Source organism: Planctomycetota bacterium (genome assembly GCA_016125255.1).
Classification (GTDB): domain Bacteria; phylum Planctomycetota; class Phycisphaerae; order Phycisphaerales; family Zrk34; genus RI-421.
Map to the genome: position 1 here is coordinate 1 of WGMD01000031.1, position 55,371 is coordinate 55,371.

Consider the following 55,371-nt stretch of genomic DNA (forward strand, 5'->3'; position numbering starts at 1 on the left):
CGAACGCATCCGCGACAAGAAGCAGGCCACGGCACGCCAGGGCAAATACGTCGGCGGCGGCCCGATCCTCGGCCTGGACGTGGTGGACAGGAAGTACGTCGTCAACCGCGAGGAAGCGAAGCTCGTCCGCGCCATCTTCGACCGCTTCGAGAAGCTCGAGTCCTGCCGCAAGGTCGCCGTCGCACTCAATGCCGAGGGCATCCGCACGAAGCTGCGACCGACCAAAAGCGGCAAGTCGCGTGGGGGCAAGCCCTGGAAACAACGGGGTGGTTACGAGCTGCTCACGAATCGCAAGTACATCGGACAGATCGTACACAAGGGCAAGGCCTACCCCGGCGAGCACGAGGCCATCGTGCCGACCGAGCAGTTCGAGCGGGTGCAGGCCCAGCTGCGGGCAAACAAGACCTACACGCACAAGCACCAGGTCAAGCGGTTTGTCCTTCTTCGGCGGATGATCCGCTGCGGGCACTGCGGCAGCCGCGTGCAGCCGAGTTGGACGACGAGGCACGGCCGCGAGTATCGCTACTACGCTTGCACGAAGAAGGTCAAGGAAGGTTATGGCCAGTGCCCGCTGCCGAACCTGCCCGCCGGTCAGATCGAGACGGCGGTGGTCGACCAACTGCGGGCGCTGCTGCGCCACCCCGACGTGATCGCCAGGACGTACCGCGAGATCAGTAAGTCCGGTGGCACCGGGCCAGACAAGGCAACCCTCGACAAGTTGGACGAACTTCGCATGCGCCGCGAGCAGACGCAGAAGTCCATCCGGGCGGTGCTGAACGTCGCCGACCAGGACGATGGCTTCATGGCCGACGAGCTTAAGCGGCTGAATACCGAGTTGAAGTCGCTGGACAAGACCATCCGCGACGCTGAAGCACAGGCCGCGCGAGGCGCGCCCATGGAACTGGACCGCGTTGGCGAGGCGCTCCGGGCCATCGATCCGATTTGGGATGTGCTCCTCCCCGAGGAGCAGCGGCGTATTGCACAGCTCCTGGTCGAAGAAATCACCGTCAGCACCAGTGGCATCGACATCCGCTTCCGCACCAACGGCATCGAGCAAATCGTCGAAGAACTTCAACCGATCGAGGAACGTGCCCATGCATGACGCGACACTCAGCGAGAACCAGCAGAAGGAACGCTACCCCGGCCTGCGCGTCCGCCGCGACGGTGATGCCGTGGTGGTCCACATCCCCATGCGGCTGCGCCGGCGCAACGGACAATGCATGGTCCTAACCGAAGGCGAGGCCGCGCCTGTCTCAGCGGCGCAGCACGTCGAGGACACCAGCGGTGCCAACCACACGCTCGTCGAGGCCATCGCCAAGGGACACCGGTGGCAGGCCCAGGTCGAGTCGGGCGAGTACGCCAGCCTCGAAGACCTGGCACACGCCATGGGCTGCGACCGCACCTACGTTGGCCGTATGTTGCGGCTGACCAGTCTCGCGCCGGACATCATTGAGGCGATCCTGTGTGGCGACGAGCCGGATGGCCTGAGCCTGGAGAAGCTACGGAAGAACCTGCCGGTGCGGTGGGACGAGCAGAGGACACATTGGGTCTAGATGCCCGCGTCTGCATCAAAGTACTACATCACACGACAAGTACACCCTTGGCAAGTCCGCGAAGCACATCCGAATACGATCTCATCCCGTCCGCATCAGGATAGACCTGCTGATGCGTGATTGCCTGTGGCAGTGGACAGATCCTCCTGCCTTGCCCTTCCTTCCTCAAGTCTCGGCGGACCGACTGCTTGTCGATGTGCAGACGGAAGGTCAATCCTATCGGCGGACGTGCGTTAGGCGGGATCGGCCTGGGGGGGCATAGTTTGAATGGGATCGATAGAATGCCCCTCACCTCTTCTGCAAGCAAGCTGCGTTCCCGACCCAATACGCTATCGTTGGCGACTCGATGCGGCTGAGTACTTGGAAGTCGTCCCACGGCGAAGACCCCGTCTTGCGCAGCGATACGTGGGAAGCTGATCCCGCTCGCCACCGGGTCCCACACCTTAACATCGCGCGTCTTCCATTTTCGCCACGGGGTACCCCCCGGAGTTGCGTTGAGGGCAGATGCTTGATCAACAAGAAGTGCAAACAGGCGTCCATCAACAGTGTCGCCGCTCTCCACGGCAAAGAAGATGGCCATCCACGCGTTCTTTGTAAAATCAATTAACCGAGTGGGTATCCCATGGTGCTGTAGATATGCCAGACGTGCTAGTGGCTCACTATACGGGGGATTGGTTAACTCTGTGATCCATTTCATACCGTCATCGAGGATGCGATCTTCGATAGTGTTCAGAAGCTTATCTGTAGGAATCGTCAGCCTGGAAACGTTACGCACCAGCGAGGACGTAAGCCCCCATGTCTGATCCGACTGGCCCCGCCAGAACACCTGAAGATTCCTGCCAGCAGCGTACTGCTCTACCTCCTGCACCGTGTTGAGAACCTCGCTCAACGATGACATGGTCGCTTCATGCACGGCATAGTGCTGGACAGCTTCAATCATTGGCGGCTCCAGTTGGTTGGCGAAATCCCTACATGCAGAAGATTGGAACAACACCGATCATTGCGCGGCTTCCGCATACGTAGGCGTACCGGGTAGTCGACTGAGATCGGTTACCCCCGGTTCTGCAAGCCACCCAATGAATCCCTGTGCAGTTAGCCGGCCTGTAAGCACTCGCATCAAGCCTTCCATAAACACATGATGCTGAACGAGAGTGATTGCTGGCGACGCAGCCGCCTTCTTCTTTGAATGTTCATCAAAATCAGGCTTACCCAGTGTCACGCGCCGAATTCCTGGATCGTAGTCTGCCGCCTTCTGCAATACAGCAAACGCTTCATCCTTCGTAATCAGAGGCGGCTTCTTGGTCACCGTCTTGCATTCGATGAGCAGAATCACCTTGCCGAGTTGAAGAAGAATGTCAGGGACATTCTGCCTCTTACCATCGTCCACTTGCTCAACCGACCAGTTCAGCTCCTCTTTCAGGAGCTCAAGAACGGCCTCCTCATATTCGGTTCCCAAGGCATTGTTGCACCTGGCAACCTTCTCCTCGACGCCGATCTCCTGCGCGAGTTGCTGGTGTACCCGATCATACTTGACAGAGCTAGCGATTACGCTGTCAGATAACGCAGCCACAAGGGAATCCGCTCTCTCTTGGCCGCCCAAGAGCTTAACAAGGCGATCCCATGCCTTCAGGAGAGGCGCATTGCGCATGAAGACCGATGACTCAGGCTTCATTCGGCCAGATGGCCACGGCAAGAAGCGGGCGGGCCGATCACCGATGAACTCTGGACAGGTCAGAGCCCAGTGAATCAATCCGATCTCGTACTTCGGAAAGTCCTTGAGCAGCGGTTCCGAGTTGGTTGCCAGGAGGTCGACGAACTGCTTCGCAGTTTCAGGCAGCAGGCCTGACAACGCAGTGGACTTGCCGCTGACGAAGCAGCGAGCCCAGCGTTTCCACCTCGGCTCCACGCCCGTCCTCGCCCAGGAGCTGCAACTCATCAGCGATCACGAGAGTCTTGGGCACCTTCAACCGGCCCGCCAAGACTAAACCCAGCGCCTTTTCGTAGGTCGAGACGAGAAGACGGCAGCTCACATCACCTTCTTCATGATCACCGGTGCTGATGCCAACGGTGACTGTGCCTTGCCACCGTGCGGATGAGAATCGATCAGAGAAATCAGCATACTTCTGCTCGGCGAGCGCCTTGTGCGATACGAGATACAAGGCATTCAAGTCGCAGGTCATTGCGTTGGCCAGGGCAAGTTCGCCGACCAACGTCTTGCCGGAGGAAGTCGGCGCACAGATCACCGCACTCGTTCCGGTCGGCACGCCTGCCGCCACCGCCTTCTTCTGAATATCCGTCAGAGACTTGATGCCCCATTCTTCGAGGCAAGCCGCCAGGTCTGGAGTCAATCCCAAGTTGGCGTCATCGGCTTTTGCCATCGGTTCTGAGCCTATAAGCAGGTCAAACTCAAGGATGCTCAGGGATCACCCCCGAGTCCATCGACGGCAGCATGCCACTCAAGCCCAATTGCGTCAAGGAATAACCCGCAGCACGAAGGCGTCCAACACGGCCGTCCTCGCCCATTTGCTGGCTCAGTGGATGTGCCGCGACATCTTCTTTGTCACCGGTGACATCGCCCAAGCCTCCTTCGGCCGTCTCCTCCACTCCCGCCGCCGAAGCAGTGCCATTCCAGTGCCAAACGCCTTGTGGTGACAGTCATGTGATGATCATGTGAGCGCTTTTTGGCACTGCAAACGTCACGAGACGGGGGTTGTATCCGGTCGCATGCAGGCAAAGTCGGCGGCAACTCGCACCTATGGTGATTTGGCGTAAGCACCTGTTTTGAAGCGGGTTGTCTCTTACGTGACGGGGTTGGACCCCGTCACGTAAATTAGAGACTTTGAGACGATCTCGGCCCCCGGATGGCGGTTTTCAGGCGCTACCCCGTCACGTGGTTGGCCGGCGCTTGACGGGCGACGGATCGCGAAAACCCTTTGTTTACTGGCCGAAATGCACAAGGCCCGCCGTCATTCGACGGCGGGCCTTGTGCTGGATCGAGACGGGTTGAGCAACCCGTTTGAATGGAGCGGACCGGGATCGAACCGGCAACCCCTAGCTTGCAAAGCTAGTGCTCTCCCAATTGAGCTACCGCCCCGTAGAGGGGGACATTATACCCGCCCCGCGCGGGATTTGCGTCCGTCGCCCCGGCCCCCGGTCTCCGGCCCCGTGCCGACGGACGAAAAAATATTTTGATGGCATGTCCGGATTCGCCCGGCTGGGAGGATCATACTTGTAGCGAGGCAGTGAATGAGTGTTGACCATCCCACCATCGTCCGTGTGCTCCTGCGGGATCGTGCCCGGCTCTTCGCCTACATCTGGGCGATCGTCCGCGATGTGCACATGGCGGAGGACGTGCTTCAGGAAGTCTCGCTGCTGGCGGTCGACAAGTCGGCGACGATCCATGATGAAGCGGCGCTGCCGGCGTGGTTGCGGTCGACGGCCCGGTTCCGGGCGATGCATGCCGTGCAAAACGCCCGGCGGGGGCCCGTCGCGCTCGATGAACATCTGCTGGACATGCTCGACACGCATTGGGCGCAGACCGATCGTGTTTCATCCTTCGACATGCTCGAATCACTGCGGCGGTGTCTGTCCGAGTTGACGCCGCGGGCGCGCGAGATGGTGCGGATGCGCTATGTCGACGCCCTGAGCGGTCAGGCCATTGCGTCCAAATCCGACTGCAAGATCGATTCGGTCTACAAGTCGCTGAGCCGCATCCACCGGGCGCTGGCCGAGTGCATGCAGCGCCACGGCGTCGGACCGGCGACGGATACCGGGGGTTCGCAGTCATGACCGACGCACGCGAAATCACCACGCCTGACGCCGCCGCCGATCGCTTCGCCGAACTGGCGGCACGCTATTTCGACAATCAGCTTGACGACGCGGGGCTTGAGGAGTTCCGGCGGCTCATGGAGACGCCGGCCCACCGCGATCTGTTCGTGAGTCTGTGCATTCAGGCGCGGCTGGTGAATGAGGCCTTCACGCCGCAGCTCAACGATGACGCGGAGATTCGCGAAGTCGTGCCGACCGGGCGATGGCGCCTCGGGCGGGTCGGATGGCTGTCCGTCGCGGCGGCGATCGTGCTGATGGCGAGCGTGCTGATCATCATGCAGCGGAGCGCCTCGCGCGATGAATCGAGCCAACCGGTCAAGGCCGGCGCGATGGCGATGATCACGGACCTGAGCGAAGCGCAGTGGGACCAGAAGCAGGGGGCGGTGACGCTCGGGGCGGATCTTCCGCGCGGCCCGCTGAATCTTCTGGCCGGGCGGGCCCAGATCATGATGCACAGCGGCGCGGTCGTTGACATGATCGGCCCGTGCAGTTTCGAACTGACCAGCGAGAATCGCGGCCTGCTGCATTCGGGCCGCATCACCGCGCATGTGCCGACCCGGGCTCACGGATTCACCGTCGATGCCCCCGACCTGCGCGTCGTCGACCTCGGCACCGAGTTCGGCATCATCGCCGACAAGGGCCGCCCCACGCAGGTGCATGTGTTCCTCGGCCGCGTGATGGTCGATTTTCTGAATACCGCGTCCGTCGAGCCGCTGCCCGTGCAGCTTGTCGCTCATCAGTCGTTGACATTTGACGCCGATCACCGCGATGTGCGGATGGCGCCGGCGGCGCCGTGGCGATTCGTCACGCATTGGCGGCCCGTTACGCCGCGGACGATGGCGACGGCCGACGGTTCATCGCTGACATTCGTCGCCGCACAGGTCGACCGGTCCGACACGCCGCTGGCCGACGGGTGCAACACGTTCCCGGCGCTCGGCGACGATCGATTCGTGCTTCCGGCGGGCGCTCCGCCGTTCGAGTCGAATGCGATGTGGAACTATCGCGAAGACTTCGGTCAGATGGGGGACCTGATGCCGGGCGTGCTGCATGGATGGAGCAAGACGGGGACGCTGATGCAGTTGACCACGCGCCAGCCCGTCGCGGCGGGGCGCTACGAGGTCTATGTCGTGTACATGCACCGGGTGGCCGACGCGAACGTCGACGACCCCGGCGGCGTGTCGGCGGCGCTCGACGGGCACCCGCTGATGCCGTTCGATCAACGCAACGGCCGGCTGATCGCGCAGGTCGGCGATTGGGCCTGGTTCGCGGGACGGTTGGGCGAAGTCGAAGGAGATGAACTGCTCATCGACGTCGGCCGCTCGCACTCAGGCAAGGGCGATCGCACGGTCTATGCCGGGTTGGCGTACCGCGCGATCGAGAATGAGAACACGCAACCCACTCAATGAAGCAAGGAGATGAGACCCATGCTCAAGTACACACTGACGATGCTGCTGGCCCTGGCGATTGCGCCCGTGACGTTCGCGTCGCTGACGTCGACCATTGATCCGGTCGGCGGCGAACAGGACGGCGTCGAGGTCGATCCGGAGACGGTCCTCACGGCGGGCACGATGAAACTCAAGGATTTTCAGGCGTACATCAACGCCATCAACAGCACCGCCGATGCGGGCGTGTTCGACATGAACGGCACCGGCGGCGGCGCGGCCGTCACCGAGGCGGGCACGACCTTCTCCGTGCTTTCGACCGCCACGGTCCGCACCAATCGCACCGATCAGCCGGCCGTACTCGCCACCAGCGAGACGCATCACGGGTTTCAGGAAAGCGACGCTACATGGACCTTCACCGCGCCGGCCAATCGCCGCGTGACGCACTTCGGCCTCGTCGCCATCGACTGGGTCAATGCCGATACAGGCATGACCCTGACGGCGCACTTTTCCGATGGGTCGACGGCTGTTCGGACTTTCGATGATGCGCCGTCGAATCAGGACGCCTGGCTCGGATTCGTCGCGCCCGATTTCGAATCGATCACCAGCGTGAGCGTCGATGTCGAAGACGGCGGCAACTGGACCGCCTTCGATGACATGGCCTTCGTCATGCAGCCCAAGTCCGCCACCACGTGGGTCTACAACCAGAACGCCCGCATCGGCGCCGGCGGCACCGCGGTCAGCACCGATGGATGGACCGGCTCGGATCTGACCAACTGGGTGACAACGAACTACCCCGGCGGTCAGTACCTCCGCAACGCCAACGACGGCGACGACACCATCACGCGCACCAACGACAGCGAATTCTCCTACGCCATTCCCGACATCGCCCAGGAAGTCTCCTTCGCCTTCGACGCCCGCGTCATCGGCAACAACGGCAGCGCCGCGTTCTTTCAGACCGGGCTCGTCGACGGCACTTCGCTCAAGCTCGGCGTCGGCGTCGATTTCAGCAATTCCAACAAGTACTTCATCATCACTTCCGACGGCGTGCGACATAACAGCGGCGTGAACGTCGCGATCGGCGACATCGTCCAGCAGTTCCAGCTTGTCATCGACACGCTCGCTCTCGCCGGTCACGGGTCCGGTACGCTCTATGTCGACGGCGTCGCGGTCCTCTCCGGGATCGACATGGGGCTCAACACGTTCAACCTCAGCGATCTTGACGGCCTGTACATGCGATCCTCCAATCGCTTCACCGGTCCCGGCACGTTCGTCATCACCGCCGCGATCCCCGCGCCCGCCGCGCTGCCGGCGGGGTTGGCGATGATGGGATTGATCATGGTGCGTCGCCGCAAATGAAACCCCTCGCGCTTCATCACGATTTCCATGTCCCGCTGAGGCGGGGTGACTTCAGTCACCCCGCCGCGCCAAACGCATGGCGCGCCTTCACCTTGATCGAACTGCTCGTCGTCGTGAGCATCATCGCGCTGCTGATTTCGATTCTTCTGCCGGCGATGAGCCGGGCGCGCGAGATCGCCAGGCGCACGGTGTGTCTGTCCAACGAGCATCAGATCGCCGTCGGCGCCGTCTCCGCCGCCACGGATCGCAGCGGCAAATTCCTTCCCTGCCGGCAGAACGTCGGCGGCAACGACTGGTACGTGCAGTTGATTTTGAATGACGACGCATGGAAGCCGTACAAATCCTACGGGATCGATGAGGACAACTGGGCCTGCCCCGGGCGCGAGACCAAACCGTCCATCGGCATCAGCGCCGTCGATGGCAAGTCGGTGATGAGCATCGGCTACGCCTATCTCGGGGGGATCACGACGTGGATCGACCATGCGAGCGTGGCGCATCCGGGCCGCAGTCCCGTCAATCTCAGCACGATGAAGTCGGACTGGGTGCTCATCGTCGATCGGATGCACCGCATGAACGGCTTGTGGCTCGATCCGGGCTGGGGGCCGTCGTCGCACGCCCTCAATGACAAGGGCGTGCCCGAAGGGGGCAACCACATGTACGCCGACGGGTCCGGGCGGTGGATCGACTTCAAGGAGACGCTGCGGCTGCACACCTGGTGGCCGGTCATCCGCGAGCTTTACTGGTATCAGAATGACATCGGCACGTTTCCGCGCTGACGTCTAAGAAGTCACTTCTTCCCGTCCTGATCGCAACCGCATCCGCCCGTTTCGCCCTTGCCTTGTTTGCACGCCTTGATGATCGCCTGCACGAGCGCTTCGGGCATATGGCAGCACGGCTCGGGCTTCTCGGTGCTGTCTTTCAACGCCGCCCGGCTCACCTCGATCGTCCGGCGGTACTCGTTGACGTAGTCCATGCACGGCGGACAGAGCTTCAAATGCGTCTCAAACGACTTTCTCTGCTCCTCCGGCAATTCGCCGTCGAGATAGTCGATGAGGAAATCGATGCATTTCTGACAATTGATCACGCCATGCCTCCCAGAACGTTTTCCTCCAACAGGGTGCGCAGCGCCTGTCGGGCGCGATGGAGGCGGACCTTGAGCGCGCCGGTGGTGATGCCCAGCCGGCCCGCCGCTTCTTCGGTGCTCACTTCCTCGATGTCGCGCATGAGCAGCACTTCGCGGTACTGCTCGGGCAGATTGGCGATCTGCTCGTGCACCTGCCGCATCAGTTCATCCTTCTGCACCACATCCTCCGCCGTGATGTCCCATGTCGGCCCCACGTCGATGCGGTGCCCGTTGTCCTGGAATTTCGGCAGCAGGTCCTCGATCGAGCGCTCGTGAATGTTCCGCTTCTTGCGGAGCTTCATCAGCGCGTTGTTGACCGCGATCTGGTGGAGCCATGTGCTCAGCTTCGACTGCCCGGCGAATCCGTCGATGTTGCGGAAGGCGGCGACGAAGGTGTCCTGCAGCACGTCCGCGGCGTCGTCGGCGTTGTGTACGATGCGCTGAATCACCGCCAGCAGGCGACCGCCGTGCTGACGGATCATGTGGTCATAAGCCGCATCGTCGCCGGCGCGCAGCCCCTCCAGCAGACGCGCCTCATCGGAATAACTGACACTGCTCTGACTCATCTGCCAATACCGTATCCGGCGGCTCGGGAATAAGCAAAGGCCCATATCTTTCATGCCCCCAAGGGACCAATTCAGCGTCCGCGCGATCGGGCATCGTGTGCTCATACCCCTCCGATGATCGGGCGGCGCCGGTGGTTACAGTTGTGTTAATCGGCCCGCGCTTGCCGGGCCCGCATGCGCAAAAGTACGGCCAGGGGGATCAACAGCGCCAGCGTGCCCGGCTCGGGAATCGGCGATGTCGCCGCGGTGAGCGATGCGGTCGTCGCCCAGGGCGCTTCAAGCCCGAAATGCGCCGCCAGCAGGACCAGGTCGCTGATGTCCGTCACGCCGTCGTGGTTGAAATCGCCGCCGGTCCATGTGGTGTGGTCCGTGTCGAAGAACCGGGCGAGAAGGACCAGGTCGCTGATGTCGACGACGCCGTCGTTGTTGGCGTCGCCGGCGAAGGGCGGGTCGATCACATGGTCGAACGACGGATTGAGATCGAGGCGCAGGTCCCAGTGGGCCGGATCGGTCAGATCGAGCACGACATTTTCGAATGCACCGGGTTCGCCGGAGAGCAGGGCGTCGAGGTAGCCGGTGGTCAGTGCGTTGAACCCGAGGATGCCCGCCACGTCGAGGCCTTCGATGTCGATGACGGCGACGTCGATATCGTGATAGACGAGATTGACGCCCTCGGCGGTGGGGAGCGTGATCGAATCGACATGAACGACCGGCAGCGTCGTTTCCCCGCCCACGCCGCCGACGGGCATCTGATCGATCGCGTCCGTATCGGGATCGATGCCCAGCGACAGGGCGGTGGCCCGGCTGATGAGCGTCGTCGACGCGCCGGAGTCGAGCAGGAACCGGCCGGACGTCGCCAGCGCGCCGAAGCCCGTCGTCACACCCGGCACCAACGGCAGATTCGCCAGCACCGGCAACGGATCGTCCGGCTGCTGCTGACCCGACGCCTCCGTCGCAAATTGATCGAGGTGAATGTGGTAACTGTGCGCGGTCGGAGCGGGAGCGGTCGCGGCGAACGTCGCATCGATCAGATCGAAGTTCACCATCGGCGTCAGGTCCCAGTTCATCACGCGGCCGACCATCGCCGGCATGCCCACGATCCCCGCAAGGTCCGAAAGATCCTCGTTCGGCGACCCGGTCACGCGCACGCCGGTGAGAAAATTGCTCGCCCCTCCGTTGGGCCCGAAGTATTCGAGGTTGTACGGAATGGTCACGTCGTAGAGCACCGTGCCGCCGATGCCCGTCTGCGCGTACTGCACGACCGAACTATCCGCACGGTGCTCGAGCTGATACAGATTCGGGTCCACCTCGAAGTTGTCATCGAGATAGCCGAACGCCGCCAGCAGCACCGAGTCGGCCCCGGTGTCGAGCGCCGCGGTGTTGGAGAACGGTCCGGGTCCGACGATGACGCCCGGATTCGCCGGGTCGCGCAGTCCGAACGTGACGCGCGGCTGGTCCAGCGCGATGCCGTCCATCACCCCCAGATCGATCCGCGGCTCGGCGAACGCCGGCGCGCCGCTGAGAACGATCAGCATCGCGAACGCATGACGAAAACGGGCTCGTTGCATGTGGCGGGCTCCCTGATTCCCAACGTGATCGTACCACACAAGCAAGCCCGCCCCAAGCTTTTTTCGCTTCAGAACATCCCTATCACGCCCGGGATGGGCATGCGTGCAATTAATACCCGTTTTTGATGGGCTTCACGGATGTGCGGTACAAGGTGTCGGACGCGGCCGGTGTGTTGCCGGACGCGCGTCAGTCACCGGGTCATTCGTGGAGGTCCAAGACCATGTCCCCCAAACGTCGTCAACAGGGTTTCACCCTCATCGAACTTGTGGCCGTCGTCGCCACGCTCGTGATCCTCGCGGGTCTGGTGCTGCCGAAGCTGGACCTGTTCCAGCTCAAGGCCAACAAGGGCGTCGCCGCGTCGAACATGCACGGCATCTCGCGCTTCATTCAGCAGTACCGCATTCAGCACAACCTCTACCCCGACAACTGGGACTCGCTCGTGACCGAGACCGGTTCGGCGCTCTGGGCCCCCGGCGACACCACGCCCGGCCTTGACCCGCAGCTCACCGGCGGCCCGCCCACCGGCAGCCCCACCAAGCTCGCCACCACCACCCTCACCGAAGACGCCACCACCCATCAGGTCCGCTCCCTGACCCGCATGGGCATCACGACCGTGCTCGACGTCGCCGGCGACGGCTCGACCTACGACAGCGCCCCCGGCAATGCCTTCACGGTCTCCCGCGCTCTGGCCGACGGCGCCACGGTCGCCACGATCAACGCCGCCGACGAAGACGGCCAGGCGATCATCGCGCATCTGTATCCCGCCACCGGCGTCGTCCCCGCCGACAAGACGCTCGTCGTCTTCGGACTCGGGCCGCTCAATCAGGCCATCGGCTCGGTCCTCAACGAAACCCCGACCTATTCCAACACCGACCCGACGCACTACTACAACCGTCACCTGGCGATCTTCGAGGTCGACAACGGCGGCGGCCGCGCTCAGCTTGTCGCCATCGTCGGCGGCGACGCGGATCGTATGGACGAAGAAATCGGCGAGTATTACGAGTAATCCGCCGACGGATTGACAGATCGACATTTCGGAAGGCGCGGGTCAACGCCCGCGCTCTTCCCTTGCGCGGACCGAATCATGTGATATATTTGAGGCCGGATTGAAAAAACGTACGAAGGCATTTTCGCTTGTCGAGATGGTCATGGTGATCGCCGCGCTGGTGATCCTCGCGGCGCTGGTGTTGCCGCTGACGACGTCCATCCTCGATGATTCGCATACGACGTCGACGCGTTCGACGCTCGTGGCGGTGCGCGGTGCGATCGTGGGCGACGGTCGGGGCGGATACATGCGCGAAGTGGGCGGGCTGCCGACGACTCTGGCGGATCTGTTCGAATTGCCTCCGGGCGTGGCGAGTTACGATCGGTACTCCCATCGCGGATGGAACGGGCCTTATCTCGTTCCGCAAGGTTTCGTCTACAAGATCGACGCCGCACACGGTTTCACCGACGACTACGGCGCCGACGGCGATCCGGCGGTGGTTGACGCCTGGCAACATCCCATGATCCTGCAATATCCCAACGTCGCCCTAAACAACGATCAGCGGCGGCAATATGCACGCCTCATCAGCGCCGGCCCCGACGGCGTCATCAACACGCCGGCGGACGTGCTCAATCCGAGCGCGGCCGAACGGGGTGACGATCTGGTCATGTTCCTGCTGCGATCCGATGACGGGGGGACGCCATGACGCGTACGGCCCGCGCCTTTACGCTGCTTGAACTGGTGCTCGTGCTGGCCGTGCTCGCGGTGTTGTCGCTCATTGCCGTGCGGAGCGTCGACGGCCTCGGCGATCAGACGGCATTCGACGCGACGCGCAGCACCATGACGAACATCGAAGACGCCGTGCTCGGACCGCCGTCGTTGCGCGATGCGGACGGCACCGCTTTGAGCGCCGGATTCGTGGCGGACCTGGGGCGACTGCCGCTGGCGGTCGGGTCGGACCCGTCGACGCAACTTGCGGAACTGTGGTCCAATCCGCGCGGGCTCTTGACCTTCGCCATCCGCACCGCGCCGTCCGATGCGACCGTGACGATCGGCACAGGCCATCGCGGCGATTATCTGCGGCTTGCCATCGGTCGTAGCGAACTCGTTGACGGATGGGCGCGCCCGTTCGATCTGCTCAAGGCCGACGGAGTCACGCCGGTCGACCCCGATGAACCAATCGAAGCCCTGCGCGATCGCGGAGCCGATGGGCTCGTCGACGTCGGCGCCTCGGATGATTACGACACGGACCTTACGCTGGGGCTGGCCGCGGACGCGCCCGGCGGGGCGTCGCGCTTTAGCGGCACGCTCAGCGGGCAGGTGTACGCGATCGACGCCAACGGTCAGCTTGTCGTGCCCGACTCGGCAAGCGGCAACATCGTGGTGATTCTCTTTTCGCCCGACCCGGCGACCGGCGGCGTCAAGGAGACGGCTCAGACCATCACCGCGCCGTTCACGGCGGCGTCGTTCACATTGACCGATGTGACCATCGGCCCGCGCGTGCTGCGGGCGTATCAGGGGGCGGGCATCGATGGTGCGAACCTGCCCGCCGCGGTGACAAACAGCACGCGATCGAGCATTGTGACCCGGCTTGTGATGCGAGCGGGCGGAATGACCAAGGACCTTGTTTTACGGTGAAACATGGCGCTTAAGGCCCATCTGACATTGCTGGCGGTGTGCGGGAACCGCATCGCGCGCGCCGACTTCGGGTCGGGGCTGGAAGTACGCGGCATGTGGCAGCAGACGCGACCGGCTCACGCGCTGCCGCACGAGTCGGTCGCGGCGGCGCTATCGCTGGGGCGGAGCTGCGGAGCGAAGGTGATCGTGCTCAGCGATGATGTGTGGACGCAGAGCGTCGAACTGCCCGCCAGCGCCGTGGCGGGACTAAGTGAAGCGGAGATGCGCCAGGCGCTGGGATTCGAGGCGGAGGCGATGAGCGGGATCGCGGCGGATCGAGCGGCGATCGCGCTGACGCCCATCGACGCCCCGGCGGGATCGATCGGCTACTGGGTCACGCAGGCGCCCGAAGAAATGCTCGCCGAGATGACGCAGATTATCCGCCGTCGCGGCGGGCGGCTCGTCAGCGTGGCGCACCCCGGCGGGCTGCCGATGCCGCTTGGCGAGGTCCAAGCGGGACGATCGTGGCGGCGCATCGAGGTGCTGGATCGGACGACGCTGTGCATCGCCCGCCGCGGCGATGCGCCCGTTCAGCTTCGCATCATTCACAGCGACGCCATGAGCCCCAACTGGCTCGCGTCGATTCAGCAGTGGCGCGACGCCACGCCCGCCGACGGGGAGCAATGGCTCAGCGCCATCGAACATTCGCTTTCCGATCGCGGACCCGTCGCCGAGTTGACGGAGCAGACGCTCGCCCAATGGATGCGTCACTGGGCTCAGCGGCTTGTCCTCGCGCAGCCGGGCGCGCCGGTCGTACACCCGCCGCCGCAGATCGTGCCCATGTCACGCTGGCTCTTCCGCGCCGCGGCGATGTTCCTCGTCGTCTTCGCCGCCGGCGCGGTGCACCATCACTGGCTCAAATCGCAAGTCGATGCCGCCGAGCGGCAGCTCAAGGCGGCGCAGCAGCCGCGCCGCGAACTGGATGAACTCGACAAGAAGATCGCCGCCCTCCGCAAGGACATCACCAAAACCCGACAGCAGAACACGATCGAGCAGACGCGCCGGCGTGTGACGCGCGAGCCGGCGCGCCAGCCGGACCGATTGCTCGCGCTGTTGGAGCAGGCGCGTCGGGCCGCGCCGCAGGCGCTTTACATCGAGAAACTTGCCGGCAACCCCGACGGCGCCGTGGCGCTCCAAGGCGTGTCGCTCGACGCCGTTTCCGCAGATGTGCTCGCCAAGTCGCTCGCCGAGCAGCTTGCGGCGACCGGCTGGCGGATTCACCCGGCGGACAAGGACGCGGTGATGGGGGCCGACGGCTCGGCGGTCTGGAAGTTCAGCGTGATGGCTGAACCCGGCGCGCCGGCTCTCAACCCGGTGGCCCAGTCGCCGGCACCGCCCGATTCGACGCTCGCCCGGGAGGATCAACCGTGAACCGACCGCTGTCGCATCGTGAACGCTGGATCATCGCCGCGGCGCCGGCGCTCCTGTTGGCGCTGGTGTACGTCATGCTCATCGCTCGCCCGACCCTGTCGCGACTCGCCGACCATCGCGCCGCCATCGCCAAGGCGCAGCAGGACCGCGTCGACCCGGTGCTGCTTGGCGAACGCCGCGAAGATTACGCCGCGCTCGAGAAGGAGCTGCGGCAGCAGAAGCAGATCGCGCGCAGTCTGGAAGTCAATCCGACGACCGCGCCCGCCGCCGTGCCGTCGACGTCGATGCATGCGGTCACGGCTTCGGACATCGCCCTGCGGATGCAGCGGCAGGGCATGCAGATTCTCAGCACGCAGATGGGCGCCGCCGCGACGAATGCGACCGCCGGCAAGTCGTCGTTATGGCGCGTCGAATATCTGGCGACTTTCACGCAGACGATCGAACTGCTGCGCGAACTGAAGCGGGCCGAACTCGCGGGCATCCCGGCGTCGATCGCGATGGAGCCGATCGCCGGTCAGCCCGCCGTGCGGAAATGGACCTTGTGGATCGAGCTATGAGAGGAGAAACATTGATGAGCACCGCTTCAAAAAACAGATTGGATATGCGACGCGTCCGCATCGATCCGGGCATCGCCATGCGCATTCCGTCCCATCTGGCGCTGCGACGCCGCGTGCTGCCGCTCTCGGCTTCGAAAGAGTGCGTGTACATCGCCTGTGCGCAGTTGCCCGAACCGTCGACGGTCGAAGCGCTGGAGCGATTCACCGGCCTGAAGGTCGCGCCGCAGCTTGCCGACGAAGCGTCGCTCGATGAGGCGATCCGGCTGATCTACGCCGAATCGCAATCCGGCCCACGGTCCGCCGGATTCGCCGCGACTTCGCCGTCGGCTCGCATGCGCTCGATCGACGTGGCGGCGACGAGCGCGGAGATGGACCCGCAGGAAGTGGTCACGCTCACTTCCGAACTGCTCTACGCCGCGGCGATTCAGGACGCCTCCGACATTCACCTGGACCCGACGCGGCAGGGCCTGCGCATCCGCCTCCGCATCGACGGCCAACTCGAAGACTACCGCACGATCCCCATCTCGTGGCACAGCCCGATCATCAGCCGGCTCAAAGTGCTCTCGGGTATGGACATCGCCGAGAAGCGCGCCCCGCAGGACGGCGGATTCGCGCATCGCATCGGCGGGGGACTTTCCGCCCGCACCATCGACATCCGCTCCGCCACATTGCCCACGCGCCATGGCGAACGCATGACCCTCCGCCTGCTCGGCCTCAAGACCGACGCGCTGACGCTCAACAATCTCGGCATGTCGGCGGTGCACATGAGCTGCGTCCGACAGATGCTCGCCCAGCCGTCGGGGCTCGTCCTGCTGACCGGCCCGACCGGCTCCGGCAAGACGACGACGCTCTACGCCATGATCCGACAGCTCATCGCGCACGAGTCGCTCAACGTGCTGACCATCGAAGACCCCGTCGAATACGAGATCGACGGCGTGTCGCAGGTCGAAGTCGACGGGCGCGACAAGGTGAGCTTCGCCAAGGCGCTCCGCAGCGCGCTGCGTCATGATCCGGACGTACTGATGATCGGCGAAGTGCGCGATGCGGAGAGCTTGGACATCGCGCTCAAGGCGTCGCTGACCGGGCACCTGGTGCTTTCGACATTACATACCAACAGCGCCGCCAGCGTCGTGACGCGCATGCGCGACATGGGCGCGGCCGACTATCTGATCGCGGCGACGTTGCGGCTCTGTGTGGCGCAGCGACTGGTGCGGCGGCTGTGCATGGAGCCGGGCTGCCGCAAGACGCGCCCGCTCATGCATCACGAAGCCGTCGCGCTGGGCGATGCAGCTCTCGCCGGTCGCGAAGTCGCCGAGCCCGGCGGCTGCGTCTACTGCGCCCATCGCGGATATCACGGGCGCCTGGGCCTCTTCGAGATGCTGCGCATCAACGCCGTGCTCGTCGATCTGATCTCCCGCGGGGCGGACGAGAACGAACTGTTCCGCAATCGCACCGCCGAGTATCCGCCGCTCGCCGCCGACGCCGCCGCCAAGGTGCTCGCCGGCCTCGTCGCACCGGGCGAGGCGATTCAGGCCATCGAAACCTTCTGACGAGATCGAAAAACGACCGCATGCCCACGTTCGAATTCACAGCCCGATCCGCCAATGGCGCCCCGCACCGCGGGCTTCAGGAAGCCGGCTCCACCGCCGAACTGATCGCCGAGCTGCGCTCGCGCGGGTGGATCGTGCTGGGCGTGCAGATGACGCGCGACACGGTCAGCAAGGTCGACGGCCTGCGGCGGACCTTCTCGCTACGTCCCAACCCGTCGCGCTTCGAACTGGAGATCGCGCTACAGCAGCTTTCGACGATGCTGCGCAGCGGGTTGCCCCTGCTGACCGCGCTGGGCGCCATCGCCGAGCATGCCCCGCGCCGGCCGCTCGCTTATTTCTGGCGCGGCGTGCGCGAGCGCATCGAGCAGGGGGCCACGCTCGCCGACGCCCTCACCGCCCAATACCCCCGTATCGCCCCGGTGATCACGCACCTTGTCCGCGTCGGCGAAGCGACCGGTACGCTCGACATCGTTCTCGAACGCGCCGCCGAACATCTCGAAGGTTCGCGCCAGCTTCGCACGACGCTCCTGTCCGCGCTGGCGTATCCGTCGTTCGTGCTCGTCGCGGCGCTCGTCGTGGCGGGATTCATGGTCTTCAGCGTCATTCCGAAACTGCAGAAGTTCATCGCCGGCTACGGTCGCCGCCTTCCGGCGATCAGTCAGGCGCTGCTCGATGTGTCGGGCTGGCTTCAGGTGCACGGCACGGCCGTCGCCGTCGCGCTGCTCGTCTTCGTGCTGCTGTGCGTGATCGGGTTCCGCCTGCGGCGCGTGCGCGACAGGACCGACCGCGTCGCGCTGCGCCTGCCGATTCTCGGACAGGTATTGCGCGTGGCGGATACCGCGGCCGTGGCGTCGTCGATGAACCTGCTCGTGCGCAGCGGGCTCACGGTCGTCGATGCGCTCAAGATCGTGCAGCCGCTTGTCGTCTCGCACGCCGCGCAGGCCCGCCTCGGGCGCGCCCGCGCGGCGGTGATTCAGGGCGGGTCGCTCGCCGGCGCGCTGACCGGGGGGCGAGAGTTCACGCCGATGCTCGCCAGTCTTGTCACCATCGGCGAGCTGGCCGGCAACCTCGACGGCGTGCTGGCCGAGGTCGCCCGGTTCCACAAGCTTCAGCTCGCCGCCATCGTCCGGCGGTTCAGCACATGGTTCGAGCCGCTCGTCGTGCTCGTCGTCGGCGGCGTGGTCGGGTTCGTGTACATCGCCTTTTTCGCGGCGCTCTTTTCGATCGCCGGTGGAGCTCGCTGATATGAAATACATTCTGCTCGTTCTCACCATGCTCGTCGCCGGCCAGACCGCCGACATACCCGCCGCCAAGCCCGACGCCGAACCGCGCGATCCGACCGTGCCCAGTGCCGCGCTTCAGGCGCAGCTTCAGACGGCGGCGCAGACCCTCAAGCCGCCGACGACGCCCACCATCACGCTCCGCGCCCTCGTCGCCGTCAAAGGCCGCGCCCCGACCGCCCTCATCGAAATCGACGGCGGGGCGCTGGCGACCGTCGTCTCCGATCAGCAGCTTGCCGTCACCGCCGCCGGGACCGCGCTGCGTCTGCGCATCGTTTCCGTCACGCCCGAGCAGGTCGAAATCGAAATGACCGACCTGCACCGCACGATCGTCCTCCGCTGAATGTCCGCCCGCGATTGGAGCCATTCAATGTCTAAGCAACTGGTGTGGATCATGACGCTCGCGGCTCTTGTGACGCCGACCTTCGCTCGCGCCGCCGATGCGCCGGCGCCGGAGATGAATCCGATCGTCGAACGCGTCGACTTCCGCGAGGTGGCGATCGGCGATGCGCTGCGCCTGCTCAGCGCGCAGACCGGCATGAACATCGTCGCATCGAGCGAAGCGTCGAAGGTGAAAATATCGCTGTTTCTTCAGAATGTCGGTGCGCAGGCGGTCGTGGACGAAATCTGCCGGGCGAACGGCTTGTGGTACCGCCGCGATCCGGATTCGCATGTCACGCGCGTGGTGACGCTCAAGGAATTTCAGCAGGACCTGACGAGCTTCCGCGAGCAGCGCACGCAGGTGTTCACGCTGCTGTACCCCAATGCGATTCAGGCCGCCCTGGCGATCCGCGATCTGTACGGCGACCGCGTGCAGTTCACGATCGGACAAGAGGACCTGCGCGATGAGAGCCGCGATCTGCGCGAGCGATTCAATCGCTTTGACATCATCGATCAGCGCAGTCAGGGCCTGGGCCTCACCGACACGACCGGCTCGAGCTACAACAATTCCAACTTCGCCCGCTACGGCTCCAACAGCTCGATCTATGACAACAGTTCCGCCGACAGTCGCTACGGACTTTACAGCCGTTCGTCGCGGCGGGGCATGAGCGATGACGGCTACGCCGACCAGCGCAATCTGACGCCCGATCAGGCGGCGGCGATCAGTCGGCAGATGGAGCGGAATCCGCAGGAAAACCCGGCTCAGGCCGCGGGAGTGTATCGCTCGACGCCCGCGTCGATCTTCGTGACCGTCCTTCGCCGCAACAACATGCTCGTCGTCCGCACCAGCGATGACAAGACCATGGAGGAGATCGGCACGCTCATCAAGAAGCTCGACGTGCCGACGCCGCTCGTGCTGCTGGAAGTCAAAGTGCTCGGCATCGAGCTGGGCAACGGATTCGACTCCGCCTTCGAGTATCAGTTCAGCGACGGGTCCACCTCCGCCGGCGGATTTTCCAGCGGGAACATTCAGCCGCCCGTGTCCGATCTGCTCTCGGGCACCGCCCGCCGCGGTGCGTCCGTCGCGCCCGGCGGGTCGGGCATCGACACCAATTCGCTCGTGTTCCAGTACGTGAACAATTCCTTCCGCGCGCGCTTGCAGCTTCTGGAAAGCGAGAACCGCGTCACCCAACTCGCCACCCCGCTGATCCTCACCGCCAACAACGAAGTCTCCCGCCTCTTCGTCGGCGAGGAACGCCCGATCGTCCGCAACATCTCCAGCCAGACCATCATCAATAACAACAACACCACGACGACGCCCACGACGCAGATCGACTTCCGCCCCGTCGGCAATACGCTGCTCATCACCCCGAGCATCAACGCCGACCGCACCGTGACCCTGCGCGTCCTTCAGGAAAACTCCTCCATCAACGCCGGCGGCGCCTCGATCCCGATCGTCTCCACCAATGGCAATGTCACCGATCAGCCCGTCGACGTCGTCTCCAGCCGCACCGTCAGCGGGACCGTCGTCGCCAAGGACCGCCTCGCCGTCGCCATCGGCGGGCTCATCGAAGAGGAAGTCTCCGACGTGCAGAGCAAAGTCCCGCTCCTGGGCGATCTGCCCCTCGCCGGCATCCTCTTCCGCCGCCAGGAAACCAAGCGTTCCAAGCGCGAGTTGATCGTGGTGATCCGCCCCTACGTGGTCAACACCCCCGCCGAGGCGCAGGCCATCAGCGAAGAGCTTCTCAAGAACCTCTCATCGCACCCCAAAGCCACCGACCTCGGCGGCGACATGGGCGTGTACAAACAAAGCGAAGTGTTGCAGCCGGATGACAAAACGCTGCCGGGGAAGAAGGACTAGCGCCGCCCGACGCTTGATCAATCTCCGCTCCGCGCACGCTCGCGCACGTTCCCGTCAACGCGCCGCACCGGCCCGATGCCCATAAATCCCGCCCCATTCCGCACCTCCCGCGCGCACTGGCGGGCCCATGCGCACCGCCGGGGAAACCCCGGCACGCCCGCTGTGCGATCAAATCAGGACTTACAAGAACGCGTGCGCGCGCCGGAGGTAAATTTGCCTCTCCCGTGCGCGAATTACGACGCGGTTGTGCGAACTTTGACGAATTTACGGTTACTCATTTCCCGAAGTTGTTCGCGCTCCGAATCGCTCCATCATGCGTGGATTCGTTCGACCGCCCATGTCGATCGGCGACGCAGCGGATCAGATCGGCGATGGTGGCGAGCTTCAATACGTCTTCGAGAGCGATAGCCGGACTGGGCAGGTGATTGAGATTGAGGGCCAGGCGTTCGAATTGGAGCCCGTCGCAATGGCGACCCGTCGTCAGGGCGCGGTAAATCTTCATCGGTTCGTCGTCGAGCCGGAGTCGATAGCGATCGCTTTCGGCGATGTCGAACGCTTGGCAAAACGACTCAAGCGCGAGGTCACGCATGGCGACGGAGACGCCCGCGAGATTGAGCGACTCGGGTTCTGGATTGCGATCGGAAAGCATGTGTTGCATTGCCGTCATCATCGGTTCTGCCGTGCAATGATGTCGGCCAAAAGTTTTTGGAATGCCGCATCGATGGCCACATGCTGTGCCGGCCTGTCGCCGGACTGCATCGTGACGACAAATTGCCTCAGGTCATCGTCGGTCGAGTTTCGCACGAAGTCGTGCATCGCGGGTCGATTGGAAGCGAGAGTATAGATGGGCGGCGCCGAGCGACATGCATACTTTCGGCCCATCACGTCGTCGGTTGTGCAGTACATGAACCGCCACGACGGCGTCCACGCGATGCCACTTTCCCGAAGTCGGGTTTCGAGCGGCGAGACTTCGATTTGCGGGCCTGTGCTCAGAAAGCCCAGCCAGGTCGTTTGTCGTCGCATCGAACCCGTCACCGGATCGATCTCCACCTGTACTTCACGCAGGGGCAGGAAGATCAGCGCCGCGGCGATCATCATGATGGCGACGATCGTAATGCGTCGCCAAGTCCATCGGAAGACCAGGCGCTTCGGCCGCGGCGGGTCCGCTGAATTCGAGGTGGATGAGATATGCGGGTTCACTTTGCGCCCCCGTTCAGGGAACTCGATCCATCGAGACGATCACTTCGTGCGAACGAGTCATTGAATTGTGTGTCGCGAATCGGCGCGGGTCAAATGATCAAGAGAGCGAAACAGGAAGACCCCGACCCGACACGGGTCGGCTATGTGGGAGGAGGGTCAGGCGGGTTTGCCGAAGAGTTGGTCGCGGAGTTGTTTTGCGCGGGTGAGGGCTTCGGGGGAGAGGGTCAGGGTGAGACTGCGGTCGTGGGGGTCGGAGATGAGGCCGCGCTGGTGGAGGCGAGACAGGGCGTCGGCGTCGAAGCCCTTCCATGCCTTGTTGCCCGAGAGGCCGAGCGTGAGCAGGGCGAGGACGGCGTCGTCGATCTTGTCGGTGTCGAGTGGCATGAAACGTGATCCAGTTTCAGAACAGCTTCAATTCCGTCAGCGCCTTGCTCACGATTTCGCCCAACTTGGCGTGGCCGGCGGTGGTCGGGTGGACTTTGTCATCGTTGAACTGCGAATCGTCGAACGCGCCATTGGGCAGGAGGAACGGCGTATAGGTATCGACGTAGATGACATTCTTTCGGGCGGCGGCGAGCTTTTTGAGTTCGTCGTTGAGCAGGGGGATGCGGGCGTTGACCTTCTTGAGGTACGCGGCGAGGTCGGGCTTGGGGGCTTTTTCGCCGGTGGGGATGCCGTGCGGGAGGAGCGCCATGATGAGGATCGGCGTGTCGGGGTTCGCCTGCTGAGCCATGTCGAGCAGCATGTTGTAATTGCTGACGACATTGGCGACGGAGGCGTCGGCGGTGATGTCGTTGGAACCGATCTCCATGACGATCGCTTTGGGGTGCAGGTCGAGCACATCCTCCTTGAATCGGAAGAGCAGGCCGCGCGTCACGTCGCCGCCGATCCCGCGGTTGGCGACGGGCTTGCCGGGGAAGTCGTGTTCGAGTTTCCATCCGCCGATGATCGAATCGCCGGTGAAGACGATCTTGCCCTGATCTTTTTCGCGGGCGGCCCAGAAGCGTTTGCGATCGCCGGGCATCCAGCCGTCAAAGTAACGGATCGGTCCCTTGCCCGGCCACGCCGCGTCGTTCTTCGGATCCGGATAAGGCGTCGGCCCATCGGCTTTGGCGGGGCGGGCGCTCAAATGCAGAGCGGAGAGGATCAGGATGATTGTGCCGAACAGGCGAAGTACGGATAGGCGGGTCGACCGTTGATGCATTTTCAGGCCCTCGCTGACGGGGTGAGATCGGGAGCGGCAGCCACCGGGCGCGATGCGACGGCAGCGGGACATATCGAGTGCGATGCAAATATGATAAGGCAGAACGACTTCGATTAGAACCGGAACCGGCGACGATGATCGCGCAATAGTTGACTCGCGATGCAAATGACAAAAGCCCACCCCAAAGGGTGGGCTTCGATCAGTCGGGGCGACAGGCGCTGATGGTAAACCCCACCCGCAGGGCGGGGTGGTGCTGGCGTTTGCGTGGGGGCCGGGCGGCTTGGTGGATATCGGGTAGCACGCCGGCCATCAATCCGCGATCTGAGGACGGGGTCTTTCCCTTCGAACGGGACGCATTCGGCATTATCGAGCCGTCCCCCAGAATCGTCTGACGGACTCATGTGCGCCGACCTGGACTGTTCGTTGGATTGCAGGCGATGCTGAATCGACGACGACGAGCACGTGGTGGCGCTTTGGTGCGTGTCCATTTGCCGGTACACTGAAGGCCATCTCAAAGGTCCACCAATTGTAACGGCATTGCGCCATCCGGAATCCGGTTACGTCGATGGCAAAGAAAGACAAATCCAGCCCGATCATCCTTCAGTGGACGAAACACGTGCCCACCGCGGACGTGCAGGACCCATTGGGCACGAGCCTGCGCGGTTCGACACGAATCGCCAACCGGCTTCTGTTCTGTATCACGTCGATCACGCCTCGCGCCCGGTATTTCACCTTTGTGCCGTGGTGTGTGTACGACTACAACAAGCGAGAACGCGGGACACCCCATGCTCTTGGCCTACGCGATGCGATCGTTCTTCGTGAACATGCATTGACCCTCGGCTGCATTGCGCACCACGATGGGGCGGCGTGCGCAGGGGGCGCACTGGTCGGTACACGCGAAGCTATACGATGGTATGGAAGTCATAATGGAAGCGAGGCCAACCTGCGACGGTTACGATTTGCCAAGAACCCGGCAATGAACGCCTACTTCAACTCCTTGGTCAACCTTGGCGTCTTTATAACTGAGGAGGATATTCCCGAGTTGGAGGACGACGAGGAACCGATCGAATTGACGTTCGATGATATCGAACTCAGTGCAATGGGTCTGGAGATCGCCGCCGCCTACGATGCAGCCGTCGGACGATTGCAGGCAGTATCAGAAGTCGCATCCAGATCACGGCGGTGCGCTGTGACAACGCTCAAAGCGTGGGGGCGTAAGGGTGGATTGTGCGAACTCGCATTGCCAACCTCACCCGACCGGGATTTGCTTCGCGATATCTTTTTCACTCGCCGTGAACTCCCGGGTAAGGCCCACGCGGACCGACGACGCACGCTATTACTCATGCTTGATTTAGCCAGGCGGCTCACAACCAATGGATGGTCGTTCGATGCCGTCACGTTTGCCGACAGTGTCTATTTCGGAGAAGTCTCCGATGAGGATGAGAACCACGCCGTCGCGATTTCGTCCCCATTGACGGACATCTCGTTGCGTTGGCGCATGTTTTACTTTCACTACTACATGGCTGTCGCTCTTGAAGGCATCTTTTCGTGGCTCGTCACACGTCTTCGTGGCGCTGGCCTCGCGGGAGAGTCCTTGGACGGACTTGTCAGCGACCTAAACGGTCTTGGAGTGCGTAGGGATATTTCATTATTCGCGGGGGTGCATCTCGAGGAGCCATTTGGGTTGATATCCCCGCGCCGCCTATTCGCACTCTTGGGTACACCACTTGAGTTGATCGATTACGACACCAGCGCGACGATTGACGGGTCGCGACGTGTGAGCGGCCCCATTTCCGAGCCGATTCTTGAAGGCGTGATACGTAATGATGACTACCAAGACCCGACGAGCGCATTTGCAGCATCCCTGCTCTTGTTAGCGATCACGTTGGCTCGTTACAAGCGATGGGATGCGACGCAATATGGCCAGTGGCTCGCGTCGGCTGCCGCTGATCCTTACCTCGATCTGGTTCCGCCCGTCGTTTTGCATGGCATGGAGCGACGTTTTCAGAATTGGTGGGATACCCCATTCGTCGAACTGGGGATGTTTGTCCTACACCGCTTTGTTATCCAGCAACATCAAGCGATGTCATACGAAAAGGTTGCGTCCGGCGCTCGCTGCCTACTCCAGATTGACGGCGATCGAGTGCTGTCCACCGGTACTTACGACAAGATCGGCACCGGCAATGCACGTTTCCCAAGCGCGCTACAGGTGCTCATCGACCTTGGGCTTCTCTCACGTGATGACTCAAACGACATTGTCGTCACGGAAGATGGTGATCTCTTCCTTAGTCAGGAGATGGCAACCGAGGCCACCGAATGAGATACTGCGACTATACAACGCTGTTCTCAACGCATCCGTCAGAACTTGTTCTTCTTTCAACGTACAACTTTGATCCGGACTTCTTCGAGCGTCGACTTCTTCGCGCGCCATCGCTTTTGACGGCGCGCCGAATAGTCGTCCTGATGGATTACGATCAATGGTCGCGACTCAAAGTGGAAGAGGTTACCGCTCGCTGGATGAACAGCAAATACCTGGTAGTGCCGATCCGGCCCAAGGCAGGCGTATTTCACCCGAAGCTGCAACTCGTCCTTCGAGCCGATGGATTCCAACTTGTCTGCGGCAGCAGCAACCTCACACGCTCAGGATGCACGCATAACCTTGAGATCGTCAACGCGATCTCGGCGATGCTCGACGATAGTGGCACGCATGAGTCACTCCCGCTGTGCTGCGATGCTGTTCGGTTCTTTCAGTTGGCATTGGACCGCGGCATCGGCGATGCTGCCGCGATCGCACGCGATTGGATTGCCGACGCGGCGAAGGACATGCCCTGGTGCCGGCCGACATCAAGACAACATAGAGATGATCACGGCGGCGTGAAACTCATGCATACCCTTGATGGTCCTTTGTGGGACCAATTCGTGGAGTGCGTCGGCGATCATCGGCCGACACAGATCGTAGTAGTATCGCCGTTCTATGACACCGACGGCAGGATGATCAGGCGCGTTTTGCAGAAATGGCCGAAGGCTACGCTTGAGGTTCTGGCCCAGCAACTCACCAGCAACCTTCCAGTTGGCCAGCTGAAACTGATGGCCAGACCGCCAGATATCTATGAGGTGCGAAGCGCATCGAGGAGATTACATGGAAAGGCGCTCGGATGGCAATCCACTGACGGAGGCGGCATCCTCGTTGGCAGCGCGAATTTCACCGCCGCCGCGTTCGACGGGAGGAACATCGAAGCATGTATCTACGTTGGCGCGGAGACGGCGAACATGAACACGCTTTTCGACTCGCAGTTGCAACGAGTCTCGATAGCGGTTGAAGATTTCATCCCAGCGGACACGACTGAGCCGCGACCGGATGAAGATACTGAGCCTGCATTGTCGATACAATCAGCGTCACTGCGTGACGGGACCACATTGCGGCTGCTCTACGAGGTGTCATCGGGCGAAGTGATCACGAAGTTGTCGGTCGCCTTACGTCTCAGCAGCGAATCCTTTCCGCGGGCCACTATCGTACTTCCGACGCGCCGTACCGGCGAAGCTGTCGTCAAAGTGGGGGAAAAGGTGCTTCAGGACGTGCATGGGTCACTTCTGGCATTCATATCTGCGGAAACAGACCACGGACGAATCGAGAGCGCGGCGACCTGGGTTATTCATGAGGACAGGTTGACGCATGAGCCGTCTGATGGCTCGGGGATCAAGACGAAGACCCACGTCGAAGAAACTGGTGACGGGCTGCCTGAATATCTCGACGAGATCGTCAAACGTGAAGGACTGGCGAGTGTAGTGGAGTACTTGAACCACTTGAACATTCGGTTTTTCGACGGAAGCGGCGGCATTGGGGGCCGATCCAAGTTTCAACTGAGGCGCAGCGATCCATATCACCCGGATGTACCTCCAGAGTGGTGGGACCAAATCGACGCACATGCACCGAATCTCGAACAAGCGATATATTCATTTTGCGATCGACACGAAAAGTCGCGACTGCGTCGGCACGCTGAGCGCGGCAACATCAACGGGATGGAGAACTTCCTGGATATATTCACGGCAGTCGTGCGGCTCCTCTACGTATATCACACGCGAGTTGATGGAAGGGGGCAACCCGTTGTCAAAGCGCCTCAGCTGATCGGTCGCGTCTGCCGCCTGATCGAGATCGCCACATCAGGAATTGATACAAGCCATGACTATTGTGAAGGGTACACCACGTCCCTCGTGGTGAATCTGAATGGCGACTTGAGTCTGCTGCATGAGCGATCCGAGGAGTTGAATTTCATGGGTCACATGTGTGCCGCGCTTCTCATCGCACAAATGCTGAGGTTCGATCCGAACGAGGTTCCGATCTATGGCCCAAAGGTGACGCGACCTCGGGAATGCCTTGAGCATCAGGTCAAGCGCCTCCATGCGACGATAGTAGATGCCGAGATGGCCGCACCCAGCAAGCAGCAGGTCGTATCCGCGCTCGGACAGTATCGGATGTTGTCTGACGATGTGATGACGGCGTGCGAGGGTGAGATTTCGTAGGCACGACGCAACATTTCGGCCCCTCCCGCAAAAAGACAAGGGTGGAGGGAGCGCCGGCGGGCGGCCCGTCGATCGTCTGTGGCCGGCTGCGCAAAGAAATGGTCGTCGGTGCAGATGTAGAGGGTGCCGGAAGGGGCTGGGGAGTTGGAACGTGCCAGATATGGCACGATTTTCAGATTTCTCGTCTGGGGTGTACGGAGTTTTCGTTTGGCGGGCGAATAACCCCATGTGCATCGCGCACGCCAGTTTCGCTTCGCGCCGGATAATTGATTGATGCCCACCTTGCGCGGCAAATCGGCCGTTCGTGCGGGTGTAGTGGGCAACATTCCGCAACCACGCCACAAAAAAAGGTGGTCACGCAAAAAATCGGCCCTGCCTGCAAAAAGACAATGGTGGAGGGATGGCTTGCCGACGGTCGGCGGCAGGTTTTCTGCGAATGAGCGGTACGGCGACCGGCGGATCGCATAGGTAACTAGAGAGGGGACGGCGCGAACGTCTCCGACCAGGCGGCGAGACGAAAATCGTTCCAGTATTGGAGCAATTTTCAGATTTCCGCAGATTGTTGGCCGAATTTTGGGCCCCTGCGGCAAATAACCTCACTGGCGGGATCGCGACAGAAATTCCGCCGACGTTCCGCGGCAGCGCCGGGTAAGTAATCAGTAGACGACAGCGTCGGCATGGTGGCTGGCGCGTTGGGCACACCTCTTTTCGGAAAGGATTCCAGCATGAGACACGTTCTGAGTCGAAGCGATTACGAAGAGCTGTTCGGGCTGCAGGCGTACCCGAAGCGGACGACGGCGGCGGCGAGCGAACTGGTGTCGCGCGGGCTCAAGGCCAACGCGACGACGCTCGACTATCTCGCCAAGACCGGCGTCGTGGCGGTGCCGCAGAGCGATGGCGGGCGGCGGCTGTGGGAGCGCCGGCACATCGAGCAGGTGGCGGCGCACCTCGACGAGATCGAGAGCTTCACGCCGGGCACGTGGCATCATGTGATCGAGGACACGAGCCCGGCGCAGGACATGCGGGCGTTCCGGGAGGCGTGCGCGGCTTCGCCGGACCTGCCGCCCGATCCGACCTATTTCGTGCGGACGGTGACGCCGGGTGTGCCGGGTCTGGGCATCTACGCGATGGTGCACTATCGCCCGATGTCGCGGTTGGAACTGGCCGAGTGGCATCGCACGATCGAGCAGGCCCGGGGCCAGGCGGTGCCGGCATGACCCCCGGAATCGAAACTATCGCCACGGAGAGTCTGCTGCTGGCTGCGCCCGAGGTCGCTATCGAGGCTGGCGGCGAGCCGAAGCGTCCGCGCATCAGCATCGTCGCCTACACCGGCGGCATGATGCGGGTGCCGGGTTGGGGCGACGTGGCTGTCGATCTGACGGGTCTCGACGCCTCGGGTCAGGTGCCGCTGCTGGCGGATCACGACGCCCGTGTCGGCGGCGTGGTCGGGCACGGCAGCGCCGAGGTGCGGGATGGCCGCCTGATCGTCACCGGCGTCATGAGCGGCGCGGGTGAATCGGCGCGGCAGATTGCCGAGATGACGGCCGGCGGATTCTCATTTCAGGCGTCGGTCGGCGTCGAGCCGGTCGAGCAGGAGCGGGTGCCGCCCGGCACAAAGATTCAGGTCAACGGCCGCACGCTGTCGTCGCCACGCGGGTTCACGCTGGTCAAGCGTGGGCGGCTTCGAGAAGTAAGCATCACGCCGTTGGGTGCCGACGCCGGGACAAGCGTCGCTATCGCGGCATCACATCGCAACGCAGAAAGGAATGCCATGAACACGGACGTTCTGACGATCGACGAGAACGCGATCCGCGCCGACGAGCGGGATCGCATCAACCGCATCGAGGCCACGTGCGCCAAGCCGGCAGCCGGCTGGGGCGCGAACAAGGACCGGGTGGACCAGCTCAGGGCCTCGGCGCTGGCCGGCGAGATCACGGAGCAGGAACTGACGGCGCAGATGCTCACCATGCTGCGCGAGTCGCGGCCGAGGCTGATGAACACGGGGCTGCGCCCGGCGCAGATCGTCAGCCATGCCACAACGCTCGAAGCGGCGCTGCTGTCGCGCATGGGCATGACGGAACTGGGCGAGCGAGAACTTGGTCCACTGGCGATGGAGCACGGCGCTTCGCTCAAGGCGAACCATGTGCTGGACCTGTGCCGGGCGGCGCTGATGTACGAGGGCATCGAAGCGCCCCGTGGCCGCGAGGAAATGGTCAAGGCGGCGCTGAGCACGTACTCGCTGCCGACGGCGCTGGGCAACGTCGCCAACAAGGTGCTGCTCGATGCGTACACCGAATCGCCGGCGAGCTGGCGCTCGTTCTGTGCCGTGCGATCGGTCAGCGATTTCAAGAAGAACACGGCGATCAGGCCGTCGTTCGCCACGCCGCTGGAGCCGGTCGCCCCGGGCGGCGAGATCAAGCACGGCACCGTCGGCGAGTGGTCCGCCGAGTACCAGGTGGACACGTTCGGCAAGATGCTCAGCGTCGATCGCCGCGACCTGGTCAACGATGACCTCGGCGTGTTCGACGAGACGGGTCGGGCGCTTGGCCGATCGGCGATGCGGAAACTGTCGGACCTGGTCTACGAAGTGCTGCTGGCGAACATCGGCGGGTTCTTCGCGACCGGCAATGGCAACTACCTCGAAGGTGCCGACAGCGCCCTGACGTTCGACGGCCTGGCGGCGGCGATCACGCTGATGCTCGTGCAGCGTGACGATGAGAACAACGACCTCGACCTGCGGCCACGCACGCTGCTGGTGCCGCCGGAGCTTCAGACGACGGCGAGGGCGCTGCTCGAATCGGAGTTCATCAAGCAGATCGCCGAGCGCACGCCGACGGGTAATTCGCTGCGGCAGGCCGTCAGCATCGAGGTCGAACCGCGCCTCAGCAATGCCGCCAAGTTCGGCACGGCGGCCAGCGCCAAGCACTGGTATCTGTTCGCCGATCCGGGCGCGGTGCCGATGGTCGTCGCGTTCCTCCAGGGCAAGCAGACGCCGACGGTCGAATACTTCGGCCTCGATCACCAGGCCAACCGGCTGGCGGTGACGTGGCGGGTCTACTTCGACTTCGGCACGGCGCTGGTCGATCCGCGTGCGGCCGTGCGGAGCAAAGGCGAGGCCTGAGGTGGGGGTTGGTTGCGGGCATGGCGGGCCGGTGTCCGTCCACACCGGTCCGCCGCCCGCTTTCGTTTTCACATCGACAATGGAGTGTCGCATGGTTTCCACTGCGGATGAAGACGTGACGGAGCGCGTCGGCAACATCGAGATGCGCATCCGCTTCGGCGAGCCGACGCCGGAATCGAGAGAGCGATGGGAGCGCCGCAGCGAAGCGCTGGCCGCGTGGCTGCTGGATCGCTGGCATGAGGAGCAGCGCCGTCGCGCGGCAGAGAGGAATTGAGCATGATGGCCACACGACAAGACCCAATCCCGGCCGGGCACTACGACGCGAGGATCGTCAACTCGCAGATAGTCGACACATCGGACGGCAATCGTCTCGATCTGAACTTCGAGATCATTGGCGGTGCCCACGACGGTCGTGTTGTGACCAAGGGACTGCACCTGCACAGCCGCAATGCGAGCAAGCAGTGGCGGGACCGCCGTGAACTGTCGCACATTTGTCGGGCGGTCGGTGAACTGACGCCCCACGACAGCAGCGAATTGCACAACATCCCGATGGTGATCGAGGTCGGCATGGACAAACGGCGGAACACCATCCTGTCCTATTCGCGTTCGCCTTCGTCCGATGCAATGGCATCATCCAAGCCACGACGCATCCAACTCACGCGCGCCGACCAGATCGAGATGCGTCCACCGGACTGGCTGCTGCGCGGCATGCTGGAGCGCGACACGTTCGCTCTGGTCTTCGGCGATCCAGGCACCGGCAAAAGTTTCCTCGCTATCGACTGGGCGTGCAGGGTGGCCACGGGCACGCCCTGGTGCGGCCACGGCGTGAAGCCCGGCCCCGTGGTATACGTCGCCGGCGAGGGGCGCAACGGCCTCGGCCGGCGCTTCCGCGCGTGGCAGGAGCACCACGGCGTGAGCCTCACCGACGCGCCGCTGTTCATCGCGCCAGCGATGGCGATCCCCGATCCATCGCAACTGGCCGAACTGCTCGTCGCCATCGAAGAGCACGGCCCGCCGGCACTGATCGTACTCGACACACTCGCGCGCTGCTTCGGCGGTGGCGATGAGAACAGCACGCAGGACATGAGCCGGTTCGTGTCGGCCTGCGACGCGATCCGCCGGCGCTACGGCTGCACGATCCTCGTGGTGCACCACACGGGCCATGCGGACAAGAATCGGGCGCGCGGCGCAATCGCGATGAAGGCGGCGCTCGACGCCGAGTATCGCATGGCCAACGACACCGGCCTGCTGTTGAGCGCCACCAAGATGAAGGACGCCGAGACGCCGCCACCGTTGGCGCTGGAACTGGTAGCGGTGGACCTGCCCGACATGACCGACGACTACGGCAACGCGGTCACGTCGGCGGCGATCAACGTGCTCGACGCCGACGCGGGCGCGATTGAGTCGGCGGCGCGGACGGTGGCGATCCGGCGCAGCAAATGGCAGCGGGTTGGGCTGGAGATCGCCAAACGGTTGATGGCCACCGGTGACGATGGTCAGGCCAGCGTCAAGGACTGGCACAGCGAGTGCGAGGCCACCGGCATGCGGCAGTCCACGCGGTACGACGTGCTGGCCGAACTGCATGATCGCGGCGACCTGGTGGTGGAAGGTGAGACCATCGTTCCAGCGTGAGCGACCTCGCCCTTCCATTTCCGATTCCAATTCCAATGTCCTTAAGGACATTGGAATTGGAATGGAAATTGGAATGAGGGCCTGAAAGAGAAGATTGGAATTGGAATCCGGAAATTGGAATCGTGGCAAGCAAACTGACGGCAGAAGGTTACGAGCGACGCGAGGCGGAGCGTTCAAAGCCAGATTGGAACGATTGGAATCCGAGATTGGAATCGACGCCGTCGGATAGGTACTCCGCGCGACCGCCTTTTCGAGATGGCACGGGAACGCGTCGAGGGGTTGCTCTCAGTTTGTTGAGAGGCGCGCACAATCAGCCGTAACGCCACGGAGGGCATCGTTGCCATGTTGACGCGCCGAGTGCTACTGAAGGCGGCGTGGCGGCAACACGGCGACCACCGTGGCTGCTACCGGCGCGTATGCCGGACGTGCGGCGCGCCGTTCTACGCGGGGCGTCCCGAGGCCCGGTATTGCCGACCGGCGTGTCGCCAGCGGGCGTACCGGCGGCGAAAGTTGGACTTGATGTTCTCGCCCACATGAGCCCTCATGGTCGTGGCATCAAACCATGACCCATGGAGACCACCATGATCAGCACGCAACACGTACCCGCCGTCGCGTACCTACGGCGCTCGTCGGACAAGCAGGAGCAGAGTATCCCAGACCAGCGCGTCGAGGTGGTGCGCTACGCCGAGGAGAACGGCTACCGCATCGTCCGCGAGTACCTCGACGACGCGATCAGCGGCACCAGCGCCGACGAGCGGCCCGGCTTCCAGCAGATGATCGCCGACGCCGAGGTCGGCCAGTTCAAGGCCGTGATCGTTTGGAACAGCGACCGCTTTTCACGCGGCGATGTGACCGAGACCGAGCACTATCGCTACCTGCTGCGGAAGGCCCACGTCAAGGTGCTGTCGGTGACGGAGGACTATCTCGATCGCGACGGCATCGACGGTGATGTGCTGCGGACCGTCAAGCAGTTCCAGAACCGGCAGTTCTCGATCTCGCTGTCGCAGAACACGCTGCGCGGGCAGATCAGTTCGGTGATGGCCGAGTCCGATCCCGGACGCGCTGCGCCGTACGGCTACGACCGCGAGATTCTCGCGCCGGACGGGTCGGTGCTGTTCCGCATCCGATTCTGCCCGGAGCGGGTGCGCGAGGTATATGACAAGGATGGAAAACTCCAGACCCGCTACGCCAAGGGGCAGCAGTTGTCGAAGCCCGGCAAGGAGTGCAAGGCGCGGCTTGTACTCGGCGAACCCGAGCGCATCGAGGTGGTCAAGACTATCTACAAGATGTGCCTCGATGGGATCGGCTTCGCATCGATCGCGGCCGAGTTGAACGCCAAGGGCGTCCCCGCGCCGACGCGCGACATCTGGGGCTTCACCACCATCAAGTCGATCCTGGAGAACCCGACGTATCGCGGCGACCTCGTTTGGAACCGACGCACGGAGGCGAAGTTCTACCGCGTGCGGAACGGTCGAGCGCGGAAACGGGAACGGCAGTTTGGCGAGGCGAAGGTGGTGCGGACGCCGAAGGATGAGTGGGTGGTCGTACCGGACGTGGTGCCGGCGATCATCAGCCGCGAAAACTGGGATCAGGCGCAGGTGATGGTCGCCAGGCGGGGCCGTGTTCGCGGCGGGGCTGGGCATCGCGATCGGCGATGGTTGTTGACGGGCGTGCTCGAGTGCGGCGACTGCGGGCACAAGTTCTGGGGTGATCCGAGACGCAAAGGGCACAAACCCGGCCGCGCGGAGGTCATCACCAACTACTACACGTGCTCGGGACGGCGTTCGCACGGCAAGACGATCTGCGAGGTGCCCTCGACGCTGCGGGCTGAGCACATGGAAGAATGGGTGCTCGGCAAACTCGGCGATCTCGTCGCCACCGACAGGGGTGGCATCGAGGATGCTGTCGAACGCTTCGCCGGTGCGGTTGATATCGAGCAAACCAGCGATACCGATGCCGAGCGGATCGAACGCGAGATCAAGCAGATCAACGAGTTGGTCACGGCGCTCACGATGAACATCGAGCCCGCGAACATGGCAATGCTCAATGACCGGCTCACGCAGTTGCGGCTCCGCAAGGATGCGCTCGACGACGAGCTGTGCATGGCGAGGCGCGCCCGCCGCGATCACGATCCCGGTGAGGCCCGGCAGTGGGCGCGGTCGCAATTGGCCGGGCTGCGCGACGCGATGAACGGGACGCGCAACGACCGTACGCGCGAGGTCATCGGCAACTACGTCGATCGCATCGTGGTTTGGCCGTCGAAGAGGCGTGGCGAGATGGTGTTGAACGAGGCCTCGCGGCCGTTCTGGAAACGCCACGACCGTCCTGTCGGACGGTCGCGGGTGAAGCTAATCGGGGCGACAGGATTTGAACCTGCGACCTTCTCGTCCCGAACGAGACGCGCTACCAAGCTGCGCTACGCCCCGAGGCGTTGTTTGTCAGGCGGGCATTGTAGGGGGGATCATGTGGGGTTGCAAATTTTTTGGAAAGAGAACCCGCCGCCCGTTCGGCAAGCTCACGGCAAGAAGCGGCGTCGCTCAACGGGGGAGGGGGTCAGGCGATCAGGTCGTGGACGACTTCGCCGGCGACGTCGGTGAGCCGGAAGTCGCGGCCGGCATAGTTGTAGGTGAGTTTTTCGTGGTTGAGGCCAAGGAGGTGGAGGATCGTGGCGTGGAAGTCGTGGGTGTGGACGCCGTCGGTGGCGATGGCGTCGCCCATGTCGTCGCTGGAGCCGTGGACGTAGCCGGCTTTGACGCCGCCGCCGCAGAGCCAGCTTGTGAAGCAGCGGTTGTGGTGGCTGCGGCCTTTGGGGCCGTCGTGTCGGGGCGTGCGGCCGAATTCGGTGGTGAAGACGAGGAGCGTGTCATCGAGCATGCCGCGCTGCTTCAGATCGGCGATGAGTGCGGCGATGGGCTGGTCGATGTTCTTGGCAAGCGGCCCGTGCGAGGCCATGTTGGAGTGTGCGTCCCAGTTGTCATGTGCGGCGACGTCGATGAGCTCGATGAATCGGACGCCGCGCTCGGCGAGGCGGCGGGCGACGAGGGCTTGCCATCCGTAGCCGGTCGTCTGCCCGCGCTGAAGTCCGTACATGGCGAGCGTCGCATCGGATTCGCCGGCGAGGTCGAACGCTTCGGGGGCTTCGGTCTGCATGCGGAAGGCGGTTTCGTAGCTTCGGATGCGGGCGGCGAGGGCGTCGGTCGTGGGGTGCCGGCCCATGTGCTGCCGGTTGAACACTTCGCTGAGGCCCAACTCCATCTGTTCGACGTCGGCGACTTTCGTGCGCGGGTCGAGATTCATGACGGGATTCGGGCCGGGGATGACGCGCGTGCCCTGATGGTACGCGGGGAGGAAGCTGTTGGAGAAGATCTGCGTGCCGGCGTAGGTCAGATGCGGGGCGATGACCATGAACGAGGGGAGATTCTGATTGAACGTGCCCAGCCCGTAGCTGACCCATGAGCCGATGCATGGTCGGGCGAAGGAGACGGAGCCGGTGTGGATGCCGAGCGTGGACTGGAAGTGGTCGTTGTGATCGGTGTGCATCGAGCGGATGAGGCACAGGTCATCGACCGACGCGGCGATATTCGGGAACAAATCGGTGGCGTCGATGCCCGCCTTGCCCCACTTGCGCGGCTTCCAGAGGGAGCCCAGGTAATTGTCCTTGCCGTCCATGTCGTTGAGCTTGGGCTTGGGGTCGAACGAATCGACATGCGACACGCCGCCGGGCATGAACAGGAAGATGACGCGCTTGGCTTTGGCGGGAAAATGCGGTGCTTTGGGGGCCAGCGGATTGACCGGGGCGTAGCGCGACTCGGCGCCGCGGGCTTCGCCGGCCGTGATCGCATCGATGATCCCGGGCATCATCACCGATCCGGCGACCATCGATCGCAACAGGGCTCGGCGTGTCCAGGGGTGATGGGCGAATTGCATGGTCAGCTCTTTCCTAGTCGACGAAAATGAACTCGTTGGAGCGAAGAATCACGCGACACAAACTCTTCCATGCTTCGAGCCGCGCATCATTGTCCGCCATGCCCGACGCCTTGTACTGCTGCGTCACCTTGTCGAGAAACGCGAGCGATTCGCTCGTTTCCGATTCGCTGGGCGGGCGGGCGTAGGCGGTCTGGAACGCCAGCTCGATGCGCTGCGGGTCTTCCTTGGCGGCTCCGATCAGTCGCTGCGCGAAGCTGTCCGCCTGTTCGTGCACGAACGGATCGTTGAATCCGTACAGCGCCTGAAGCGCGGTCGTCGATGCGACGCGATCGCCGGTGCATGCATTGGTGTCGGGGCCGTCGAACGTCGCCATGAACGGATGCGTCTGGCCGCGCTGGGTCATCAGGTAGACCGAGCGCTTGTTCGACGGATACACATCGCGGAACGGGCGATGCTGCGTGTACTTCCACTGGGTCGGATCGGGGAACGGATGCGGCGTCGTCATCGGCGTGCGATCGAGATTGCCGCTGACGGCGAGCATCGCATCGCGAATCGGCTCCGCTTCGAGACGCCGCACGTTGGCGTGCCAGAGGTACTGATTCGCAGGGTCCGTCTTCGCGTTGTCCGCTCCGTCGTCAGCCGAAAGCTGGTAGACCTTGGACGTCATGATCAGCCGGTGCATCTTCTTGATGGACCAGCCGTCATCCATGAACCGCTTGGCCAGATAGTCGAGCAGTTCGGGGTGCGTCGGCGGCTTGCCGCGCGAGCCGAAGTCGTCGGGCGTGGCGACGATGCCTTCGCCGAAATGATGCTGCCAGATGCGATTGACCATCACGCGCGCCGTCAGAGGGTTCGACGGCTCGGTGAGCCACTTGGCCAGCTCCAGCCGCCCGCTTCCTTTTTCGTCCGCCGGCAGTTTCTGCCCGCCCAGCGCCGTCAGGAAATGCCGCGGCACGAGGGGGCCCTTGTCGCCGGGCTGCCCCTTGATCTGCACATTCGCATCGCCGGTCTTGCCCTCCGCCACGGCGTAGGCGTCATCAATCCGCGGCTTCTCCTTTTCGACGCGCGTCAGCGCATGCTCCTGCGCCACGTACTGCTTGCCCAGGTCATGCTCCAGATCGCGCAGCTTCTCGACCTTGTCGTCGATCGCTTTTTTCGCCGCGTCGTCCTTGGTCTTTTTCTGCTCGGCGATCGCGGCGGAAAGATCCCTGCCCGCCTGTTCGCGCCGGTTCTTCAGGTCGGTGAGCTTCTTCTTCTCCGCTTCGACCTTGACCTTGTGATCGGCGAGAATCGCATCGGCTTCCTTCTGAGGAATCAGCGGAACGAAATCCTGCTGGGCCTGGAGAAGTTCGATGCCCGGCATGGGGTAGCGCGTGCTGTCGAAGATGCCGTAGAGGGCGTAGTAGTCTTCGGTGGAGATGGGATCGTATTTGTGATCGTGACAGCGGGCGCAGTTGATGGTGAGCCCGAGGATGCCTTTGCCGAGGTTGTCGAGCGTGTCCTCGATGGTCAGGTACTGCGGATAGTTTTTGATCTGCGACCCGAACCGGCGCGAGAGGGCGATGTAGCCGGTGGCGATGACATCCTCGCGGCGCTGAGCTTCGTCTTTGTGCGGCAACAGGTCGCCGGCGATCTGCTCGCGGAGGAACTGGTCGTAGGGTTTGTCGTGATTGAAGGCGTCGATGACGTAGTTGCGGTACTTGTAAAGCTGCGGGATGGGGAAGTCGGAGTTGTCGCCGGCCGTGTCTGCGTAGCGGACGATGTCGAGCCAGTGCCGGCCCCATCGCTCGCCGTACGCCGGGGAGGCGAGCAGCCGGTCGATGAGCTTCTCCCACGCATCGGGGCTTTTGTCCGCGAGGAACGCCGCGACCTCGCCCGGCTCCGGCGGCAGGCCGATCAGATCGAAGTACGCCCGGCGGATCAGCGTCCGCTTGTCCGCGGGCCCGACCGGCTTGAGCCCGTGCCCGCGCCAACCGGCGGCGACGAAACGGTCGATGGGATGCTCGCTGAAATGCGACGCGTCGGCAGGGGGCTGCACATCCTTGACCGGCTGCACCGACCAGAGGTCCTTCGCCGCAATCTGCACCGGCGACTCGGCCCATAGGCGGGGCGCGATCGCCAGGGCGATCATCAGCAGCATCGGAATGGCGGCGTTCGATATTCTCATCAGGCGTTTTGGTGGCGGGTCCAATCGCGTGTGAGCCGGTCCCGGCGGGACGGTTGGGGCCGACGGCGTCGACGCCCGGAGGCAGGATACGTGTACGTCCGAATTTTCGGCTATTATAGTCGTGACATCAAGAGGCATGCCACCCCTTTTTTGAGAAACCGGTTTTCCTGCCATCGGTCCGAGCCCGCGTATGGCTCGAATAACGGCGATTGTCCGTGCGACGGCGCGAACAATCCGGTATGGTCTAACGTTCAACCTGCACCACCTTATTCCTCGAAAGGACCCCGCCATGAAGAAGTTTTTGATGATGACGCTGTGTGTGCTGGCGATGTGCGCGATGTCGCGCCCGTCGCTGGCGGAGCAATTCGACACCTCCGGCGCCGACAAGCTGGGCTTCAAGCTCTGCCTTCAGGCCTGGACCAACAACAAGAAGACGCTCTACGAAACGCTCGAACTGGCGCAGCAGATCGGCGTGCATTACGTGGAGATGTACCCCGGTCAGCCGCTCGGGGGCGACCTGAAGGGCAAGACCGGCCCGGGCATGAGCGATGAGGAAATCGCCAAGACGCTTGAGAAGGCCAAGTCGTGCGATGTGACGCTCATCACGTGCGGCGTGATGGGCATTCCTTCCGACGAAGCGGGCGCGCGGGCGACGTTCGACTGGGCCAAGAAGATGGGCCTCAAGTACATCAACTCTGAGCCGGACCCCAAGGCCTTTGAGATGATTGACAAGATCGCCGGCGAATACGGCATCATGGTCGGCATCCATGACCACCCCAAACCCAGTCGCTACTGGAACCCCGAGTACGCCTACTCGCTGACCAAGCCCTGCAAGAACATCGGGCTTTGCGCCGACACCGGGCACTGGAAGCGCAGCGGCATGAACCCGGTCGACGTCGTCAACACCTACGGCGACGACATCGTCGACTCGCACTTCAAGGACCTGGTCCCCGGCGGCGGGTCGGCGAATCTGCATGACGTGATCTGGGGCACCGGCGAATCGAACGCCGCCGGCGTCCTGGCGGCGCTGAAGGCCAAGGGCTTCAAGGGCCCGCTGTCCATCGAATACGAATGGAAGTGGGAAGTTGAAGACCTGCGCAAGTGCGCCGAGTTCTTCTACGCCGAGTGCAACAAGCTCGCCAAGGAGTGAGCGGCTCGCGGCGTTTGATGTGAGATGAAGCCCCGCCGCCGGCGAACATCGGCGGCGGGGTTGTTTTTAGCCGCGATACAATGCGCCGGGTGTGCGCTTTTTTACCGTAAATTGATGTGCCGCTCGCGTGTACCATCAATATGGAGGCCTCGCATGTCGACCCGCCGCAAATGGATGACCTGTGCATTGCTGCTGACGCTCGTGTGCTCGCTTCGTGCCGACGAGCCGGCGACGATCAAGATCGCCGTCAATTCCGGCGAGGTGCCCGAGCTCAATGACTGGATGGTCAAGGCGGCTCAGACGGCCGCGGATTTTTACCCGACGATCGTGCGCGAGTTGGGCGATGCGGGGTACACGCCGCCTGCGTCGGTCGACTTCATCGTGAAAAAAGACGAGAAGGGCGTCGCCTACACGCGGGGGCACACCATCGTGATGGCCCCCGCATGGTTCAAGGCCCACCCCGATGACGTGGGCGCGATCGTGCATGAGATGTGTCACGTCGTGCAGTCGTATCATCATCGCAACACGCCCGGCTGGGTCGTCGAGGGGCTCGCCGACTACGTGCGCTGGTTCAAGTTCGAGCCCGTCGAGAAGCGCCCGCGCGTCGATCCCCGCCGCGCCAAGTACACCGACAGCTACCGCACGACCGCCGCGTTCTTCGACTGGATCGTCCGTGAGAAGGACCCGACGTTCGCCCGCCGACTCAACGAGGCCTGCCGCGCCGGCCAGTATTCCCCCGAGCTGTTCACGAAGTTCGCCGGCGCCTCGGTCGATGATCTCTGGCAGGGTTTCATCGCTTCGCTGACCCCGCGTCCATCCAACTGATTCCGAGGCGCGATTGAACGCCGTGACAGTTCCGGAACAAGATCACATTTAGGCTAAATGCTAAATAACAAAGGTCGCAAAACGGCTTGACCATTGACGGATTCGCTGCGCCTTCCGTCCGGCTATCATGTCGCTTCTTGCCGCCGAGTCATCGGCACGGAGCAATTATGCCCAACCTCGTCAAAGTCGTCGGCCTCCTCCTCGCGTCCAACGTGTTCATGACCTTCGCCTGGTACGCGCACCTGCGCAATCTCAGCGGCAGGGCGTGGTACATCGCCGTCGTCGCAAGCTGGTCGATCGCCTTCTTCGAGTACATGTTCCAGGTCCCCGCCAACCGCCTCGGCTACACCACGCTCTCCCTCCCGCAGCTCAAAATCCTCCAGGAAGTCATCACGCTGACCGTCTTTGTGCCCTTCGTCCTGCTGTACATGAAGCAGCCGATCAAATGGGACTACCTCTGGGCCGCCCTGTGCATGGTCGGCGCCGTCTTCTTCATGTTCCGAAGCGCCGCAACGCCCGGCTGAGGACGGGAATGATCAATGACCAAATCCCAATGACCAATGAAGGAACGGCCTGCGGCCTTTCATTTTGAGATTGGGTCTTTGAACATTCCCTTGGTCCTTGATGCTTGGTCATTGGTCATTCCCATTTTTAACATGGCAAATTCGCACCGCCGCGGCGCAGCGGATACATTGTCATCAACCATGTCCCCGCAGGGTCTTCCAACTTCGCGTCGCGTTTTCGCCGCCCGCGTGCTGCTCAAGCACTTGGCCGCCCTGGCGTCGCAGATGCACGGGGCGCGCCGAGCGGAGGACATCGAGTTCGTCCATCAGCTTCGCGTCGCCAGCCGCCGTCTCCGCAATGCGCTGGACCTGTTCGATGAAGCGCTGCCCAGGAAGCTGGCCCGGCGGTGGACGAAGCAGATTCGCCGGCTGGCCAAGGCCATGGGCGCCGCCCGCGATCTGGATGTGCAGATGGTCGTCGTCGAAAAGTATCTCAAGGAGCTCAAGGCCGCCGGCGACCGCGAGCACCGTCCGGGCGTGGAACGACTGCTTCTGCGGCTCAGTCAGCAGCGCGGCGATGTGCAGCCGGACGTGGCGGGGGCGCTGGACCGCTTCGAGTCATCGGGCACGCTCGAGCAGATGCGCGAGTCGCTCGTCGGCATGAAAGTGGCGGCGCGCATGCACACCGGGGCGCCGTCCGCCGCCGACCTGCCCGGCGACGCCCGTCGCGTGATTCTGCTGCGCCTCGAAAAGATGCTCGCCTTCGAGCCGTTTATCCATTCGGACCAGCACGTGACGGAAATGCACCAGATGCGCATCGCCGCCAAGCATCTGCGGTATACGATGGAGGCCTACGCCGGGCTGTTCGAGAGCCGCCTGCGCGAGGAGATCAAAAATGTGCGGCGGATTCAGACCCTTCTGGGCGACCTGCACGACTGCGACGTCTGGCTTTCTTCGCTGCCCCTGTTCATCGAAGAGGAGCACGAGCGGCACGTCCGCTTCTTCGGACACGGGCGCGGCTTCGCGAAAATCCGCAAGGGCATCGAACATATGCTCGACAATCGGCGTCAAAAACGCCGCGAGATTTACGGGCAATTCGTCGAACTTTGGGACGAACTGACCAAAGATAAACAATGGGAACGATTAAGAGATTTATTGGCGGAGCCGATGGATGACGATACACTCAATACACCGGTGGAACCGACTGCGGCGGAGTCTGCACAGGACCACCCCGGCCCACGGAGTCCCGCGCATGGAAGCGCGCAAGCATCCTCCCCATCGTCACCCCCCGATCGCCGCCGTCGCCAAGCTTGATGCTCAGCAGGCCCGCGACATCGCCCCGGCCTACCGGCTCGCCGAGGACTGCCTCTATGAAGCCGGGCATGCCCATCAGGTCGCCCGCCTCGCCCTGGCGATCTTCGATCAGCTTCAGCCCCTGCACCGACTCGGCTCCCGCCGCCGCCTCCGGCTCGCCGCCGCGTCGCTCCTGCACGACATCGGCCGCCTCGAAGGCGCCGCCGGGCATCACCGCACATCGCTCCGTTACATCCTCGAATCGACCCTGCTCCCGTGGAGTCAGCGGCAGCGATTGATCATCGGTTCCATCGCCCGCTATCACCGCAAGTCGCCCCCCAAACCCAATCATTCGCACTTCGTCGCCTTGAGCCGCGCCGACCGGCAGGACGTCCGCATCCTCGCCGGCATCCTCCGCGTCGCCGACGGCCTCGACGCCTCGCACCGCAGTCTCGTCCGCCGCGTCGCCTGCTCCTTCTCCGACCGCCGCATCACCCTCTCGTGCATCACCAGCCGCCCCGCCGACTCCGAACTCAACGCCGCCATCCGCAAAGCCGACCTGCTCACCGAAGTCTTCGACCGCGATGTGCAAATCGAATGGCGCCTCGCCTCGACCCTCACCCCCGCCAGCGCCAAAGCCAACTGACCCAATCCGCGCCGCCCCCGACTTCCCCTTAAGCCGAGGGCTGAGCAAAGCGAAGCCCCGGATAATTTTCATGACGCGCGTCAGAGGGCGTTCCGCCCTCCGACACCCCCCTGATGCAAATTCCGACCGCAGCGATTCGCTACACCTCGACATCGCGCTGTTTGAGTAACTCCAATTCCGCACGCAACCGTTCAACTTCCCGACCCAGCGGCCCGGTGACGAAATACGGTATGACGAAGAAAAACATGCTGTTGAACGCCATCAGCATCACCACAAAAATCAGCGAGGAGCCATCGTGAAGTGATGGCACAAATGCCGCCGCCGCCGTGATGCCTGTGCAAGCGAGCGACATCGCCACGCTCCGTCCCGACATCTGCTGACTACCGAGCAATTTGATACGAGATAGGTCTTTATCACGATCCGTCATAACACACCTCCAGAAATTGAGAGCATTCTACGTCATTGATGGTTGTACGATAAAAATGACCGGAAGATCGCCGTCCACAGACTTCCACCAGCCGCTTGCGGCTTAGCAGGCAATGATCATTGCTAAGCCGCAAGCGTCTTTATATCAGACCCCCGCGTAGTTCGCATCGTTGAGCCCCGGCAAAACTTCATCCGAGTCGGAGAAGCTCTTGATGGGTACGCCCAGGTGCTGGAGGTTCGCCAGGTATAAATCGGTCAGGGCGGTCGAGTCGGGGTAGACGATGTGGCGGCCGGGGGAGAGTTGGCCGCCGGCGCGGCCGGCGAGGACGATCGGCAGGTCGACGGGGCTGTGGGCGTTGCCGTCGCGGAGCGACGAGCCGAACATCAATGTGGAGTTGTCCAAGAGCGAGCGGTCGCCTTCCCTGATCGCGGCCATCTTGTCGAGCATGTAGGCGAACTGCTGGGTGTGCCAGATGTTGATCGCGCGGTACTGGTCCATTTTGCCGGGGTTGTTTTCGTGATGCGAGGTCTGGTGATGCCCGCCTTCGACGCCCGGCAGGAAGCTGAAGTTTTTGGGCGAGACGTCCCGGCCGAACATCAGCGTGGCGATGCGCGTCGAGTCGGTCCAGAACGCAAGCACCATCAGATCGAGCATCAACTTCGCATGCTCGGTGTGATCGAAGCTCCGCTCGGACTTGTGCTCGACATCGCTGTCCCATGCATCGACGCGCTTGCCCAGCGCGGCGATGGCGTCGCGCACCGCCGCATCGTCGGCGTGCTCCTTGCTTCGGCGATCGGCTTCGAATTCGATGCGATGCTCGACGCTGCGCACCGAATCGAAATACTCGTCGAGCTTGCGCTGGTCCTCCGCGCCGAGCTGCTGGCGCAAGCCCTTCGCATCGTCCATCACCAGATCGAGCACGCTGCGGTCATCGCCATTGAGCGCCGACTTCTGCCCGCCGGCCGAGCGGAACAGGCGATCGAAGGCGAGCTTGGGATTGATCTCGCGGGCGACGGGGGTGCTGGGCGTGGACCAGGAGATGAACCCGCCGTAGAGCTGCGTGAAGCCGACGTTCGTATCGACGCTCGAAACGGGCGACTCCAGCGACAGCTCCAGCGAGGGAAGGCGCGTGAGGTTGCCGATGTGCTGGGCGGCAAGCTGATCGACGCTGATGCCGTTGGAGCGGACGTCGGCGCCGGTGGTTTTGGTGATGGCGGTGCCGGTGAGCCATGCGGCGGATTTGACGTAGTGCCCATCGCCCCATTTGACGCGGTCATGTTCGAGATGACTGAGCACGAGCAGGTTCGGCTTGTGCACGGACAGCGGCAAAAGAATCGGCGAAAGCTCGAAATTGGCGCCCTTGCCCGTCGGGGCCCAACTGCGCGGATCGACGCCGTTGGGCATGAACAAGGCGGCGTAACGGATCGGGTAACCGTCGGCGGTCGTCGCGCTGTCGGCGGCGGGGTTGGCCAGCGCGCGCGAGACGGGGAGCATGGCGTTGAGCATCGGCAGCGCCATCGTGACGCCGGCGCCGCGCAGGAAGGTTCGACGGGGGATGTGCCATTTCTTACTCATGAGGCGCTTCCTTCCGGTCTGTGATTGTAGCGTTCTTGCGGTGCGTGAACGGGTAGCTGGTGGCGATGCCGACGATGAGGTTCTGGGCGTGATAGTCGTTGGCTTTCAGGTCGTCCATGATCTTGTTGATGACGGGCGTGTCATACGCTTCGATGCCGCGGGCGAGGGCGTAGGCGAGCATCTTGTCGGTGAGATGGCGCATGATCTGTTCGCGGCGGGCGAGGAGGATCTGTTTGAGTTCGCCGGGGCCGGTGAAGGTTTCGCCGGTGGGCATTTTGCCGGCGGCGTCGACGGGGACGCCGCCGATCTTGTCGCGCCAGGCGCCGATGACGTCGAAGTTTTCGAGGCCGAACCCGAGGGGGTCGATCTTGGCGTGACAGGCGGCGCAGGTCGGGTCGGCGCGGTGGCGTTCGAGTCGTTGGCGAAAAGTCTGACCATCGTGCGGCTTGTCATCGCGCGAGAGGGTCTGCACGCTCGCCGGCGGCGGGGGGGCCTGCACGCCAAGCACCTGTTCGAGGACCCACTTGCCGCGCAGGACGGGACTGGTGCGCTGCGGGTAGGACGCCACGGTCAGCACGGCTCCGAGCGTCAGCACGCCGCCGCGCGTCGCATCGGGCAGCGTGACGCGGCGGAACTGATCGCCTTCCACGCCGGCGATTCCGTAATGTTTGGCGAGCGCGGCGTTGAGATACGTGTAGTTGCACGCAATGAGGTCCGTCAGCGGGGCGTTGTCGCGGAGCATGGCGGCGAAGAGATCGATGGGCTCCTCGCTCATGGCGGCTTTGAGTTCGGGTGTGAAATCCTTGTAGCGATTGCGGTCGGGCTCGACGCTGCCCAAGCGGCGGATGTCGAGCCATTGCGTGATGAACTGCTCGGCGAAGGCGCGGCTCTTGACATCGGCGAGCATGCGCTTGACCTGCGCGATGAGGACATCGTTTTCGTGGAGCCGATTCTGTTTGGCGAGGTCGAACAGTTCGCGATCGGGCATGGAGGACCAGAGCAGATAGCTCAAGCGCGTGGCGAGTTCGAAGTCGTTGAGGGGATACGCATCGGTCGCACCGGGGCGATCGGCTTCGATGCGATATACGAAATTCGGCGACACGAGAACCGCCCGCAGCGCGAGGCGGGCGGCGTCATTGAAGTCGCGGCCGGACTGCATGGCGTGATCAAACACGTTCAGGTATCGGTTGATTTCGCCCTCATCGGTCGGGCGACGGAAAGCGCGCGGGAGCAGGGCGGCGAGCATGTTGTGCGCGGCGGCATGCGGGTCGAATTTCGTATTGGGATCGACGCCGGCGAGTTTGGCGACGTCGACCTGCTCGGCGATCTGTCGGGCGGCCTGAAGGTATTTTTCCATCAGGATGGGCGTGATGTAGAGCGTGGCGGCGTGATTGTCAAAGCCCTCGCCGCCGCCGCCGTCGGCGGGGAACGCATCGGCGGGATGCGAATCGACGCCGAGCAGATCGCGGATCGTGTTGTTGTACTCGACGCGCGTCAGGCGGCGGATCACCGTGCGGCCGGGGTCGGGTTGATATTCCAGATGCGCGAGCGTGTGCTCGACGGCTCCGATGAGCCGGGCGCGATCGGCGTCGCTGGGCTGGGGCTTTTTGTGCGGGGGCATCTCGCTTTCGCGCAGCACGCGCGTCACATCCTCCCAGAGCTTGGGGTTCTGGGCGAGCGAAGCGGGCGTGACGAAGCGATCGAGATTGACGTCGCCTTTCTGCTTTTTGTCGTTGTGGCAATCGACGCAGAACTGTTGAATGAGCGGACGGGCGTCGGCTTCGAAGCTCGGGTCGCTCGCGCGGCCGGCGCGGACGAGGAGCGCGACGAGCATGAGGGCATAGACCGGCAATCGCAGTGGCGGGCGTGATGTCATGATGAATCTTGGCGGGTCCGAGCGGGGGGGAAGGTCTGGAAAATGCTACGAGCCCAACCCGCGACAGGCAAGGATCAGCGGGGATTTCATATCGGGCGATTCAGGGGCGCGGCGTCGGTTGGGTGGTTTCGACGCTGATGGCGTGCAGGCGGGCGTAGATCTGCTCAAGCACATCGAGCGAGCGCGTGCCGGTGTATCGTCGGCGGACGAAGCCGTCGCGCCCGATCCAGACGGTGACGGGCACTTCGAACCCGCAGTAGGCGCCGGCGACCTGCCCGGTGTTCTCGATGAGGACGGGGAAGTTGACCTGATCGGCGCGGGCCATGACTTCGATCGCTCGTGCGGCGTCGGCGTTGAAGGGCAGCGAGCCGTCGGCGGCGGCGGCGAACTGCGCGTCGCCGTGCGGATCGCTGACGCCGTCGGTGCCGATGCCCAGCACGACCAGCTCGTCGCCATGACGATATTTGAGCTGCACCAGTTCGGAGAGCTGATCGCGCGCGGGTTGATCGGCCGAGTGCCAGAAGTAGAGCACGATGATGCGGCCGCGCAGCGCAGCCAGATCGACCTTGGCGCCGTCGATGTCGGTGAGCTGAAATTCGTCGGCGAGCGTCGGGCTCGGCGGCGGGGGAACCGCCAGCGCCGGCGCCGCGGCCGGCTGCGTGCCCTTCTGCTCACGCCACCACGTCAGGCACGCCTCGACGGCGGCCCGACGCGCGGGCTTGTCGGCGGCCGGATCGTACGCGAAATTCCGATCCGCCCGATCGCCCAGCGCCGCCATCGCCGTCGCGACGACCTGCGGCTCCGAATCATTGAGCATCCAAAGCACCGTCGACACATCCTCCGACTGCCGATTGGACACGAGGAAATTGAGCCACAGCAGACGCACCTGCGGATCGGCGTCCTGCAACATGACATTGACCCATTGCCACGGCGCCGACCCGCCCGTCGCCGACGCAAGCTGAAGCGCGATCGTCTGCACGCTCAAGTCCGCATCGCGACAGGCGTCGTTGATGATCGCGCGCGAACTGTCGAGCAGCTTCGGGTCCAGCAGCGCCGCCCGGCTCAGATAGTGAATCACCGCCTGCCGGTGCGGAATCCCGCCGGCGTACCACATCGAATCAACCGTCCGCGCGGGCGAGGGCGTTTCCTCCAGCAATGCGTCCAGCGCCTTCTTCGACGGCGAATGCAGACCGATCACGCCCTGCACGCCGGATTCCGGCAGCACCTGCCCGCGCTGAAACGTGACCAGAAGCGCCACGCCGATCGTGACTACCGCGATGACAATCCAGCGAGCCGCCTGCATGTGCGATCCCCAAATGATGAAACGGCTGAACGATTGTACTGGCGCGGCGCTCGGTCCACTAGGCGATCGGCAGCCGAATGCGACGATGCGTCTGCTCGACCGGCACGGCGACAAGATCGTAATCCGCCGCGTCGGTCACCGTGCACTTGACGACCTCGCCGACGGTCAGCGGCTCGCGCGACTGCACGTACGTCACGCCGTCGATGTCCGGCGCCTGCTGGTACGTGCGTCCCACGTACAGATGCCCGCCCTCGCCGACGCCCGCCGTCGCCCGGCCGCTCGTCTCCGTCGCGCCTTCGATGAGCACGTCATCCTGCTTCTTACTTTCGGCAATCCGGCGATTCCGCTCCAGCACCACTTCCTGCTGCGCGAGCATCAGTTCCTCGATCCGCTCTTCGATCATGTCATCATCGATGGCCCCGCCGCCGGCGTGAAGCGTCCCCGCGGGCGTGCCCGGCTCGGGCGAATAACCGAAAACGCCCATGTTCTCGAACCCGAATTCGCGCACGAACTCGACCAGCTCGCGGTGCTCCGCGTCCGTCTCCGTCGGATAACCGCTGATGAACGTCGTGCGGATCGCCATGCCCGGCACACGATCGCGCAGCTTCGCCAGCAGCGTCTCGATCAGCTTCCGGCTCGTCTTGCGCTTCATCGAATCGAGCACGCGGTCGTTGATGTGCTGAAGCGGCATGTCGATGTATTTGAGCACGTGCGGCAGGGCGGCGATCGTGTCGATCATCTCGTCAGTGAAACACGATGGATACGCATACATGAGCCGCAGCCACGCCCCGCCGCGCCCCTGCGCCAGCTTGTTCAGTTCCGTAAGCATGCCCGACAGCCCCGGGCCGTACCCGATATCCGCCCCGAAGCTCGTCGTGTCCTGCCCGATGAGGTTCAATTCGAACGCCCCATCGTTAAACAGTTCCGTCGCTTCATCAAGAATCGCGCCGACGGGTTTCGACCGCATTTTCCCGCGGATCGAGGGAATCGTGCAGAACGCGCAGTTCTGATTGCACCCTTCGGAAATGCGCAGGTACGCATAATGCCGCGGCGTCAGGCGGAGCCGCGCCGCGTCCGATTCGTGGTAGCCCTTGCCTTCGATGTTCCGCCGGCGACGGGCGATCGTGTCGCTGGCCGCGATGGAGCTGTACACCGGCTGATCGATCGCCAGGTCGTTCTGCTCCGGGCGGTTGCCGCGCACCGCTTCGACGATGTGATCCCGATCGAACACGCCGATCAGCGCATCAATATCCGGGCACCATTCGAGCATCTTCGCCCGATGCCGCTGCACGAGGCACCCAGCGACGACGATCCGCTTGAGCTTGCCCGCCTTCTTGCGCTCGGCCGCCTCGCTGATCACGTCCAGCGATTCCTGTTTGCTCGCTTCCAGGAACCCGCACGTATTGATCACGATCGCGTCCGCCTGCGACTCGTCGTCGATCGGAATCAGCCCGTCGCTCGCCAGCGAGCCGAGCATCTTCTCCGAGTCGACGAGATTCTTCGGACACCCCAGCGACACAAACGCGACGGTCTCAATCCCGTCGCTCGCCGCAGGGCCGCTCTTTTTTGTCTTCTTCCGGGGGCTCATGTCGCGGTCAGTGTATGCACGGTCCTCGCGCAAGTCGTCCCACGCCTTGTTACTCCCAACTCCCAATTCCCCACTCCGCATTCGCTCCCTCAAATCCCCTACAATTCCCCCATGAATCATCACACCCGCCGAATCGTCCTCGCCATTGTGCTGCTCCTCGCGCCCGCCGCCTTCGCCGCCGACCTCGCCGATCATTATGACGTCGTCATCGCCGGCGCCGGCACCGGCGGGACCGCCGCCGCCGTCGCCGCCGGGCGCCTCGGCGTGTCCGTCCTGCTCGTCGAGCCCACCGACTGGGTCGGCGGCCAGGCCTTCGCCGCCGCCGTCACCAGCATGGACGAGGCCTCCCGCGACCTGAGCGTCCGATCCCGCGGCCTCTACGCCGAACTCGTCCGCCGCGGCAACGCCCACTACGACAAACTCAACCTCTCCACCGACACCTGCTACAACGGCAAGGGACACTTCTGCCTCGAGCCCCGCGTCGGCCGCGCCATCTTTCTGTCCATGCTCGCGGGCACTCCGACCGTGACCCTCTCCCTTCAATCGACCGTCACCAAAGTCGTCCGCGACGGCGACCGCATCACCGGCCTCGACCTCGCCGTCGTCTCCGACGATGGCAAAACGACGACCCATCACATCGCCTGCACCGTGCTGATCGACGCCACCGAATACGGCGACGTCCTCCCGCTGACCGGCGCGACCTACCGCATCGGCAATCGCCTGAGCGATCAGCCCGTCGATCCCGCGCTGCCCGATCCGCCGATGCAGGACAACACATGGACCGCCGTCATCCGTGAATACGAATCCGACCCCCCGGAGGATTTCATTTTCAAGTCGCCCCCGCCCAACTACACGCCCGAACATTTCGCCCGCGGCCTCGCCGTCGATGGCAGCGCCCGCAATGAGCGTCCGTGGAACTTTGACCGCTTTGTCCGCTACCGCGGCATGCCCGACTCGCACCGCATGACCCAAGCCCAAAACGGCGGCAAACTCCCCACGCGCACCCACATCAATTTCACCAACGATTACCCCTTCTCCGTCAACGACGTTGAGCAACCCGACCTCCGCGAGCAGCGTGAATACGAATCCATCGTCCGTACGCTCGGCCTCGCCTACTACATTCAACACGACATGGGCCTCTCGCATTGGGCCATCGCCGATGACGAGGGCTACGACGGTCCGTACAACCAGCGCCGCGTCGAGGCGCTCATCGCCAAGCACCCCGACCTCGCCCCGTACCGCACGATGCTCGTCAACATGCCTGTCATGCCCTACGTCCGCGAGTCCCGCCGCATCGTCGGCTTGTACACGCTCACGACCGCCGACATCCGGCGCGACAAGCCGCATCACCCGCGCGATTTCATTACGTCCATCGCCATCGCCGACTACCCCGTTGATGTGCACGGCTCGCACAGTCCCGCCGTCCTCGAAACAGACCTCGACCCCGTCAACCTCATCCCGCACAAATGGGGCGACAACGGCATGGGCCCGTTCCAGATTCCCCTCGGCTGCCTCATCCCCATCAAAATCGACGGCCTCCTCGCCGCCGAGAAAAACATCTCGCAGTCCCGCCTCGCCAACGGCGCGACCCGCCTCCAACCCTCCACCATGCTGACCGGTCAGGCCGCCGGAACCCTCGCCGCCCTCGCCGCGCTGCGTCATGAACCCCCGCGTTTCGTCCCCGCCGTGCTGGTGCAGCAGAAACTCCTCGAAGCCCGCGATCCCCTGACCCGCGAGCGTTTCGACGACCTCAAAAAAGACGACCCGCTCTTCATCCCCGCGCAGCTCGCCGTCGTGCATGGCGCCTTGACCATGACCGATCAGAACTTCCACCCCGACGCCGCCCCGACCGACGCCGACCGCGCCGCCCTGATGCAATTCGGCGTGAAGGACATCCCCGCCACGCGCGTCGCCGCCGCGAAGATCGTCGCCGATCTGCTCCTCAAGAGCGCCGAAGGAAAATGACCCGCACGCCGATGCTCAACAACGCTTCGCGGCGAAGCGTCCGGTATCCCCATCCGCGCGTGCAATCATCCACACGCCGCATGCATTGCGCCTGCATCAATCCCACCCCGGAGTTGCCCCATGCGTCATTTCGTTTCGATCCTTCTTGCGTCCGTGCTGATCTTCGCCGCCGTTCAATCCCCCGTCCGCGCCGCTGATCCGCTCGTCTACGAAGGCGACGCCGGCCCCGCCAAGGGCAAGCACATCGTCTTCATCGCCGACGATCACGAATACCGCTCCGAAGAAACGCTCCCCGCTCTGGCCCGCATTCTCGCCAAGCGCTTCGGCTGCAAATGCACCGTCGTGTTCGGCCTCGACAAAGACGGCGTCATCGTGCCCGGCGTGTCGAACGTGCCCGGCATCGAAGCGCTGGATGACGCTGACCTGATGGTGATCTTCACGCGCTTCCAGAACTGGCCCGAAGATCAGATGAACCACTTCGTCGACTATCTCGACCGGGCCGGCCCCGTCGTCGGACTCCGCACCGCGACGCACGCCTTCAAAGGCATCCCCAAGGGCAGCCCCTACGAAAAGTACAACAACGGCTACGGCGGCGCGGAATATAAAGACGGGTTCGGCCGACAGGTCCTCGGCGAAAAATGGGCCGGTCACTACGGACCCAATCACAGATCATCGACCCGCCTCGACCTCGTTGGCGACCAGAAGGACCACCCCGTCCTCCGCGGCGTCAAGGACGTCTGGGTCATGGCCGGCGCCTATTTCACCGACCCGCTTGAGCCCAGCACGATTCTCGCCATGGCGCAGCCCCTCAACGGCATGACCGCCGATTCGCCCGTGGACACCAGCAAAAAGCCCGTCCCCGGCGCGTGGGTCCGAACCTACAGCGGCAAAGACGGCAAGACCGGCCGCGTCTTCACCAGCACCTACGGCTGCTCCAGCGACATCACCAACGCCGGCTACCGCCGCATGCTCGTCAACGCCTGCCTCTGGGCCATGGGTCTCGACGACGCCATCCAGCCCGACCTGAACATCGACTTCGTCGGCCCGTACAACCCGACCTGGCACAACGGCCCCAAACGCGCCGCCGGCGTCAAACCTGCCGACCTCGCCGGCTGGGATTCCCCCATCTTCCCGCTCGCCAAGTGATCAACACCACTCCCCGAAAAGCCGAGGGCTGAGGCGCAGCCGAAGCCCCGGATTCCCCCTCGACCTTCACCGCTTCTTGCTGACCTTCGCCAGCAGTCGCAGCAGTTCCATGTACAGCCAGACGAGCGTGACGAGCAGCCCGAACGCGCCGTACCACTCCATGTACTTGGGCGCGCCACGGGCGGCGCCCTGCTCAATGAAGTCAAAGTCGATCACCAGATTCAGCGCCGCCAGCACGACGACGACTACGGAGAATCCGATCCCGATCGCGCCCGTCTCGTGAATCATCGGCATCTCGTAGTGAAATGCGAATCGCGCGATGATGCTCACGAGGTAGAACAGCGCGATCGCCCCCGTGGCGGAGACGACGCCGATCTTGAAGTTCTCGGTCGGCTTGATGATCTGCGTCAGGTACAGCCCGAGCATTGCAACCAGCACGCCGAACGTCAGCCCCACCGCCTGCGCCACGATCCCCGGATACATGTACTCGAACATCGCCGACAGCGCCCCCAGCGCCACGCCCTCCGCCGCCGCATACATCGGCGCCGTCACCGGCGACCATGTCTTCTTGAAAATCGTCGCCAGCGCCATGACCAGTCCCCCGATGCACCCGCCCCACACGTAGGTGAACACATACGAGGGCACATTCGAAAGCGCATTGGTGCGCCCGACCTGCTCAATCGTCCGCGCCCCGACGTCGGCGAGCCCCGCCGTCGTATGCGCCCACGTGTACGCGCCCGTTCCGATCACGATCACCAGAAGAATCAGCGTCTTCTGCACCGTCCCCGTGAGCGTCATCTGCTGCGCGCCCGGTTCGGTGAACGCGAAAGTCGAAGCCGTCAACGCCGGATTACCTGATCGAAGTCGCATGTTCATGCCCTTATTTTAGAAAAACCCCCGTCGCACGATTGACAATCCCGCGCCCGCGCGCCGCATTTCCGCCAACCGGCATGCACGTCCCGGTCAAGTATACCACACCCGCCCCACGCCGACGCTGAGGCCGCCAAAGTGTCTGGTACACCGCTGCAAGTCCCGCGTTCCCACGCGGGGCCCGCATCACGATGTCACGTTGCTCAATTGAAGTGTGGATGCGCGTGCACGCCGGCGGAGAGATTCGAAGTAGTGGATGGTTGCGATCATGGCGATGAGTGCGACGGGCCAGTTGTAGGTGCTTCCGAACAAATAGACGTCATGGACCCATGGATTGTCAGGCCGGTAATACCCGCCTCGGATACCCGCCCATGACGGGACGCGTTCGAAATGTCTCCAAGTCTGCGGGACCGTCGTGTAGCGATGGACTTCGACCCACTTGTCCAAATAGTTCGGCTCGACGTTGGCGACAACCCATTCAAACTCGCCATCGCACGACTGGAAGAAGACGACGGGGCCCGAGATTCCAATTTGCATGCGAAAGTCGATGTCAAGACTCAGGAGCCAGAGCGATATGAGCAGAAAGAGCGAGAATGCATAGCATCCGACGAGTCGGCTGATGCGGATGGGCGATTTGATGGACGGCGCGTGCGCGTGGCTCACGCCGATACAGACGCGGTCGCAACCGAAGAGTTTCACAAGAACTCAGCGGGCTCCTCTGACATGGATGATGTTCAACTTCATGCAAGCCCCACGTGGCAACGTGGGGTCCGACCGCGCATCCATTTTCGTGACCCGACCCTGAAAGGGTCGGCTATGTGGGGAAGGCAAGGGGGCGGGTCAGTGGGGTTTGAGGAGGTTGGTTTTGGGGACGAGGTCGGATTGGAAGGTGACGTTGTCGAGGGTCCATTCGCCTTGTTGGCGGTGCGCGGTGACCCAGAGGTTGCCGCGGGCGTCGGGGCCGTGGAGGGAGATTTGCAGGTCGGCGGAGCCGGAGGAGCCGTGGACTTCGATGTTGCCGGTGGGCATGAAGCCCTCTTCGATGGGCTGACCGAGGGCGATGAGGACGCGGACGTCGGCGCGGGCGAGGGCCATGGCGCGCGTGTAGGGCTCGGAGGATTTCATGATGTGGGCGACAAGGAGAATCATCATCACGATGACGACGATCATGAAGACGACGAAGCCGATCACCAGGGCTTTCCAATGCCGACGATACCACGCGGCGTTGTACGCGACGAGTTCAACGACGGGATGAGCCATGCGGGTTGCTCCGGAAAGGTGACGAACCGCAATGAGACGGGCGGATGGTAGTTGCGCGGGGGGGGGGGCAAGGCGCGAGATGTGGACCGGGGAGTGCTAAGCCGCGAGCGGCGTCGTGAAACGGGGGGCG

General features: G+C 63.4%; 47 protein-coding genes, 2 tRNA genes and 2 pseudogenes. 29 read left to right on the forward strand and 22 right to left on the reverse strand.

The window, feature by feature from the left end; genetic code table 11:
• Together GC162_18955 and GC162_18960 are read left to right on the forward strand one after the other, a co-directional pair.
• Nucleotides 1-1,102, forward strand: a 1,102-nt coding sequence (locus tag GC162_18955; protein ID MBI1370723.1) for a hypothetical protein, incomplete at its 5' end; no start/stop codon positions are given.
• On the forward strand, nt 1,095-1,553 hold the full coding sequence (locus tag GC162_18960) for a hypothetical protein (GenBank protein ID MBI1370724.1): 459 nt from the start codon (nt 1,095-1,097) through the stop codon (nt 1,551-1,553). The genes GC162_18955 and GC162_18960, both read left to right, overlap by 8 nt.
• Before the next feature lie 28 nt (nt 1,554-1,581).
• Here GC162_18960 and GC162_18965 read toward each other — a convergent pair whose 3' ends face one another.
• The 4 genes from GC162_18965 to GC162_18980 form a co-directional block, all read right to left on the reverse strand.
• On the reverse strand, nt 1,582-2,493 hold the full coding sequence (locus GC162_18965) for an FRG domain-containing protein (GenBank protein MBI1370725.1): 912 nt from the start codon (nt 2,491-2,493) through the stop codon (nt 1,582-1,584).
• A 57-nt stretch (nt 2,494-2,550) separates the two neighbouring features.
• Nucleotides 2,551-3,402, reverse strand: coding sequence for a hypothetical protein (locus tag GC162_18970; GenBank protein MBI1370726.1), 852 nt, complete (start codon nt 3,400-3,402; stop codon nt 2,551-2,553).
• Complete coding sequence (locus GC162_18975) at nt 3,383-3,931, reverse strand: DEAD/DEAH box helicase (GenBank protein MBI1370727.1); 549 nt, start codon at nt 3,929-3,931, stop codon at nt 3,383-3,385. The genes GC162_18970 and GC162_18975 overlap by 20 nt, the downstream gene beginning before the upstream one ends.
• Nucleotides 3,932-4,574: 643 nt before the next feature.
• A tRNA-Ala gene (locus GC162_18980) sits at nt 4,575-4,647 on the reverse strand.
• Between the two features lie 152 nt (nt 4,648-4,799).
• Between GC162_18980 and GC162_18985 the strand changes: the two genes are divergently transcribed.
• From GC162_18985 to GC162_19000, 4 genes are read left to right on the forward strand one after another with little or no spacing between them, the layout of a single operon-like run.
• A complete protein-coding gene (locus GC162_18985; protein MBI1370728.1) occupies nt 4,800-5,342 on the forward strand; it encodes a sigma-70 family RNA polymerase sigma factor in 543 nt (180 codons plus the stop codon).
• Nucleotides 5,339-6,787 carry a hypothetical protein gene (locus tag GC162_18990; protein MBI1370729.1) on the forward strand — a complete coding sequence of 483 codons (1,449 nt, stop codon included), beginning with the start codon at nt 5,339-5,341 and terminating at the stop codon, nt 6,785-6,787. Before GC162_18985 ends, GC162_18990 begins: the two co-directional genes overlap by 4 nt.
• Nucleotides 6,788-6,805: 18 nt before the next feature.
• Nucleotides 6,806-8,122: a hypothetical protein gene (locus GC162_18995; protein ID MBI1370730.1), complete on the forward strand. Its 1,317-nt coding sequence runs from the start codon at nt 6,806-6,808 to the stop codon at nt 8,120-8,122.
• The gene (locus GC162_19000; protein MBI1370731.1) at nt 8,119-8,898 is read left to right on the forward strand and encodes a prepilin-type N-terminal cleavage/methylation domain-containing protein; all 780 of its coding nucleotides are present in this window, start codon (nt 8,119-8,121) and stop codon (nt 8,896-8,898) included. The genes GC162_18995 and GC162_19000 overlap by 4 nt, the downstream gene beginning before the upstream one ends.
• A gap of 11 nt (nt 8,899-8,909) precedes the next feature.
• On the opposite strand, the gene GC162_19005 is transcribed toward GC162_19000, so the two are convergent.
• The 3 genes from GC162_19005 to GC162_19015 form a co-directional block, all read right to left on the reverse strand.
• Complete coding sequence (locus tag GC162_19005) at nt 8,910-9,206, reverse strand: hypothetical protein (GenBank protein MBI1370732.1); 297 nt, start codon at nt 9,204-9,206, stop codon at nt 8,910-8,912.
• Nucleotides 9,203-9,811, reverse strand: coding sequence for a sigma-70 family RNA polymerase sigma factor (locus GC162_19010; protein ID MBI1370733.1), 609 nt, complete (start codon nt 9,809-9,811; stop codon nt 9,203-9,205). The genes GC162_19005 and GC162_19010 overlap by 4 nt, the downstream gene beginning before the upstream one ends.
• A 146-nt stretch (nt 9,812-9,957) precedes the next feature.
• Complete coding sequence (locus GC162_19015) at nt 9,958-11,379, reverse strand: hypothetical protein (protein ID MBI1370734.1); 1,422 nt, start codon at nt 11,377-11,379, stop codon at nt 9,958-9,960.
• Between the two features lie 125 nt (nt 11,380-11,504).
• Between GC162_19015 and GC162_19020 the strand changes: the two genes are divergently transcribed.
• The 8 genes from GC162_19020 to GC162_19055 all read left to right on the forward strand — a co-directional run bounded on the left by GC162_19020 (nt 11,505) and on the right by GC162_19055 (nt 21,042).
• Nucleotides 11,505-12,386 (forward strand): prepilin-type N-terminal cleavage/methylation domain-containing protein, encoded by an 882-nt coding sequence (locus GC162_19020; GenBank protein ID MBI1370735.1) that lies wholly within the window; start codon nt 11,505-11,507, stop codon nt 12,384-12,386.
• A 100-nt stretch (nt 12,387-12,486) separates the two neighbouring features.
• The gene (locus tag GC162_19025; GenBank protein ID MBI1370736.1) at nt 12,487-13,071 is read left to right on the forward strand and encodes a hypothetical protein; all 585 of its coding nucleotides are present in this window, start codon (nt 12,487-12,489) and stop codon (nt 13,069-13,071) included.
• The gene (locus tag GC162_19030; protein MBI1370737.1) at nt 13,068-14,003 is read left to right on the forward strand and encodes a prepilin-type N-terminal cleavage/methylation domain-containing protein; all 936 of its coding nucleotides are present in this window, start codon (nt 13,068-13,070) and stop codon (nt 14,001-14,003) included. The genes GC162_19025 and GC162_19030 overlap by 4 nt, the downstream gene beginning before the upstream one ends.
• Nucleotides 14,004-14,006: 3 nt before the next feature.
• Nucleotides 14,007-15,413 (forward strand): hypothetical protein, encoded by a 1,407-nt coding sequence (locus GC162_19035; GenBank protein MBI1370738.1) that lies wholly within the window; start codon nt 14,007-14,009, stop codon nt 15,411-15,413.
• A 400-nt stretch (nt 15,414-15,813) separates the two neighbouring features.
• A complete protein-coding gene (locus GC162_19040; protein MBI1370739.1) occupies nt 15,814-17,520 on the forward strand; it encodes a hypothetical protein in 1,707 nt (568 codons plus the stop codon).
• 20 nt (nt 17,521-17,540) lie between these two features.
• The gene (locus tag GC162_19045; GenBank protein ID MBI1370740.1) at nt 17,541-18,764 is read left to right on the forward strand and encodes a hypothetical protein; all 1,224 of its coding nucleotides are present in this window, start codon (nt 17,541-17,543) and stop codon (nt 18,762-18,764) included.
• A gap of 1 nt (nt 18,765) precedes the next feature.
• The gene (locus GC162_19050; GenBank protein MBI1370741.1) at nt 18,766-19,143 is read left to right on the forward strand and encodes a hypothetical protein; all 378 of its coding nucleotides are present in this window, start codon (nt 18,766-18,768) and stop codon (nt 19,141-19,143) included.
• Nucleotides 19,144-21,042: a hypothetical protein gene (locus GC162_19055; protein ID MBI1370742.1), complete on the forward strand. Its 1,899-nt coding sequence runs from the start codon at nt 19,144-19,146 to the stop codon at nt 21,040-21,042. It abuts the gene before it with no gap.
• Nucleotides 21,043-21,316: 274 nt separating this feature from the next.
• On the opposite strand, the gene GC162_19060 is transcribed toward GC162_19055, so the two are convergent.
• From GC162_19060 to GC162_19075, 4 genes are all read right to left on the reverse strand, one after another.
• Nucleotides 21,317-21,700, reverse strand: coding sequence for a hypothetical protein (locus GC162_19060; GenBank protein ID MBI1370743.1), 384 nt, complete (start codon nt 21,698-21,700; stop codon nt 21,317-21,319).
• 8 nt (nt 21,701-21,708) lie between these two features.
• The gene (locus GC162_19065; protein MBI1370744.1) at nt 21,709-22,140 is read right to left on the reverse strand and encodes a hypothetical protein; all 432 of its coding nucleotides are present in this window, start codon (nt 22,138-22,140) and stop codon (nt 21,709-21,711) included.
• 258 nt (nt 22,141-22,398) lie between these two features.
• Nucleotides 22,399-22,626: a hypothetical protein gene (locus tag GC162_19070; GenBank protein MBI1370745.1), complete on the reverse strand. Its 228-nt coding sequence runs from the start codon at nt 22,624-22,626 to the stop codon at nt 22,399-22,401.
• 16 nt (nt 22,627-22,642) lie between these two features.
• A complete protein-coding gene (locus GC162_19075) occupies nt 22,643-23,518 on the reverse strand; it encodes a hypothetical protein (GenBank protein ID MBI1370746.1) in 876 nt (291 codons plus the stop codon).
• A gap of 493 nt (nt 23,519-24,011) precedes the next feature.
• Here GC162_19075 and GC162_19080 point away from each other — a divergent pair, with 493 nt between their 5' ends.
• The 8 genes and pseudogenes from GC162_19080 to GC162_19115 all read left to right on the forward strand — a co-directional run bounded on the left by GC162_19080 (nt 24,012) and on the right by GC162_19115 (nt 34,333).
• On the forward strand, nt 24,012-25,766 hold the full coding sequence (locus tag GC162_19080; protein ID MBI1370747.1) for a hypothetical protein: 1,755 nt from the start codon (nt 24,012-24,014) through the stop codon (nt 25,764-25,766).
• Nucleotides 25,763-27,967 (forward strand): hypothetical protein, encoded by a 2,205-nt coding sequence (locus tag GC162_19085; GenBank protein MBI1370748.1) that lies wholly within the window; start codon nt 25,763-25,765, stop codon nt 27,965-27,967. Before GC162_19080 ends, GC162_19085 begins: the two co-directional genes overlap by 4 nt.
• A 725-nt stretch (nt 27,968-28,692) precedes the next feature.
• The gene (locus tag GC162_19090) at nt 28,693-29,184 is read left to right on the forward strand and encodes a hypothetical protein (GenBank protein ID MBI1370749.1); all 492 of its coding nucleotides are present in this window, start codon (nt 28,693-28,695) and stop codon (nt 29,182-29,184) included.
• Nucleotides 29,181-31,088, forward strand: a complete 1,908-nt coding sequence (locus GC162_19095) for a hypothetical protein (GenBank protein MBI1370750.1) — start codon at nt 29,181-29,183, stop codon at nt 31,086-31,088. The genes GC162_19090 and GC162_19095 overlap by 4 nt, the downstream gene beginning before the upstream one ends.
• A gap of 91 nt (nt 31,089-31,179) precedes the next feature.
• Nucleotides 31,180-31,362, forward strand: coding sequence for a hypothetical protein (locus GC162_19100; protein MBI1370751.1), 183 nt, complete (start codon nt 31,180-31,182; stop codon nt 31,360-31,362).
• A gap of 2 nt (nt 31,363-31,364) precedes the next feature.
• Complete coding sequence (locus GC162_19105) at nt 31,365-32,720, forward strand: AAA family ATPase (GenBank protein MBI1370752.1); 1,356 nt, start codon at nt 31,365-31,367, stop codon at nt 32,718-32,720.
• Between the two features lie 569 nt (nt 32,721-33,289).
• A pseudogene (locus tag GC162_19110) lies at nt 33,290-33,742 on the forward strand (hypothetical protein).
• 15 nt (nt 33,743-33,757) lie between these two features.
• Nucleotides 33,758-34,333, forward strand: a pseudogene (locus GC162_19115) (hypothetical protein).
• Between the two features lie 739 nt (nt 34,334-35,072).
• Here the strand turns inward: GC162_19115 and GC162_19120 are convergent.
• From GC162_19120 to GC162_19130, 3 genes are all read right to left on the reverse strand, one after another.
• Nucleotides 35,073-35,146 (reverse strand) — tRNA-Pro (locus tag GC162_19120).
• A 127-nt stretch (nt 35,147-35,273) separates the two neighbouring features.
• Nucleotides 35,274-36,599, reverse strand: a complete 1,326-nt coding sequence (locus tag GC162_19125; protein ID MBI1370753.1) for a DUF1501 domain-containing protein — start codon at nt 36,597-36,599, stop codon at nt 35,274-35,276.
• 61 nt (nt 36,600-36,660) lie between these two features.
• Nucleotides 36,661-39,105 carry a DUF1553 domain-containing protein gene (locus GC162_19130; GenBank protein ID MBI1370754.1) on the reverse strand — a complete coding sequence of 815 codons (2,445 nt, stop codon included), beginning with the start codon at nt 39,103-39,105 and terminating at the stop codon, nt 36,661-36,663.
• Here GC162_19130 and GC162_19135 point away from each other — a divergent pair.
• From GC162_19135 to GC162_19155, 5 genes are all read left to right on the forward strand, one after another.
• Complete coding sequence (locus GC162_19135) at nt 39,005-39,964, forward strand: TIM barrel protein (protein ID MBI1370755.1); 960 nt, start codon at nt 39,005-39,007, stop codon at nt 39,962-39,964. The genes GC162_19130 and GC162_19135 overlap by 101 nt on opposite strands.
• Nucleotides 39,965-39,988: 24 nt before the next feature.
• Nucleotides 39,989-40,789 carry a hypothetical protein gene (locus GC162_19140; protein MBI1370756.1) on the forward strand — a complete coding sequence of 267 codons (801 nt, stop codon included), beginning with the start codon at nt 39,989-39,991 and terminating at the stop codon, nt 40,787-40,789.
• A gap of 167 nt (nt 40,790-40,956) precedes the next feature.
• Nucleotides 40,957-41,313, forward strand: a complete 357-nt coding sequence (locus GC162_19145; protein ID MBI1370757.1) for a hypothetical protein — start codon at nt 40,957-40,959, stop codon at nt 41,311-41,313.
• Nucleotides 41,314-41,349: 36 nt separating this feature from the next.
• Nucleotides 41,350-42,606, forward strand: a complete 1,257-nt coding sequence (locus GC162_19150) for a CHAD domain-containing protein (GenBank protein MBI1370758.1) — start codon at nt 41,350-41,352, stop codon at nt 42,604-42,606.
• Nucleotides 42,464-43,231, forward strand: coding sequence for an HD domain-containing protein (locus GC162_19155; GenBank protein ID MBI1370759.1), 768 nt, complete (start codon nt 42,464-42,466; stop codon nt 43,229-43,231). The genes GC162_19150 and GC162_19155 overlap by 143 nt, the downstream gene beginning before the upstream one ends.
• A 139-nt stretch (nt 43,232-43,370) precedes the next feature.
• On the opposite strand, the gene GC162_19160 is transcribed toward GC162_19155, so the two are convergent.
• The 5 genes from GC162_19160 to rimO all read right to left on the reverse strand — a co-directional run bounded on the left by GC162_19160 (nt 43,371) and on the right by rimO (nt 50,195).
• The gene (locus GC162_19160) at nt 43,371-43,658 is read right to left on the reverse strand and encodes a hypothetical protein (GenBank protein ID MBI1370760.1); all 288 of its coding nucleotides are present in this window, start codon (nt 43,656-43,658) and stop codon (nt 43,371-43,373) included.
• Between the two features lie 144 nt (nt 43,659-43,802).
• On the reverse strand, nt 43,803-45,233 hold the full coding sequence (locus GC162_19165) for a DUF1552 domain-containing protein (GenBank protein MBI1370761.1): 1,431 nt from the start codon (nt 45,231-45,233) through the stop codon (nt 43,803-43,805).
• A complete protein-coding gene (locus tag GC162_19170) occupies nt 45,226-47,109 on the reverse strand; it encodes a DUF1592 domain-containing protein (GenBank protein MBI1370762.1) in 1,884 nt (627 codons plus the stop codon). Before GC162_19170 ends, GC162_19165 begins: the two co-directional genes overlap by 8 nt.
• A gap of 100 nt (nt 47,110-47,209) precedes the next feature.
• Entirely contained in the window at nt 47,210-48,412 is a 1,203-nt protein-coding gene (locus GC162_19175; GenBank protein ID MBI1370763.1) for a redoxin domain-containing protein, read from the reverse strand.
• 58 nt (nt 48,413-48,470) lie between these two features.
• Complete coding sequence (rimO, locus tag GC162_19180; protein MBI1370764.1) at nt 48,471-50,195, reverse strand: 30S ribosomal protein S12 methylthiotransferase RimO; 1,725 nt, start codon at nt 50,193-50,195, stop codon at nt 48,471-48,473.
• On the opposite strand from rimO, the gene GC162_19185 reads away from it, so the two are divergent.
• Entirely contained in the window at nt 50,112-51,965 is a 1,854-nt protein-coding gene (locus GC162_19185; protein ID MBI1370765.1) for an FAD-dependent oxidoreductase, read from the forward strand. The genes rimO and GC162_19185 overlap by 84 nt on opposite strands.
• A gap of 120 nt (nt 51,966-52,085) precedes the next feature.
• A complete protein-coding gene (locus GC162_19190) occupies nt 52,086-53,111 on the forward strand; it encodes a hypothetical protein (GenBank protein MBI1370766.1) in 1,026 nt (341 codons plus the stop codon).
• 66 nt (nt 53,112-53,177) lie between these two features.
• Here the strand turns inward: GC162_19190 and GC162_19195 are convergent, their stop codons facing one another.
• From GC162_19195 to GC162_19205, 3 genes are all read right to left on the reverse strand, one after another.
• The gene (locus tag GC162_19195) at nt 53,178-53,987 is read right to left on the reverse strand and encodes a hypothetical protein (protein MBI1370767.1); all 810 of its coding nucleotides are present in this window, start codon (nt 53,985-53,987) and stop codon (nt 53,178-53,180) included.
• Between the two features lie 180 nt (nt 53,988-54,167).
• Nucleotides 54,168-54,680 carry a hypothetical protein gene (locus tag GC162_19200; protein ID MBI1370768.1) on the reverse strand — a complete coding sequence of 171 codons (513 nt, stop codon included), beginning with the start codon at nt 54,678-54,680 and terminating at the stop codon, nt 54,168-54,170.
• Nucleotides 54,681-54,821: 141 nt separating this feature from the next.
• Nucleotides 54,822-55,241: a hypothetical protein gene (locus GC162_19205; GenBank protein ID MBI1370769.1), complete on the reverse strand. Its 420-nt coding sequence runs from the start codon at nt 55,239-55,241 to the stop codon at nt 54,822-54,824.
• Nucleotides 55,242-55,371 lie beyond the last annotated feature (130 nt).

Coding starts and splice junctions, on each gene's coding strand:
- GC162_18960 (MBI1370724.1), top strand. CDS start 1,095: ATGCATGACGCGACACTCAGCGAGAACCAGCAGAAGGAACGCTACCCC.
- GC162_18965 (MBI1370725.1), bottom strand. CDS start 2,493: ATGATTGAAGCTGTCCAGCACTATGCCGTGCATGAAGCGACCATGTCA.
- GC162_18975 (MBI1370727.1), bottom strand. CDS start 3,931: ATGGCAAAAGCCGATGACGCCAACTTGGGATTGACTCCAGACCTGGCG.
- GC162_18985 (MBI1370728.1), top strand. CDS start 4,800: ATGAGTGTTGACCATCCCACCATCGTCCGTGTGCTCCTGCGGGATCGT.
- GC162_18990 (MBI1370729.1), top strand. CDS start 5,339: ATGACCGACGCACGCGAAATCACCACGCCTGACGCCGCCGCCGATCGC.
- GC162_18995 (MBI1370730.1), top strand. CDS start 6,806: ATGCTCAAGTACACACTGACGATGCTGCTGGCCCTGGCGATTGCGCCC.
- GC162_19000 (MBI1370731.1), top strand. CDS start 8,119: ATGAAACCCCTCGCGCTTCATCACGATTTCCATGTCCCGCTGAGGCGG.
- GC162_19010 (MBI1370733.1), bottom strand. CDS start 9,811: ATGAGTCAGAGCAGTGTCAGTTATTCCGATGAGGCGCGTCTGCTGGAG.
- GC162_19015 (MBI1370734.1), bottom strand. CDS start 11,379: ATGCAACGAGCCCGTTTTCGTCATGCGTTCGCGATGCTGATCGTTCTC.
- GC162_19020 (MBI1370735.1), top strand. CDS start 11,505: ATGGGCTTCACGGATGTGCGGTACAAGGTGTCGGACGCGGCCGGTGTG.
- GC162_19030 (MBI1370737.1), top strand. CDS start 13,068: ATGACGCGTACGGCCCGCGCCTTTACGCTGCTTGAACTGGTGCTCGTG.
- GC162_19035 (MBI1370738.1), top strand. CDS start 14,007: ATGGCGCTTAAGGCCCATCTGACATTGCTGGCGGTGTGCGGGAACCGC.
- GC162_19040 (MBI1370739.1), top strand. CDS start 15,814: ATGGCGCGTCGAATATCTGGCGACTTTCACGCAGACGATCGAACTGCT.
- GC162_19045 (MBI1370740.1), top strand. CDS start 17,541: ATGCCCACGTTCGAATTCACAGCCCGATCCGCCAATGGCGCCCCGCAC.
- GC162_19050 (MBI1370741.1), top strand. CDS start 18,766: ATGAAATACATTCTGCTCGTTCTCACCATGCTCGTCGCCGGCCAGACC.
- GC162_19055 (MBI1370742.1), top strand. CDS start 19,144: ATGTCCGCCCGCGATTGGAGCCATTCAATGTCTAAGCAACTGGTGTGG.
- GC162_19060 (MBI1370743.1), bottom strand. CDS start 21,700: ATGCAACACATGCTTTCCGATCGCAATCCAGAACCCGAGTCGCTCAAT.
- GC162_19065 (MBI1370744.1), bottom strand. CDS start 22,140: ATGATGATCGCCGCGGCGCTGATCTTCCTGCCCCTGCGTGAAGTACAG.
- GC162_19070 (MBI1370745.1), bottom strand. CDS start 22,626: ATGCCACTCGACACCGACAAGATCGACGACGCCGTCCTCGCCCTGCTC.
- GC162_19075 (MBI1370746.1), bottom strand. CDS start 23,518: ATGTCCCGCTGCCGTCGCATCGCGCCCGGTGGCTGCCGCTCCCGATCT.
- GC162_19080 (MBI1370747.1), top strand. CDS start 24,012: ATGGCAAAGAAAGACAAATCCAGCCCGATCATCCTTCAGTGGACGAAA.
- GC162_19085 (MBI1370748.1), top strand. CDS start 25,763: ATGAGATACTGCGACTATACAACGCTGTTCTCAACGCATCCGTCAGAA.
- GC162_19090 (MBI1370749.1), top strand. CDS start 28,693: ATGAGACACGTTCTGAGTCGAAGCGATTACGAAGAGCTGTTCGGGCTG.
- GC162_19095 (MBI1370750.1), top strand. CDS start 29,181: ATGACCCCCGGAATCGAAACTATCGCCACGGAGAGTCTGCTGCTGGCT.
- GC162_19100 (MBI1370751.1), top strand. CDS start 31,180: ATGGTTTCCACTGCGGATGAAGACGTGACGGAGCGCGTCGGCAACATC.
- GC162_19105 (MBI1370752.1), top strand. CDS start 31,365: ATGATGGCCACACGACAAGACCCAATCCCGGCCGGGCACTACGACGCG.
- GC162_19125 (MBI1370753.1), bottom strand. CDS start 36,599: ATGGTCGCCGGATCGGTGATGATGCCCGGGATCATCGATGCGATCACG.
- GC162_19135 (MBI1370755.1), top strand. CDS start 39,005: ATGGCTCGAATAACGGCGATTGTCCGTGCGACGGCGCGAACAATCCGG.
- GC162_19130 (MBI1370754.1), bottom strand. CDS start 39,105: ATGGCGGGGTCCTTTCGAGGAATAAGGTGGTGCAGGTTGAACGTTAGA.
- GC162_19140 (MBI1370756.1), top strand. CDS start 39,989: ATGAAGCCCCGCCGCCGGCGAACATCGGCGGCGGGGTTGTTTTTAGCC.
- GC162_19145 (MBI1370757.1), top strand. CDS start 40,957: ATGCCCAACCTCGTCAAAGTCGTCGGCCTCCTCCTCGCGTCCAACGTG.
- GC162_19150 (MBI1370758.1), top strand. CDS start 41,350: ATGAAGGAACGGCCTGCGGCCTTTCATTTTGAGATTGGGTCTTTGAAC.
- GC162_19155 (MBI1370759.1), top strand. CDS start 42,464: ATGACGATACACTCAATACACCGGTGGAACCGACTGCGGCGGAGTCTG.
- GC162_19160 (MBI1370760.1), bottom strand. CDS start 43,658: ATGACGGATCGTGATAAAGACCTATCTCGTATCAAATTGCTCGGTAGT.
- GC162_19165 (MBI1370761.1), bottom strand. CDS start 45,233: ATGAGTAAGAAATGGCACATCCCCCGTCGAACCTTCCTGCGCGGCGCC.
- GC162_19170 (MBI1370762.1), bottom strand. CDS start 47,109: ATGACATCACGCCCGCCACTGCGATTGCCGGTCTATGCCCTCATGCTC.
- GC162_19175 (MBI1370763.1), bottom strand. CDS start 48,412: ATGCAGGCGGCTCGCTGGATTGTCATCGCGGTAGTCACGATCGGCGTG.
- GC162_19185 (MBI1370765.1), top strand. CDS start 50,112: ATGAATCATCACACCCGCCGAATCGTCCTCGCCATTGTGCTGCTCCTC.
- rimO (MBI1370764.1), bottom strand. CDS start 50,195: ATGATCGGCGAGGTCGGCGGCGAAGGCGGCGGGCGCGAGGAGCAGCAC.
- GC162_19190 (MBI1370766.1), top strand. CDS start 52,086: ATGCGTCATTTCGTTTCGATCCTTCTTGCGTCCGTGCTGATCTTCGCC.
- GC162_19195 (MBI1370767.1), bottom strand. CDS start 53,987: ATGAACATGCGACTTCGATCAGGTAATCCGGCGTTGACGGCTTCGACT.
- GC162_19205 (MBI1370769.1), bottom strand. CDS start 55,241: ATGGCTCATCCCGTCGTTGAACTCGTCGCGTACAACGCCGCGTGGTAT.